The sequence below is a fragment of the Candidatus Kuenenia sp. genome, from assembly GCF_027493735.1.
GTDB classification, from domain to species: Bacteria; Planctomycetota; Brocadiia; order Brocadiales; family Brocadiaceae; genus Kuenenia; species Kuenenia stuttgartiensis_A.
On record NZ_JAOSKF010000002.1, the window covers coordinates 57,672 to 115,342 of the forward strand.

A 57,671-nucleotide genomic window follows, 5' to 3' on the forward strand; every position below is an offset into this window, starting at 1 on the left:
GTTGCGCGGCGGCAGAATCAACGTTCGGGCAAAAATAGAGATATTGGAGAAGAAAACCCTGGTTATCCGCAGTATTCCTTACACGACTACCACGGCTAACGTTATGGATTCCATCGTAAAAGCAAATGAAAACGGCAAGATAAAAATCAAAAGAGTGGTGGACAATACCGCAAAGGATGTGGAGATAGTTGTTGAACTCCCGCCAAATGTCTCTCCCGATGTCACTATTGACGCACTGTACGCCTTTACTGATTGTGAAATATCCATATCGCCCAACGCATGCGTCATTATAGATGAAAAACCAAGGTTTCTCGGTGTGAATGAAATCCTGAAAATATCTGCAAAACACACCGTAGGTCTTTTGAAACGCGAGCTGGAGATTAAACTTGGCGAACTGCGGGAAGCATGGCATTTTTCTTCACTGGAGAAAATATTTATTGAGAAGCGCATTTACAGGGATATCGAAGAATGTGAAACATGGGAAGGGGTGATTGCCGCCATTGATAAAGGTTTGATGCCTTATAAAAAACATTTTCAACGTGAAATAAATGAGGAAGATATCGTCAGTCTCACCGAAATAAAAATTAAACGCATTTCCCGCTTCGATTCCTTTAAGGCCAACGAGGCTATTAAGGCACTGGAAGTCGAAATCAAACAGGTTGAATATGATTTAAAGCATCTTACCGAGTACGCTATTGCCTGGTTTGAAAATCTGATTAAAAAATACGGAAAGGGTCGGGAAAGAAAAACACAAATCCGCAACTTTGAAACTATTCATGTTGCACAGGTTGCCCAGGCCAATCAAAAACTGTATATTAACAGGATGGATGGTTTTATAGGCTATGGCCTCAGGAAAGAAGAGTACATTGGCGATTGTTCTGATATTGACGACATCATTGTTTTCCTGTCGGACTGTACCTTTATGGTTACACGGGTATCGGAAAAAGCATTTGTCGGAAAAGATATTATACATGCCCAGGTATGGAAAAAAAACGACGCACGCATGATATACCACATGATATATCAGGATGGAAAAGACGGTCCCGTTTATGTGAAACGTTTTGCAGTCACTTCCATTACGTACGATAAATCCTACAACCTGTCGCAGGGGAAAAAAGGCTCAAAGGTACTTTATTTCAGCGCAAACCCAAACAGCGAATCAGAGGAAGTAACGGTGGCACTCAGCACGAAAAGCGCTGCCCGCAAACTGACATTTGACTATGACTTTGCCGGTCTTGCCGTGAAGGGACGTGCTTCTATCGGGAACAGGCTTACAAAATATCCGGTTCGCAAGATACTTCATAAAAAAGCCGGAACTTCTACCCTCGGCGGGATTGATATCTGGTATGACGAGACGGTTGGAAGGCTTAATAGTGAAAACCGTGGGAAATATTTGGGCAAATTTGAAGGGGAAGACAGGATACTGGTGATATACAAGGATGGCGCATTGGAGTTGACGACCTTTGAACTGACAAATCATTATGATAATGAAAAAATTGACATACTTGAAAAATATAACCCTGAAACCATTATTACCGCGGTGTATTTTGACGGAGAATCAAAAAATTACTACATAAAACGCTTTAAAACAGAATCAGATGTTGTTGGCCGTGTCTTCTCATTCATTGGAGAAAGTGAAGGTAGTTTTCCGGCAGTTGTCACAACGGATGCAGACCCTAAAGCAGAGATACACAGCGTTTTCGGACGTAAAAAAGAAAAACGAAGTGAAGTTGCGTCTTTGAATAACCTTGTGGATGTCAAAGGATGGAAGGCAAGAGGCAATCGGTTGAGCAGTTATGAGGTAATCGACGTTAAGATGGTTGAGAACGGAAAACCAGAACCGGACCATGACGCAAAAGAAGACTACCATCAATTGAAGCTGTTTAATGATAGAGGGCCGCGGTAATTGTGAAATCCGAAACACAAAATCCGAAGCAAATTCTAATTACAAAGCATAAAATTCAAAACAAATCCAAAACTTCCTGTCTGCGTGCGACCACATACAGGCAGGCAACAATACGAAGTACAAAATTTGTAGTGCGACTAACCTCGTCTCACTACATTGTTGGAATTTTCCAAAATACTAAATTGTTACGCGCGTTTAGAATTTCAAATAATTTTGTCATTAGAAGTTGTTTCGGATTTCGCAGTTATTATTTCGTGCTTGTTTTGTTCCGGTTCAAAGTCTGTCGGCAACATAGCTGCCGGAATTTCTTTATTTGATTTTAATCCCAGATTTTTGAGTTTTAATGCTTGTCCAATTAAATTGCCGCTTCCACTATTGAGTTGTCCAATGGCTGCATTGTATGATTGTTGGGATTTATTAATATGTTTTCCAACATCTTCCAGAGTTGAAACGAATGTTACAAATTTTTCATAGAGTAAATCCCCTCTTCTTACTATTTCCATTGCGTTTTTACTTTGCATCTCTCTTTTCCATAAATCAGCCATTAACTTTAAGCAGGCAATTAAATTTGTTGGACTAATGAGTAGTATCCTTTTTTCATAAGCGTATGTCCAAAGGTCTTGATCCTTTTGAATGGATATTAAATATGCAGGCTCAATAGGAACAAACATCATTGTAAAGTCTAATGAACCCTCAAGGGCATCATATTTTTTTCCGTGCAGATCGTCTATGTGCCCATAGATTGATTTCAAATGCTCAGCCAAATGAATTGTTTGTTCGTCGGTTGTCTCTGCTGATGAAAACCTGTCGTAAGAGACTAATGATACTTTTGAATCGATAATTATTACTCTGTTGTCGGGAAGTTTCACCATGACATCGGGTCTTAAACTGTTTCCCCCTTCGTCTTTTATTGTCTGTTGTAAAAAGTATTCTCTGTCTTTTACCAATCCTGATTTTTGCAAGATACTTTCAAGAATCATTTCACCCCAGTTACCCTGCTTTTTCGCCTGACCTTTAAGTGCCGTCGCAAGATTATTAGCCTCACTGCTTACTTTATTTGTTTGTTCCACTAATTCCTTGACTTTCTCTTCAAGTGAAAATCGTTGCTTAGACTCCTTGTCATACGTTTCTTCAACTTTCTTTTTGAAGTTGTCGATATTTTCACCAAGCGGCTTTAAAAGAGCTTCAATGTTTGTTTTATTTGTTTCGGTAAATTTACCGGATTTTTCTTCCAGAATTTGATTTGCCATCTTTTCAAATTGCAAATGAGAGGTTTCCTGCATTTTAGTGATCTCTTCTTTTTGAGTCGATAGTTTTTCCGTTAGTGCAGAATTTTTGGCAGTCAGTGTGCTGTTCTCGGCGGTTATTTTCGTTATTTTGTCTGATAGTTGGACTAATGCGTCTGCTTGTTTTTGATTGAGTTCTTTCTGAGATTTCAAATTTTCTTTCAACGAATTATTAGTTGCATTTCCTTCGGCGATTTTCTGCTTTAATGAATTGATTTCATTTTGCAGAGATGTGTTTAAGGTCGTTTGCTCTGCCATCACCTTTGAAAGTTCAGCAATTCTCAATTCATTGTTTTTAACTGTTGTTTCCAATGAAGAGGATTTGGATTGAAGTCCTGTAAGCTCTATTGCTGCTGATTCATACTTTGTATTCAATTTTGAATATTCCAGTTGTTGCACTAAAAGCCTGTCCTCTGAAACCTTCCATTGTGTATTTGTTTCATGGAATTTCGCATTTAATGTTTCATAGGCTGTTTTAGAAACACTTTTTGCCTTGTTTAGCAAATAGAAAATGATGTAGGAAACTGAAAGCCCTGCTATTAGGCCGGTTAAAATTGATATTATATCCATTTTGTCTGTTTATTTCTGGTATTTCTTTAATACAATGACTGTCAACGTTTCGCGGGTATCGCTTCAGCCCTCACTACGGTTTAAGAAGATATGTCCCGAGCGAAAAATATGTGGTCAGCGAAATGATATCGGAAATTGCCAATACAAGTGGGCACGAGGCATGGGTTGGATTAATACCCATCTTCTTAAAGAGTATCGGTAAAATACATCCAAGGAAAGAAGCGGTAACGATGGTAAATAGGATTGTAAGAGACAGGACTATAGAGAATACCTGTTCATGTAGCCAGAAAAAAGACACCAGGTACATGATTCCGCCGCACAGAGCGCCTATTTTGAAACCGATGCGTATCTCGTAAAGAACAATCCCTTTCATTTTTATAGTTCTTCCAAATGAAGAAAGAGTAACCGCAACTGCCTGCGTGCCCATACTTTCTGCAAGACCTAAAATTACCGTTATAAAGAATGCGATAAAAATAAACTTGTTTAAGGTGACGCTGAACAGGTTTGCAATCAGCGCACAAGTAATTCCGCTCAGAATGTTAAAAAGTAAATAGGGGAATCGTAAAAAGGTGCTTTTGAAAACAGAAGGTTTTCGAAATTCTTCAAGTTTTATACCGATTATATTGAGCAGGTCATCCCGTGCCCGCGTCACATCCTCTTCAATTGCTATTGTGTCTTCTATTAAATTATTAACCCGTGTAACGCCAATAAGTTTTCCTTGTTCGTCAACAACAGGGAAGGCCAGGAATTTATACATTAAAAAATATTCAAGCGCTGTATCTAAAGAAGTTTCCATGAATAGTTTGATGGGGTTGCGTATCATAATATCAGAAATCTTTGCTTTTTTGGGAGAAGTGATAAGTTTTCTTAAAGGTATTATGCCCGTCAATTTTCCTTCACTATCAGTGGCATAGCAATAAAAAATATTACCAGCGAGCTTACTGTCACGGATAAATTCAAAAGCAGTTTCAATTGTACTATCTTCCGAAACAGCAAGCATTTCAGTAGAATATTTAATTTTGGCACTATAGTCAGGGTCTGAATTTCTTAATTTTTTATTGCGAAACAACATGATTGCACTATTCTTTTCTATATTAAGAATGACTCCCGTGAGTAGGAGGTAAATTTGCTAAAAGATAGTTAGGGTTGAGATTTATGATAGCGGTATAATAAAAAAACTAAATGGATAATGTCAACATCTACTTGGTTAAGTAGAGACGCATGGCCGTGCGTCTCTACAATAATGGTTGAAACTATTTAACGAATCATACTTTATAAATTTAACACAGAGGTATTTTCGGATGAAAAAGATACTTGTCACCGGAGCGGCAGGGTTTATTGGTTACTATGTTTCAAAAAAATTATTAGCATCAGGATTCAATGTTACGGGTATCGATAACATAAATGATTATTATGATACAACATTGAAACATGATAGGGTTAAACAACTTATAAATAACAAACAATTTTCTTTTCATACGTTGGACATAATTGATAAAGACGCCCTCTTATTAATTTTTAAAAAAGAAAAGTTTGATGGTGTTATCAATCTTGCCGCACAACCCGGGGTAAGATATTCTCTCATTAATCCACACGCATATATTGATAGCAATATAGTCGGATTCATCAATATACTGGAGGGTTGCAGGCAGAATAACGTACAACATCTTGTTTACGCATCTTCCAGCTCTGTTTACGGAAAGAACACAAAAATTCCCTTTTCCGAACATCACAACGTGGACCACCCCGCTTCTTTATATGCGGCAACCAAAAAAGCCAATGAACTTATGGCGCATACCTATTCCGGCATATACAACATCCCCTGCACGGGACTGCGTTTTTTCACAGTGTACGGTCCTTGGGGAAGGCCGGATATGGCTTACTTTCTCTTCACGAAGGCAATTATCGAAGGAAAACCGATCAATATATTTAATCATGGAAAAATGAAACGTGATTTTACCTATATTGATGATATTGTTGAAGGAGTAGTAAAGGTTATGATGAGGATACCTTGTAAAAATCCTGATTGGGACGGAGAGAATCCCGACCCCGCCACCAGTAATGCTCCTTACAGGGTGTACAATATAGGTAATAATAAACCGGTGGAACTCCTTAGGTTTGTTGCGATATTAGAGGAGTACTTGGGGAAAAAAGCAGTGAAAAAAATGCTCCCCATGCAGCCGGGAGATGTTCCCGTTACGTACGCAAATGTTGATGAACTGATAAAAGACGTTGGTTTTAAACCCGCGACACCAATTGAAACAGGTTTGAAAAAATTTACCGACTGGTATAAATGGTATTTCAATGTGAGATAAAGTTATTCCTAAACTGGCATAGCCAGAACCAAAGAAGCAGGAAATAAAAAATACGAAATTCGAAGTACGAAATCCGAAACAAATTCCAAAATCCTCCCCCTTATCCCCTCCAAAGGGTGAGAGTGTCCCCCGCTGGCGGGGGTGCAGGGGGTGGATTCCTTCTCGTTACCAAGCCGGAACCTGGGAACTAGAGTTTTTAAGCAAGCACGAAATGCGAGATACTAAAGATGCGCTTGTTACCAAAAATTTAATGCGCAGAAAATAAGCGCTTTAGCAATTCAATTTTTTTGTGATAAATTCATAATTTATTAAGTACCATTTTAGCAATAACTTAAACCCTGTGAACGGTGACTATTGTTTATACGATAATGGTTTTCCATCTGCCTCTTTTATAGAGAATGAAGATAGCAATGGCGCGGCATATCCAGTCGATTGCCGCTCCCAGCCATACGCCTCCCAATCCCCATCCAAGTTTGATTCCAAACAGGTAGGCAAAGGGAAGGTGCAGGCACAGTGTACCGGCAATGGTTATGAGCATCGGGCTTAATGTGTCTCCCGCCCCGCGTAGCCCACCGGAAAAAACCATATAGATTGCCAGCGCTGGCTGCTCAATGGCGGCAATCATGATGCACACGACTGCCAAAGAGAGTACATCTGGAGTGGGGTTAAACATTTTTGCCATTTGTGACGGGAAAACAATGAAAATAATGGCAAAGAAACACATAAAACAAACGGAAAAGAGGCAACTGCGTTTCATGCTTTTCAGAGCGAGAGGCACGTTATTCGTACCGAGGCTCTGTCCAACCAATGTGGCGGTGGATACCGCGATGGCGAATCCAGGCATAAACGACATTGATTCGATGCGTATGGCTATCTGATGCGCGGCCAGCGGAACGGTGCCGAGTATGGCGACAATTTTCGTGAAGAACAAAAACCCTATTTGTGTGAGAAGGGCGTCAATGGTGGCGGGAAATGAAATATGAATAATCCTCCTGATAGAGGCAACGTGTAGTTTTTTTATAGTGTTGTATTGAAGGTGCACGATGCATTTTCCACTGAAAAGCCTTGACAACAGCAAACCCGCTCCGGTCGCAAATGAAATTGCGGTTGCCCATCCCACACCTGCCACACCAAGCATGGGAAATGGCCCTATTCCGAAAATAAGCAACCAGTTGAATAAGATATTAAAACAGTTAACGATGAAAGTCACTTTCATTGGCGTTTTGGTGTCCCCCGCGCCCCGAAGGATGTCGCTGCTTACAAAAATAATGAGGCGAAAAACTAAAAAACCGGAGACAATTTGAAAATACCTCTCTCCAATATCCGCTACTTTTGGCTCCGCACTCATCAGGATAAAAATAGTCCTTGCGAAATATATCAGGAACGGCGAGATGAGTACTCCCATAAAGAGTGCAATGAGGAGCGCCTGTGACGCCACAAGTTGCGCATGGTCTTTTTCCTTTGCGCCAATGTGTCTTGCCACGATGCTTGAAGCGCCATAGCTCAAAGAGGTGGTGACCAGGGAGATGAAAAAGAATAAGGAGCCAGCCAGACCTGCAGCGGCAATGGCGTCTGTTCCGAGCCTGCCTACCATTATAGTGTCAGAAATAAAAACGCTCATATGGAGCAAGTTTTCAATAGCGACTGGTATGCAGAGTCTTAAGATATTCTTATTCAGGTTTTTTTCTGTTAGTTCAAGCAGTGGCATAGTGATTGATAAGTGTGCGTATAAGAATTTTCATAATATTTATACGGGCTGCAGGGTTGCAGTGGTCATAATGCTTGCATTTGCAAATAGATAACTAAGTTAATCCCCGTGTGTCATTGTGAGGCAGAACTGCTAAGCAGCCTAAATCCATTCATTTCTGGTTCAATTGTGTACAAGTGAAACGAAACGTTTTGTGTTGTTTACGGCTTTTGACCGTGAGCAGGATAGGCGAGACAACTGCATAAACATCTGTTTCAATTCTCCGTATCAATAGTGTTATAAATAACAAATTGCAAATTACAAATAACAATTTCCAAATAACAAATAATATCGGGATTCCAGTTGCTGAAATTCCAAGTTTTGTTATCCTTGTTTCACAAGTACTGTTTTCCATTAAAATGTGGAGTGAATATCGCAAAATAGGGTAAAATCTCCATTTTGGCAAGGTTTGTGGAGCTTGGGAACGAGATTGAATGCGTGACAATGCGCTGTAACCTGGCCGCAATTGCCCTGCGGTTTATTACCCGCCGGTAGTGCGCTGCGTTATGCGATACCGTTTTTTATCAGCCGAAAAATAAGAGGTAAGCGATAATGGCCTGGATATATCTGATTATTGCGGGTTTATTTGAGATAGGTTGGCCGCTGGGCTTAAAGCTTTCACAGACAACAGAGCACAAAGTTATGTGTGTTATATTTGCTGTTACGTCTATGGGTTTCAGCGGCGCATTCTTGTGGTTGGCGCAAAAGACAATACCGATGGGTACGGCATATGCTATTTGGACCGGAATTGGCGCTGTTGGCGCATTTATTATTGGCATAATTATGTTCAAAGACCCGGCAAATATTTTGAGGATAGTATCGGTACTGCTGATAGTGGCAGGAATAATTGCATTAAAACTGTCTTATTCGTAGTGATTTCCAGGTTGTTCCTTCCCACGTATCCCTCTTTTCGGAAATTGACTGCATAAACCTGGGGGCAGGCTACAAGGCCTAAAACCCGCGTGAGAACCATCATTTGTATGTAATGATGGGTAAATCGGAGTGCACCCACCAGATTAGAACGCATCCCTTCGCTGCTTTTGTTTAGGCGGTCTGTGGGACATTATTTCACTGATGGGTTTTGTTTGCGGGTGTGATTTTGTTTTCCCGAAGGGGAAAAGCCTTTTGAGCAAATCCGGTTTTTTCAACGCAAAAAGTTTCTTCCTTAACCAATCCTGATTTTCTTTCTTATACCAGAAAAAGAAACGATGCTGTTCCTTTTTTTCACGGATTGATCTGGGTACGTAATATTCTTTAAGCGTATAGGGATGGTAGCCGGAGTAGTACATGACGGTTGCAACGGTCATGGGTGTGGGAGTAAAATCCTGCACCTGTTCCAGATGGAATCCGAGTTCCCTGGTTTCTGCGGCAAGGGTTGCCATGTCGTCTTCCGTGCATCCCGGGTGGCTGGAGATGAGGTAGGGGACAAGCTGTTGATTGAGTCCGTGTTGTTTATCAATACGGTCAAATAGCTTTTTAAATTCCTTAAAATGTTCAAATGACGGTTTTCTCATCAATTTAAGGATTGTCGGGGAAGTATGTTCAGGGGCAACTTTTAACCTCCCGGAAACATGCCGGGTTAAAAGCTGTTCCAAATAGTCGTAAATGGATGTGTCGGCTTTTTTATTATAGCTTTTTGTCAATAAATCGTGCCGGATGCCGCTGCCTACAAATGCCTTTTTCACCTTTGGATGCGCATCGGCTTTGCGATAAATTTCGGTTATCGGAGAATGGTTTGTATTGAGATTGTCACAAACAGCGGGATAAATGCATGAAGGGCGGATGCATTTATCACATATTTCCTGTATTCTGCCTTTCATTTTATACATGTTGGCGGATGGGCCGCCAAGGTCTGAAATATAGCCTTTGAAATCCGGCATGTTGGTTACCTGTTCCACTTCTCTCATAATAGAAGACTGTGAACGGCTGGCAATGAACTTTCCCTGATGCGCAGAGATGGTGCAAAAACTGCATCCGCCGAAACATCCGCGATGCGTGTTGATCGAAAATTTAATCATTTCATACGCGGGAATAGCGCCAAGCGTTTTATATATCGGATGGGGGAGTCTTGTGTAAGGCAGTTCGAAAGAAGCGTCAATTTCTTCTTCGGTCATTGTTTGAAATGGCGGATTGATAATCAGCGTTTTTTCTCCAATAGTTTGGATAATGCGGTCGGCAAAAACCTTATTTGATTCCTGTTCTATTTGTTTAAAATTTGCGGCGAATGCCTTTTTATCTTCCAAACATTTCTGGTGGGAATGTATATAAATGTCGTTCCAATGCTTGTTTTTTGGCATGCCGTTGCCTTGATTCCGGAGATAAGCCGTTTGTTTCACCATAGTCAGTTGGTGGAGGGGTACCCCTTTTTTTAAAAGTTTAAGGATTTCTCTCACGGGCATTTCTCCCATTCCATACACCAGTAAATCGGCTCCGCTTGTTTCAAGAAGAGAAGGCATCAGTTTGTCCGACCAGTAATCATAGTGCGTCACCCTTCGTAAGGAAGCTTCAATACCGCCAATGATGACGGGGACATCGGGGTAGAGAGATTTCAATATTTTTGTATACGTGACGGCGGCATAGTTAGGGCGCAACCCTGTTTTTCCGCCAGGGCTGTAAGCATCCGTGGAACGGAGCCTTTTGTTGGCAGTGTAATGGTTCACCATAGAGTCCATACAACCAGAGGTTACCCCGAAAAAATATACCGGTGCGCCAAGTATTTTGAAATCATGCAGATCGTCACGCCAATTTGGTTGAGGAATAATTGCAACCCTGTATCCTTCTTTTTCGATAATCCTGCCTATCACCGCAGCTCCAAATGCCGGATGGTCAACGTATGCGTCGCCTGATATAAGAATGACGTCCAGTTGGCCCCATCCCCGCATTTCCACTTCTTTTTTGGTAACAGGAAGCCATTTTGTTATTTCGTTTTGTTTATTCATAACGGCAGGCATGAGAGAAGTTAAACAATCACGCTCATCGAGGAGCAATTCTTTCCGGTTGATATAACAATGCATATGGAAGTAAAAGTATAATACCTTTTTATAGAAAAATACAGAGCGTTCCCAAACCATGAGCCTAATCTACACAAGTTATATCTGGAGATACCACTTGACAATATTTGTTGATTTCTATAGCATTTGAAAGCATATCAGACTCTTATCAGTATCAGTAATTTCTTTGCACACTTCCATTCGTCAGTGCGTGCTTTTTGGCAAAATGTTTAATTACGCCTTCCGCAGTCAGCAATCTACAGTCGGCAGTCGGCAAATTGCAGATTGCAGATTAAGGACTGTTTTTGTGTTTGTTTGGTTCTGGCTATGTCGGCTTAAATATTGAAAAAATAGGGATGTGAATCCCTTTGGTTTCAAAAATGTACTATTTAGAAGGAGTTATAATGAGGAACGTTTTTTTTGTTGTATTTGCAACTTTTATGTTTTCACTTTTATGGTTGCAAAGTCCGGTAGTTAATAAAGTGGATGCTAAGACTTACGAAGAATTGGAGAAGGATGAATATAAGAAGTTATCTCCGGATGAGAAGCGCGCGAGGAAAAAAGCAAAAATTGAAAAGAAAAAGGCAGAAAATAAAGTAAAGGCTAAAGAAAAAAAGATTGAACAGGAAGTAAAAAAAGCAGAGGTAAGAAAGAGACGTGATGAACCTATAGAGGTTGTAGAAGAAAAAAGGGCAAAAATAAAAGAAGATGTTGAAATGAAGAGATCTGAAGTGAAGGAAGAAATAGAAACGAAAAAGAAGGATATTAAAGAGAAGATAGAAACAAAAAGAGCTGAGGTGAAGGAAAAAATAGAAGGGAAAATGGCGGAAGAGGACGAAGACGACGAAGAGGACGAAGAGGACGAAGATGTTGACGAGGATGAAGATGAGGATGAAGATGAATAGTAAATCGGATTATGAAATAGCAGAAAAATAAATTGTTTCTGAGTTTCTTTCAGGTGGATTATAAAGAGGGGTGACATTATCATTGATTAATGTTACCCCTTTTTTTTGGAAGATACTATAATTAATAAAAAAGAAACTACAATTGTAATACGATCACCCCTTGGCCTATCCCAAAAGGGGGAGGGAAGAATTCGTACATCGTAAAATGTTTTTTAGGCAAAATAAGGCGCAAATTATGAAATTAAGGATGCAATGGATTTTGTCGGGTAGTGTTTTGTTAATAGCACTCATAGGTGCTGCGTTATTTGTAGGCGTGTCGTATAAATCTGTTTTACGCGAATTAAAGCATCAAATAGTGCAGGATAATAAAACCATAGCAAATACGATTATAAAATCTTTTGCCAGGTATATGTTATCTGAATTGCCCAGGCCAAGGCAGATCCACTTGATACAGAATATTTGCAATGAAGTTATAATCCCGAATAAAGGGTTTGTTTGTGCTGTGGATGGCGAAGGAAGAGTCATCGCAATGCCAGGTCTTGAACTGAAAAGCAATCTCAATGTAAATGACGGTTATTTTACAAGATTAAACAGTCCTGAAAAATACCGGTACCAGGATTTTGCCGATAATAATATCTTTGAAGGGGTCTTCTATAAAGGAGACGCCGTTACTATTGTTGCAATGTCTATGGTTGATAATACGGATATTCGTCTTTTTGTTCATCAGCACTTCCCGGAGTTAAAAACAAAATTGAAAAGCTTTGTCTATACTCATGTAATTATTGGCGTTATGGTATCGGTTATATTGGGATTGGCAACGTATATATTTGCAGGTTTTATTATTAGAAGATATGAACGTGATTTGGAAATGGCAAATATCGATTTAGATCAGATTGATAAACATCTATCGAAGGCAAATAATGAACGCAGGCTTTATTTTGAAGTGCTATGCAAGTCAATGCAAGGCATAATAATAACTGATACGGCGGGGAAGATGGTATTTGTTAATCCGGCTATTGAAAAGGTATACGGGTTTTCGCAGGATGAAATGATAGGGGAAAATGTCAATATTATTAATCCTGACCGTTCAGTCTATGGTGATTTGGGTATTTCAGAAAAAGGGTATGAAGTGTTTTTTAAAGAACTATGGGATTCCCTTGCGAATCCCGAAATTGCGTTTTGGGAAGGAGAACTGCCAAACAGATCAAAAGAGGGTTCTCTTGTCTGGGTACATTTGATAATTAATGGCATTTTTGATATAAAAGGCAACATTATCAACTATATTTGGTTTCCACTCGATGTAACGGACAGAACAAAAGATGAGGTGAATATCCGCATGGATGTTTACCGTGCTATAGCTGACATTGCTGAAATGAGGGACGACGAGTCGGAAAAGCATGTAATACGTGTTGGTATGTATTCACGGAGAATCGCAGAACATCTTGATATGCCGAAAAAATATTGTGAAGATATCGAACTGTTTTCTCCACTGCACGATATTGGAAAAATGGGGATTCCTGATACAATATTGCTTGATAAAAAAAGATTAACTAAAAAAAAGTATGAAATAATGAAAAATCACACACTTTTGGGGTATGAATTGTTAAGGGGAAAACCAATGCTGGAAATGGCGGCGGGCATAGTTTATATGCATCATGAAAAATTTGATGGCACTGGATATCCGCAAGGATTAGCCGGAGAGGAGATTCCATTGCACGCAAAGATTATCGCCCTTGCGGATGCATACGACGCCTTGCGATGCAGGCGTCCCTACAAACAGGCATGGACGCATGAAGAAGCGGTAAAAGAGATTGAAGCGTGTTCCGGCGCTCACTTTGATCCGGTTATCGTGAATGCATTTTTAGAGATTAAGCATATATTTGCTGAAATTGCAGAAGAGTATAAGGATGAGTATAGTTTGTAGTAATTACCCGGTATCTTGCGGTAACAACCCCCCTCAATCCCCCTTTATTAAGGGGGAATTTTGGAAGGAATTCTTTATTTTCCACAGGATATTGGGTAATTATATTTTGTAGTTATATGCGCGGTAAAAAATAACAACATGCGTTATTCCAGGTTGTTCAATAAGCGAAGAAAACAAACGGTGTGTTTTGGGAGATAAGGAGAGATTATGTGTCATATTTTAAGCATATTGAGTGGATTTGAAACTGCCATTGGAAAACTCCTGCTGGCGGTTATTTTAGGAGGAATTATCGGATGGGAAAGAGAAACAAGGGGTAGGCCGGCAGGATTACGAACACACATCCTGGTATGTGTTGGTGTGACGTTAATGATGGTGGTTTCGGAAAACATGTTTGAAAAATATAAAATATATTCTGATGATTCGGTCATTAGGATTGATCCTGCCAGGATAGCGGCTCAGGTAGTGACTGGTATTGGGTTCTTAGGGGCAGGAACAATTATGAGATTTAAGGCATCGGTGAGGGGATTGACTACTGCGGCATCCTTATGGGTGGTCGCCGGCATTGGATTGGCGATAGGGAGTAATTGTTTTATCCCTGCGCTGATTACAACGGTGATAGTGTTCTTCACATTATTCTTTGTGCCTTTTTTCGAAAAGAACGTAAGGCGGGATAAATATCAGACATTAAAATTGTGTATCGCGGGCACGCAATCGTGCCTGGAAGTGATTTTGGAAATATTGAGAAAAAATTCAATGGAAATGCAACATTATGGATTCGAAAGAGACCTGGTAAAAGATGAAATTTTGTATGATATTAGTGTGAGATTTAAGGAGAGTATTTCGGTTTCAAAAGTGTCTGAGGAGTTTGTTCGATCTATTAAAGAAATAAGAAAACTTGGTTGGGAATAACAGCCTCTAAATTGTCTAAATAGCTATAAAATAAACATTTGACAATATATAGGCTATTTGATATATTCCCTTAAACCTAACGGCAAAGAGCATGGTTTCTTTGTAAGAAAACAAATCATTAAGATGATAAATAATCCAATGCATAAGTGTTTGACTCTTTTTCTCAATGGGCAACGGGTTTTAGCGTAGGTATATAAGTGTAATCAATTCTCAAAGTAATTGTATTTGCTTAATAGTTTACTGACAGCACTTTTATGGGAGAATCTGTAATGATAAAGAATCTAGTATGGCCATTTTACAGACCGATAATAATGGCAGTATTAGTTTCTCTTGGCATATGCGGGTGTTCAAAGGTGGATATGCCTGATGAAGTAATTAGTTCTTACCAAAAAGCGATTCGCATTAATCCCGGGCTGGCAGAGGCGCATTTTAATCTTGCAATTGCATATAATAGCCGGACAATGCTGGACGAAGCGATTTCAGCACTTGTAAAAGCGGTTGAAATAAATCCTAAATATAAAGAAGCATATCTTCAGTTAGGGTTGCTTTATATGGAAAAAGAAATGTGGGATAATGCGAAAGCCACCCTTAGTTCTTCACTGCAATTAGATACCGATAGTTTCCTGGCGCATGAGAAACTTGGGGATGTGTACCGTGTGCAGGGGGAATATTCCGAGGCTGTTTCTGAATACAAAAACGCCCTGAAAATAAATCCAAAAGCCGTTGAAACAATGTACAATCTTGGTGTTGTTTATGTAAATAACGATCAAACTGAAGAAGCAATTCAAACTCTGTTAGATGCTGTTGGGATAAATCCTAATTATACCGATGCCCATTTTTTTCTGGGGCAAATATATCTGAATAACGGACTTCCTGATAACGCGTTGAATGCGTTTAGCAAAGTTACAGAGATAAATCCCAGGCACGCACTGGCACATTATCATCTTGGTTTGACATTTTATGAAAAGGGAAACGTTGATGGGGCTGTGGCTTCTTACAAAAAGTCGATAGAAATCGATGCTAAGAATCCACAGGTGCACTATAGCCTGGGAATTGTATATTCTGATGAAAAATTATTTGATAATGCGATTGAAGAATTTCGAACTGTTGTAAAACTTGACCCCGATAATGCCGACGCTCATTACAGGCTGGGTTTGGCATACGCAAATAAACGAACACTTGTTAAAGCCGTTTCTTCAGTTCAAAAAGCGGCTTCAGCACATTATAATATAAAAAACCCTTATTCAGATAAGAGGGCATTAGATGAAGCGATTACTTCATTACAGATGGCGATCGAAATAAATCCATACAATCCTGAAATATACTTTGACCTGGGGAATGCATATTCACAAGACAGGAGATTGGACGAGGCTGCCAGAGCGCTTGAAGAGACGATTCGCATTGACCCCAATTTTGCAAAAGCACATTATGGTTTAGCCCTTATATACGAACGAAAAGGGATGAAAGAAGAAGCGCAAATGGAATATTCGGAATATAAGAGATTGATACATAATTGCTTGGATTAATGTTAATAAGGGTATTTTGCACAAGAGAAACAAAATATAACTTATTAGAGAAAGAGGGTTTTAAACCCTCTTTTTTATATTTTCATAAGACAGATTCGGATACAATTACAATCAATAGCGTTTCCTTTGGAAATTTTGACAGTTTAATAGTGAGCCGGAATGTTTTGTATTTGATAATGCCTCATATTCTTGTTAGATTTGCCGCATGAATAAAATGTCTGTTTTAAAGACTCAAACGGATTATTCGTATAAATATCGATTTTTCTCTTTTGGCGAATATCTAAAACAACAGTTTCCTTTCAAAGTGCATAAAATAGCGCTTCATGCGGGTTTTACCTGCCCAAATCGGGATGGGCGGTCCGGAGTGGGCGGATGTACGTATTGCGCGAATGAAAGTTTTAGTCCAAATGTAAGGAAACCTTCTTTATCGATAACGGAACAGATTAGAAAAGGGAAATCGTTTCAAAAACAAAGGTATGGCGCTGAAAAATTTATCGCCTACTTTCAATCGTTTACCAACACGTATGCTGATTTTCATACACTAAAAGCATGCTATGAAGAGGCATTGTCAGACAGTGATGTAGTTGGCCTTTCCATTGGTACCAGGCCTGATTGCGTTAATGAGGACATTTTAAATCTTATCAATAGCTACACGGAAAAATATCATGTATGGATTGAATACGGGCTTCAATCCATACATGAAGAAACTTTGAAGCGCATTAACAGAGGGCACGATTATAAATCTTTTGTTGAAGCAATAAACCTTACAAAAAAAACTTGCATCAATATATGCGTTCATGTTATCTTGGGACTCCCCTTCGAGACTGACGATGATATGATGAAGACCGCGGATGCGGTTGCGGAGATGGGTATACAGGGGATCAAATTGCATCATCTGTATGTGGCAAAGAATACCGCATTGGCTGAAGAATATTTTAAAGGGAATGTGACAACCCTGGATATTCATGAATATGTGCGGCTGGCTGCAGATTTTCTGGAACGTATACCTCCGGATGTTACGATACAAAGATTAGTAGGTGATACTCATGGCAACTTTCTTATATCTCCCGTGTGGAAAGCCGGTAAGTCGAGCATCACAACAATGATTACACAGGAGTTGGAAAAAAGAGGTGCGTATCAGGGGAGTCTTTGTGACGCTTCAACGATAATAAACAGTAGTCAAAAACCAAATTTAAACGAATCAAGATTACATATCATAGGGTTTTAAGGCGGGCGTAATTCAGTGGTAGAATACTAGCTTCCCAAGCTAGATATGTGGGTTCGATTCCCATCGCCCGCTCCATTTCACAAAATACCATCGTAGTTTAACCTGAACAATTGTATAATTCCCGATTAAATGATATTCACTTGCTGTTTTAAATGTGTGATAGCAGGGGACGGGTTTTGCACATGTCGTGATCCTGAATAACAAAAACAAACGTAACACTTTAGTATTGAATTTTTGTTTTTAAGAAATGGTGAAATATGGATAATACGTATTCAAAGGCGCCTTTGTCTGAAGTAATTATGGGGATTACTCTCAAACAACCCGTTTTAGGGAAAAACGGGTTAATATATGAAATAATCAATGCTTTTAAAAATGATTATCCGCTAATTCGATATGGGAATCCATTGGAAGATCTTGAAATGGTTGATTACAGTTTAGAGCCTAAAATTGATTATAATTATACCGGGCCGGTATTGTACCGGCTTAGCACCATTGATACAAATTGGCTGGTACAATTGCAATTTAACAAAATATTCTTCAATTGGATTAAAAAAGATGAAGAAAGAGAGAAGGATTATCCCGGCTTTACCAGTATTTACAAGAGATATGCACAATTGGCAGCGTTTATCCAAAATAACCTGCATTCAGAATTTCCTGTTAAGTTTTGCGAATTAACATACCAGGATAGAATATTTTGGCAGGAACATATTGATGACCTTTCTGAGATAAACAAGATTATGAAAATCATATTGCCAGCAATAAACGACAATGGCAGGATATATTCTCCTAATAATATTTTTAGTAAATACACACTGCCTGTAGAAAAAATAGGCGGATATGCCATAGTCTCGATAAATACCGCTACAACAAAAGAAAATAAACAGGTAATAAGTTTCCAATGTACACTGAGAGGCACAGTAAAAGATATGTTAATAGATGATTGGTATGAGGTTGCACGTGAAATGCAGAACAAACTATTTAACGATTCTTTTAATAAAAAGTTTTTGGAATTGTTGAAATGATAAATGATATAATTAACAATCATGCCGGAATACAATCATTTGGGCGAGGTAAACAGCATAAAATATGAGGTTTAAGTTTCAAGCCCGCACCCGCAGATAATCTCATACAATAGTTACGGTAAGATGATACGATGGAATGGAAAAGAATCTTTTTTGCCATTTTTATTCTTTTGGTAGCAGATGCTATTTTCTTCTCCGGTGTATGCTGTTTTGCGAATGACGAATGGCAACTGAACGGTGATAATACTGGATTGAGCGAAGAAGAAGAGATAGAGCTTGGCAGGAAAGTTGATGAATATTTAAGCCGTGGATGTCATTTTGATACAGATGCAGAACTGAATAAAAAAATAAATGATATTACACAATCAATCGTTGCAGTTTCAGAGAGAAAAACCCTTCCGTACATTTGCAGTATAATTCAATCCTATTCTATCAATGCTTTCTCTTCTTCCTGCGGGCATATCTATATTACAAAAGGCTTGTTACAATTAACGAAAAATGAAAATGAGTTGGCTTGTATTATAGGTCATGAAATTGCACATTTATCACTGAGGCATGCATCAAAATTTTACCGGGAACTTAAGAATGTTTTCTCACAGCAAAATAATGCTAATTGGGATGAGGTTGCAGCGTTATCGTTGGAAAACCATCTCAGGGAGTTTGAGGCAGAGGCGGATACAAAAGGGGTGTTCTATGCCTGTAATGCAGGGTATGACCCTAATGGTCTGCCTGATTTTCTGGAAAGAAACCTTGATATTATTGTTGCTCATAATGGTTTGTCAGGCATTTTTGGCATGGGGTATTATGCAGAAGTTGAGATGCGGGTATGCAAGTTAAGAGAATTCATCGCAACCTTAAAAGGCGACTGGTAAAATGACAGAGGTAACATTATCAATAAATTTGTGTAGTATGCGATTGTCGAATCCAACGGTGCTGGCTTCGGGAATACTGGGAACCACAAAGACATTATTAAAACGAGTGGCAGAAAGTGGAGCCGGTGCGGTAACGATTAAATCCGTAAGTAAGGATTCAAGGGAAGGCCATCATAATCCGACGGTTATTACCTACGAGGCGGGAATGTTAAATGCCGTAGGATATTCGAACCCTGGTGTTGAGGCCGCACGTATCGAATATTCGAACCTTAATGAAATAGGCGTTCCTGTAATTGCCAGTATTATTGGAACCTGTACGGATGATTTCATTGAGGTTGCAGAGGGGCTGTCAGCATCCGGGTTTTCCGCTATCGAAATACCGCTTTCTTGTCCTCATACTCCTGGTTTTGGCCTTCTGTCCGGACAGGGAACTCCAAAGGCTACCTACGAAATAACCTATGCGGTGAGACGAAAAACAAATGTGCCTATATTTGTGAAAATATCACCAAACGTGCCTGAAATCACCTCAATTGCAAAAGCAGCAGAGGATGCAGGGGCAAACGGCATTACCGCCGTGAATTCAATGGGTCCTGGAATGGTAATTAATATTGAATCAAAGAAACCTGTGTTAGGGTTTAAGGTCGGGGGCGTCACCGGGGACGCCTTGCGGCCGATTGCCGTACGTTGTGTGTATGACGTTTACCAGGCGGTGAAAATTCCAATTATCGGAGTAGGGGGCATATCCACAGGAAGGCACGCGATAGAGATGATGATGGCAGGGGCTTCGGCTGTTGGCATTGGAACCGGCGTTTACACAAGAGGAATTAATGTTTTCAGCAAGGTGTGCGCTGAAATGAAGCAGTGGATGATTGAAAACGGGTATAACACTATTAATGAGCTTGTAGGTGTTGCCCATGATTGAACAGCCAAAAATGGTAAAAATATACGATATCATAGATGAGACTCCAAACGTAAAAACGTTTTTCTTTGAGTATGCCGGACAGTATGAGCCGGGGCAGTTTATTATGGTTTGGGTTCCGCTAAATGACGAGAAACCATTTACTATTTCCTATATTGATGGAAATGTTGCCGGGATAACTGTATTAAAAAGAGGTGAATTTACAAAAACCTTGCATACAAAGAAAAAGGGAGATCAAATAGGTATCAGGGGGCCGTATGGCATGGGATATGGCTTGCCTGAAAACAATGCGGCTACGTGTATTGTAGGCGGTGGTATTGGAATGGCTTCTATTGCGTGTTTAGCGGATATGCAGAAAAATACGACAATCATTCAGGGGGCAAGGACTATGCCGGAATTGCTTTTTCAACATCGCTTCAGAGAGATGAAATTATGTACAGATGATGGTTCTTTTGGTTACAGAGGAACAACGGTTGATTTGTTGAGAGAATTAACAGGGCAACATAATTATAAAAAGATATATGCATGCGGTCCTGAAAAAATGTTGTACAAAATATTCGAATTATGCAATGAACGCCATATTGATTGTGAAGTATCAATTGAAAGATATATTAAATGTGGGTTTGGCATTTGCGGCCAATGCGACTGTAGTGGGCAGCGAATATGTATTGACGGACCGGTTTTTAACGCAGAGGCATTAGGAAAGATGCCCGATTTTGGAAAAACTGCAATCACAAAATCGGGGAGAAGGGTTTCTTTTTGAATCAGAGAAAGGAATTTCAGGCAACAGGATGAATTTTGTTGACATAAGAAAATAAATGTTGTAAGTTTGTAAGCTATTCGTTTTCCGACATATTATTTTGACAATGATATTTTGACCTGAAGCGCCCCCATCGTCTAGAGGCCCAGGATGCCAGGTTCTCAGCCTGGAGACAGGGGTTCAAATCCCCTTGGGGGTATATTATGAAGTTAACCAATAAAGAGGTCTTTGATGATAAAGTTCAAAAGGCCTCTTTACAGTTGCCTCCCCCGAATGTTTCAAATCTTCGTCATACGGCAAGCCTCTACCCTCACGCCTAAAAATAGTAATCTTCAAAAGATATTATTCGTTTGGTTGATTTTATCATGTTATGAATATCAATAAAAAAAGGTTAATTGTACTATTTTCAATAAATGTATTCATAATAGTCCATATTCTGCTGTGGTATAAATATGGATTTCAGAAGGTAGGAACCTTTAGCATGAATGGTATTGTCACCCTTTTAGGTTTTGGCCTGCTGAATTCCGCCGCCGCTTTTTTTATTATTATTGTATTAATAACAGTGTTTTTTGGAAGGGTATTCTGTGGATGGGGATGCCACTTTGCTTTTTTCCAGGAATTTGCTTTACGGGTGCTTAATAAGTGTGGAATAAATCCCTCAATTATTCATTCCAGAGCAAATATCATACAGTATGTATTTCTCCTGAAAACGATAACTGCCATTTTTGAATTCTGGTATATTTATGGCATTCCTCAGTTTCATATTAATATCAGTGATACGCAGGTTATGACGTCAGACCTCCCCCGAAGCCCTGCTATTATTGCATCCTTTCTCTTATTTGACGCCTTTCTCTTCATTTATCTTATGGGATCAAGGGCATTCTGCAGATACGTGTGCCCATGGGCTCCTCTGCTTGCACTATTTGAGAATATTAGTTTTTGGCGGATAAGGAAAATCAGGGAATGTACCGGATGTATGAATTGCACGAGAAATTGTATTATGGGAATAACGGTACACGAAGAGATTGCCAAGCATAGCGCGGTTGTCAATGCAAATTGTATACGCTGCCTTTCGTGTAAGGATGCATGTAAAAACGGGACATTAGGTTACAAATCCGGCATGAGCGCCTTGTCTTTGACCCGTAAGTTCAGATGGTTGATTCCTGAATCGGGCAATTATAGTATATACGTTGAGTTGTTTCTTGTCTTTTGCGGAATAATCACGGCATTTTATACACAAAAGTATCTTGGTAGTTTCCAAACGTTGCTTGGCGCTGTATGGGGATTATGTTTTGCCGTGATGATAGTAAAAATAGTTGAGAAGAAGCGTATAACAATAACAGAATTTACTCCGCAAAATAGAAGTTTTCTGGTATTGAGTTTGATGCTATTGTTAACGTTTGTATGGTGTTGGGGGACGATAACACCGCATGAAACACGCCTGTTAATGCGGGGCAATAGGTTTATGGGTGTAACGGAATATGACAAGGCAATTTTGACATATAGAGATGCAATGAATGAATATCCATCAAATAAACAAATACATACTGCGCTTGCTTTGGCATATAAAAACAACGGCAACTACAAAGAAGCAATAAATGAGTATAAGGCGTTGATTGCGGAAGACCTTGAAAATGCCGTTTTGCGAAATAATATAGGGACTGTTTACTACCGGAAAGGAGAGTATGATGAAGCGATAAAAGAATATAAAAAAGCTATTCTGTTTGATGAGAATCTCACTGCTGCTTATGGAAATATTGGTTTAATATTTTTAGAGAAGGGAAATATTGAAGAGGCTGTTTCTTATTTGAAAAAAGTATTTGCGACAGAGGATGAAGTTTATCAATATCTTTTAACTTATTATAGATCGAAAAAAGGTCAGATATAGGAGGAGAATTATGGCTGTTTATACGTGTGAAACGTGTGGTATGACGACAACGAACAAAGGGCATTTATGTAAACCTATCGAGATGCAAAGGGCGATAGCATGTTATTATTGCGGTGCGTTAACCAGCGACCCGCGCCATGTGTGTGCGCCTAAGCTTGTGACACTTAAATATGTATGTAATTCCTGCGGTCGCATTGCTTCCAAACGGGACCAACTCTGTAATCCTGCGCCATTAGCAAAAGAAAAGAAAAAAACAGGAACAACCGTTACAAAAAAAGCTGTAAAAACAAAACCACAAGCAAAATCACAACAACAACCAAAAGCAAAACCGAAAACACAATCAAAGGCAACTGCAAAACCAAGTGCAAAAAAGAAGAAATAAATAGTTACTATTCGGCGTAAACATTACACGACTCCCGGTGGGTTCAGGTTTGCAACCGTTTGCCTGAATTCCAGACGAAGCCTGAACCCACGAATGTAGTTTCCAGTGCAATTACGTTCCCAAACAGGAGTTTGGGTGCGAGCACGAAAGCAACGTTAACCAAATGCGTTTTAATGAATAAGTAATTGCCGGTTTTAATCCTGACAGGGCTTGAAAATCCTGTCAGGGTTACGGCATAGCTGAAAGTCATGACTAACGCCGGGGTATTTTACGGTATCTTCGCACTGAAGTGCGGAGTTAATGGAGGCAAAACTTGTCCCTCAATGAATTTCCCCTTCTACCTTCTACCAACTGCAACTACTACAACTTTTTGAGAAGTTACAAAACTCGTGTCCTTTTGAAGCGTCAAATGAATACAGACGTTCCGTTTCGCAGGAAAATGAGTTTAAATAGAGGATTGTTAATTTTAAGACAACGTTTTACCGCTTCCGTATAAATGGTTTTTTGGTGATGGTATTTGGGCGTGTATGTTGGAGAGGAAATATTCATGTTTATTTTTTCCGCATTACTGAATGCATCTTCTTCATGGCAGGTGTTTGTTAGAGCAGGGTTATCCTCAATCGATGAAGCGTAGTCTGTCTTATAATCGGCGATAATTATTTGATTTTCAAATTCATAAATAATATCAATTGTACCTCTCATTATTTGCCCTTCCCAATGCAGAAGTATTGGTATTTCACGTCCAAGTATCCTTGCATTCTTTAGTTCATTGTATGCCTTCGAATGAAAAAAAGCAGTAAGTATAGTAACAGCTTCTGTTTTTATAAGATGAATTATCGTGTGGTGAAGGCTTGCATTGGTGAAATGTATTGTGACTGAAGATGTTATCAAATCATAAAGTGCCTGCAACGTTCCCTGAAAGTCCCATTTCTCTAAAATCTGATGGCATAAAGAACCAATTGCAGCGGCATATTCCTGCTGTATTTCCGCAGAATCAATGTGTTTGTTGTGTGTGGGAGTTTCATAGTGCACTGGTGATATTTCTTCACTTAAAGCAGAAGGAGAAGTAAATAATGGTTTTTCTGTTTCTGCAAACATTGATTGTTTCCGGTCATTCCATATTCGGACAAATGAATTCCAGTCAATATCCCACGTTTTTTCTGCGGTTTTTGAAACAAAGCGTCTCGCGCCGGTATAGTTGAAATTTTCAAGAAATATTTCGCTATTTCCAAAAACTATTTTCCTGACATGGCCGGAAGGCGTTTCGGGTTCGTTGTTAAGCGATATGTCATACGCATCAGATAAAGATTTCATAATTAATCCAATATAAGATTTGTCGTTATCCTTTAATGCACCGGTGAGAATCAGCCGTTCCTTAGCCCTTGTCATGGCGACATACAAGACCCGTTTTTCTTCTTCCCACGTACGTTCATTTATTTTGTTTTCAAGAATGATGCTCTGCAGATTCCTCAGTTGTTGCTCCCCTTTGCCAAGTACTATTCCCGTGGTGGAGGTGTTCCAGTCAAATGCGACGGAATCCAGGGTCTCATTCTCCTTTTTTGCTTCACCGTGCAGATTGCCCAGAATTACAACAGGGAATTCCAACCCTTTTGATTTATGGATAGTAAGGATTTTTACCACATCTAGTGTCTCATCGGAAAGCGGGCTTTCTCCTTCTTCTCTTGCCTCATCGATGTATTTTTTCATATTGTTTATAAAATGTTTAAGTGAAATACCCTGAATTTGCTCCAACTTGCATGCTGTCCGGTAAAATTTCTTAAGGTTCGCAAGTTTTTGTTCTCCCTGCCATGCGCTTGCTGTTATGCCGGCAAAGCGGGGATCATTGATGATTTCTGAAATGAGGTGAGAGACGGGTATAATCCGCGAACGTACATTATATTTCCTGAGAAATGAGTAAAAGTCGCCTATAGTCGCGTCTATGTCAATGTTATCTGAAATTGTTTTGCGATAATCGAGAAGGTCATTTATCTTGAGGAGATATATTTCATTATCCGTCAAACCGGCGAAGGGCGAACGTAAGGTACCCACCAGGGCGATGGTATCATAAGGGTTTTCAATCGTCCGCAAAAGATTCATAAAATCAATAACTTCCTGGGTGGTATAAAAATATTTCTCCCCTTCTGCAATAAACGGTATGTCATGTTCTTTAAATGATTCAACATAGGGCCGTATCTGTGTAAATGAACGCAAAAGCAAGGCGATGTCTTTATATTTCAATTTGTAAGAGGTAGCAGCATCGGCAGACGTATCTCCTCCATTGTCGTAAAAGACATTATTTTTTATCCATTTTGCTATCCAATCCGCTTCAGCCTCTCTTGCCGCTTCTGCAGTCAGTTCTTCTCCATTTGTATCAGAAACACTGATAATTTCAATTCTTTGAAAGGGGTCTGACTGAATGCGTTTTGCATGAATAGGAATGTATTTGGGTTGTAACCCTTGTTGTTCGGTAATTATTTTTTCACCGAAAAGATCGTTTACTGCGTTTACAATACCGGAATGGCTTCTAAAATTTTCCAGCAGACTGAGAGGCGCTTCATTATTACAAATTTGTTTGACAACGTGTTCGTATGCTTCGATATCCGCCCTGCGAAAGGAGTAAATAGATTGTTTCGGGTCTCCAACGATAAAGAGTTTCCCGGGTTCAAGTGGAATACCGTGTATGGTGTCGCTGTGGTGGTTTACCATTTCGGAAAGAAAGAGGATGATATCGTATTGGATGGGATCTGTATCCTGAAATTCATCCACGAGGATTGCCGAAAAATTCTTTTTGAGCGATGTCCTTATAGAGCGATAAGCGTTGTTTTGCAGCAAATTTCTGGCAAGGGTAAGAAGCCCGTCAAATGAGATGTATCCCTGGGACAGATATGTTTGTCGAAAGGTTTTGCAAAATGGCAAAACAAGGTTTAGCGCCGTAGTAATGAAAGATTCGTCAACACGTTGCAATTTTCTTAAAAGAATACGGCATTTTTTAACAATGTCCTGCGCAACAAGTACATCTGCTTCCTCCCAACCGCTTTTCGCCTTAGAGATTGTTTTCCCGAAGTTATAATGTAAACTGCTTAAGTAATGAAAGCCTTGGGTTTTTAGTTCATTAAAAATAGTAAGAAATTCCTGTAGTTGTAATAAGAGTTTATTGTCCGGTTTCCCGCATTTTAGGAGAAGGGCGTTGATACTGTCGCAATAGGAATTTAATAAAACATCAAGAACTGCGGGATCGCCGGTTTTCTGTGTCAGCGTATCCAAGGGAATCGTAAAATCTGATAAACGTTTTGCAAACGACTTAATTGTTTCCAGCTCGGTTCTCGTTAGCACATTTTTCCATGTTACGGTATTTTTTGAGGTAAGCGACAATTCCAGTTCCAGCCAGTCAGACCATTCTTTCTCAAAAAGATCTTCGAATACAGACCCTTCATCAACGGTGAAACCTGGCGCTACTCCCGATTCTATCGGAAACATGCGTAAAATATATGCGGCAAAACTGTGAATTGTACAAATCATAGCCTTGTCCATATCTGCCAGAGATTGTACTGCCCGGCGTTCAATCTCACTGTATGTCGTGTGATAAGTGGTTTGCAAGTCGGAGATAAAATTATTGACTTGTGAGCTTTCTTCTGGTCTGCATATACCTTTCATTGCGGCCACGATTTTTTCCAGTTCCTCCATAAGACGGATTTTCATTTCACTTGCCGCCTTTTCTGTAAAGGTTAACGCAATAATTTTTAGAATAGGGCTTTCTTCGGATTGGAGGCTTTTATGTGCCAGAAGCAGGTGGAGTATCCTTTGTACGAGGATAGTTGTTTTCCCCGTTCCTGCACCGGCGGTAAGCACAATATTTTTGTGTTGTTCCGATACCGCTAACTCCCGTATTTTACGATCAATAGGTTCATACATTATCTGATTTTCCAGTGATAATTTAGTTTTTTGAAAAAGTGGGTTTGGGTTTGTTCTTTGCCTAGCGAAAAGATTGGGCTGCTTAAGCATTTAATTAAGTAGATTGAATATATCCAAATGATACAATATCGCTTTATAAGATGCAATGCAGCGCTCTATTTACTGTTTTATGCGGTGTTTTTAAAAGATTTTTTTAAAAAAAGTAACACTTTGTGATAATTTAGTTTTTTGAAAAAGTAGGGGCGAAGCATTTGCCCGTTTGGGTATGAATGCATTTATGACAATTTATAGCAAATGCTTCGCCACTACAATATGCGGCAAATACCGCGATTTTTTTAAAAAGATTATTTTACTAAGGAGAAAGAGAGAGGATGTGAGTATTTTAAACGAGTGTTTTTTCCTGATTTTAAAGCTCCTGGGTATTGTTTTGTTAAAGGCAATTTATCAGATAGAATCGGTAAATAAGGATTACATACCTCGTACCGGCCCGCTTATCGTTGCGGCAAATCATTTCAGCTATATGGACCCAATTGTGCTTCAGGCAATGTTTCCGAGGCGTATTTCGTTTTTAATGACCGAGTTGTATTATGAAGGGAAGTTGAAATGGTTTTTCAAGTTGTTACATTGTATTTGTGTGCGGCAGAGCGGACCAAATACTTCTTCAATAAGAGAGGGGTTAGGTGTGCTTAAAAAAAAAGGTGTTTTAGGGATTTTTCCGGAAGGCGGCGTTAGTAAGGAAGGAATATTGCAACCGGGAAACCCGGGCATAGGTTTCTTTGTGCTTAAAAGTGGCGCCCCGGTTGTGCCTGCATTCATAGCAGGTACATATGAAGCATTACCAAAAGGGGCAAAGATACCCAAAAGAACAAAAATTAAAATATACTTTGGACTACCCGTTACTTTTGAGAATGTGGGAATAGGGAAGGATGACAGGGAAAGAGTGGTTGAAATCACGAATGAAATCATGATGCAGATTAAAAATCTGTCTGTTTAGAGATTATTTGGAGAAAAGGCATAAACAAAAAGGGGTATTTCATTTTAAATGAAATACCCCTTTTTTAAATTACTTGCAAGGTAAAACGGTTATTCCTTAACTTTTACCTTTATTTTCACCTTACTGCTGCCGGCTTTGGCAGTGATCTTGGCTTTGCCTTTCGCATTTGCGGTAGCGGTAAAGGATGCATTGCCATTTTCGTCTGATGTTAGCTTGCTCGGAGAGATAGAAACACGTCGTTTTCCGGATGAATTCAGTTTTACCGTAATACTTTCTCCTTCAACCAGACAACCATCTTCTCCCGTTAATGTTAATGTTACTTCTGTGCTTTTTCCGACTTTGAGCTTTAACTTTTTTGGGTCTGCTTCAATGTCGTCTGTTTCGCATTCCCCGGGACCTTCAACTGCAGTCACGCCGAGATTCAAATCAATCGTTTTTGGCGTCCTGCTGCTCCTGTTCGTCCCATCGCCCAATTGACCATCTCCATTTAATCCCCACACATATATGTTGCCTTTTGAGGTGATTGCCAGGCTATGAGATTCTCCTGCTGCAACATATACGATGTCCGACAAACCGGTAACGTCAAGAGGTGCAGAACTGCTTCTCGTTGAACCGTCGCCAAGCTGTCCTTCATCGTTTAATCCCCAGGATTTTACTTTGCCATTTCGTATTGCAAGGCTGTGGTCACTTCCACAGGCAACTGCGGAAATTTTTGCAAGGTTTGTAACTTCTACGGGTGTGGTGCTGTTGGTATTCGTGCCATCACCTAATTGTCCTTCATCATTAAGTCCCCATGCCCATACCCTTCCGTCAATGCCGAGCGCCAAACTGAATGTGGCTCCTGCGCAAACTGCATCAATATCAGTCAATCCTTGAACTTGTACAGGATTTAAAACAGGATTGTCCGCGCTCTTTTCGCCATTGCCAATTTGCCCTTCATCATTTAATCCCCAGGCATAAACAAAGCCGTCTTCTGTTACGGCAAGACTATGAGCTTCTCCGGCAGAAATTCCTTTCATCAATGGTAGGCTGCTTATTTTAGTAGGAACGCTATTCTGGTCAGTATTGCCATTGCCGAGCTGCCCGTCACTGTTTGCACCCCATGTTAAAACAGAACCGTCAGATGATAAAGCAATACTGTATTCGCCTCCGGCAGAAATGGCAATTATATCGGTAAGGTTAGGTACGGGAACGGGAACGGGAACATTACTGTTATTCTCCGTTGTTCCACCGCCAAGCTCTCCGTCACCGTTATAACCCCATGCCCAAACTCTGCCGAGTGAGTCAAGCGCCATACTATGATCTCCACCACAATCTACGGCAGTAATGGTAGTAAGAGCATTTATTTGAACAGCTACAGGGGTTGTTTGGCTGTCGTTTGTGCCATCGCCCAACTGCCCGTCTTCATTAAGTCCCCACGCCCATAACTTTCCTTCGGAGTCTAGTGCTAACGAATGAGACCATCCACCCGATATTTGAGGAGTTACAACACCAGGTGTAGGTGCTGGTTGAGGCTGGGTGCCTGTAGGCCGAGGCCGTGGAGAGAATCCCGGTTGAGGCTGAGTGCCAGTAGGCCTAGGCCTTGGAGAAAATCCTGGTTGCGGCTGAGTGCCAGTAGGCTGAGGCCGTGGAGAGAATCCCGGTTGAGGCTGAGTGCCAGTAGGCTGAGGTCGTGGAGAAAATCCCGGTTGAGGCTGTGTGCCAGTAGGCCTAGGCCTTGGAGAAAATCCTGGTTGCGGCTGAGTGCCAGTAGGCTGAGGCCTTGGAGAAAATCCTGGTTGAGGCTGAGTTCTTGTTGGCTGTGGCAATTGACCATAAGCGATATGATCGTTTATACATAAGAATGTCATTGTAAAAAGTAAAACAGATACTAAAGGTAGCCCTAAAAAGCGTTTTTTTATCATCAAATTCCCCTTTCCTTATGATAAATAAGCGGTAAAACAAAATAAAATAGCTAGTAATCAGTGGTAAATCTCTACTTTCTACTTTCTCCTTTCTTCTTGATAAAAGTGTTAGATGGATTGCCCATTTAAAAAAATTCTACGATATGTGACAAACATCCCTATTATCGGAATTTTTCGAAAAAAACTAAATTGCTACAAAAATTCACTATTCATACATGTAATTTAAAACAATAGTATAAATCGCGGGAAAATGTGTGCTAAGTTATCAAATAAAAGGACTTATTTCAAGTAATTTGAACCAGTAACGTTTTTGCCCTTATTGGTCATAAAAACGTTTTTGCAATTCTTTTTTATTATGAGCCCTCCATGAACTGTTGCTTGTGAAGGAGGATGAAATCCGTTACTTTATTTTATTCGGTCATTACGATTGTTTATTTTTTGCCAATAATTAACGAAGAGTTTGATTGCAGATCGGTGCGTGTGATTTTGTTACAACCAACTGTTTTCAGCCAGGAACGATACTCTGTCTCGCTATAAGACGCCCCTTCCTGTGTACCGATGAGCATATTAAGACTAAAAAGTGCGGCAAACTGAGGATGTGTTTTTGTTTCATCAAGAACAAATTCATGAATAATTAACGTGCCCTCATTTTGCAATGCCTTCCAGCATTTTTTGAGTATTGTTATATTATTCTCAGGGTTGTATATGTGTAATAAATTGGAAACGAGAATTGTGTCGTAACAATTAGTGCCAAAATCATCTTCAAGGCAGTTTCCCGCCTGTACTTTTATCCTTTCCTGTAACCCTGCGGCCTGAATAAAATCATGTGTTAATTTTGTTACGTGTTTCAGGTCAAAGATTACCGCGTGCAATTCAGGATATTTCTTTACAAATTCGATGGAATACGTGCCCGGGCCTCCGGCAATATCAAGCATATTTCTAGGGTTCTTTAAAGGTATTGTGGCGCATATATCGTGTGATTTTACCGATGCAATATTTTGCATTGCGGTAATAAAGTCTTTTAAATCATGCGGGTCTGCCTCTTCCGGCAAATCTTTTAACACGACCGCCTCTCCAGTTTTCACCGTTTGGGACAGCATAGTCCAGTTTTCAGCGATATTGTTAAAATGGTGGATGGCGTTACCCTGGTAAAAGGGTTTCCCTTTGATGAGATAGGAATTCGCTATTGGTGAATTTTGATAAAGCTTTTCCTGTTTCACAAGGAGATCGAGTGAAACAAGGGCGTCGAGTATCTTTTCCGTTGCCTTTGCATTTGCATTAATGCTATGCGCGAGTTCTTCTGCGGCTAAATGTTTATTGCCAATGGCGGTGAAGATATCTAATTCTATTGCGGTAAATAGTACTTGTGACTTCCAGTAGGCGGAGCTGAGTTGAAGTAAGTACTCAAATTGTAAATGATTTATTTCATTCATGAATCGTTCCTGTTTAAAATGGGGTAAAGGATAGTGATGAATTTATATTCATTTGGTCTCATGTAAGGCATTTGCATGCAACAGTAATGATTGAATATCGTTTATTATTTCCCTGTGTGTGGAATGAAAATATTCACCGTTGGGAACAATGGAGGCACTTTCGAATTTATGCAGGATATCTTCAAATGCGGTGATCAATGCGTCGTTTAATTTTTTTAATAAAGGATAATCAAAGCGGGTATCCGATAACATGTCGTTGCATTCAACAAAGGTATGAGGCAAGAGGGCTAAAATATCTTTGCATATGTTTGTAATAATTACGGAAAATGCATCCGCCTTTAAATCCTTTATTTTATAAAAGATTTCATAGGGTGAAAATGAGTCATCAAGTTTTGTCTGCGATTGCATCATTGATTGATATGCAGGCGTTCCCTGGAAAACTGTTTGCCTGTGGTGGAGCAAATGAGCGGTGACTGCTGGTGAAGTCATAATGCCTGTTTCTTTCAGAAATTCAAAATTATTGCGTATGCTTTGCATGGTAGCATGTGGTTCAAACATAATAAAACCAAAGGTTGGCTCTATTCCGTAATTTCTTAACAGACGAATAGCCTTTTTATTTTCCTCAGAAGTTGTGTGTTTTTTAAATCGTTTCAGAGAATTGTCATCGCCGCTTTCCAGACCAAGAAATACATTGGCAAGTCCTGCCATGACCAGTTTTTCTATTGTTTTTTCTTCAATATCGTTGACGCGGCATTCAAAGCCGAATCGGATATTTAAACCGTTTGCAAGAATAAGATCCGCAAGGGCAGACGCACGTTCACTTCCATATTTCCCGGGGCCAAAAAAGTTAGCATCTGAAAAATAGAAGTTTTCAATAGAGTATTTGGTGTGTAATTTGAAGATTTCATCAAATATATTATTTGCGCTTCTGCCGCGCCATAGGCTTGTTTGCTCATAAAAGGGATTCAGGTAGCAAAAGGCACAATGCCCGTAACATCCCCGGCTTCCTTGTATATACGTAACAATACCCTTTTTCTGACAGAGAGTAACATCCTGCCGGCAAGGATAGGGTAGCTGGTCTAAATTATGGATAGGAGGCCTGGGCGTAAAAACGACCCTCCCGTCTTTATCCTTGGAAGCAAGCCCGGCAATATTCATTCCATCAGGGAATACACTTCTTCTTACCTCATTCCCCGGATTCGCAAGGGGGGGGCAAGAGAGGGGGTTTCTCTTCTTTTTTAATAATGTATTGCTTCCCTGGATTTCCGTTGAAGTACGATTTCCCGATACAATACCTCTTGCAAGGTCAAGGGTTGTAAATTCAGGTTCGCCAACCGTCACAGAATCAACAAATGGATAATCAGTAAGAATATTTTTATAAGCAAACGTGGGAAAATAACCGTAGAGATTGATGTGTAAGGCTTCATTCGCCGTTTTCAGTGTTGAGAGCATATCAAATATATCCATGGTCCTTTCCCACAGATATACGGTATGGACACACAGAAGCTGTAATTGTTTGTTTGCGATGATATGTGTAATGGTTTCTTCTATTGACCAGTCATAAAGATGTGCATTGGCAACTTCGACCGTAAGCTTGTTTTCCCGTAAAACAGAGGCAATATATCCTGTAAACAGGCATGCTGATAACGGGGCATTCACTACTTCCTCACATCGGACTGAATTATTTAAACGTGGGTGTTCGAGCAAGACAATCGACAAGGCAATAGATCCTTTTGAAATTTGCAATAATTAACGAAACAACCCTGACAGGATTAATATACCAGGCATAATTATTGAGCAGGGCGTAAGAATAATATGTCGCTGTAGTGATAATTATGACTGATAGCAAAAAATCGTTATGCTTTTGACCTTCAGGTTCAAAATGCTGCAGTGGCAGCGCTTTTCTTGCGGCTTTTATTCAGGTCTTCTTCGTAGTATTTCATCACACCTTTGAGTGAACACAGACTGCCACACATTGTGCATGTATCCTCATCCATGGGAGGACGGCTATTGCGAATTTCCTGTGCACGTTCCTTGGTGATGGCTGTTTCGTATTGAGTCTTCCAGTCGAGGTCTCTGCGTGCAATACCCATTTTGAGGTCTAAGTTTTTCGCCTTGTCTTTTAGTTTTACCATATCACCTACGTGGGCGGCGATACGAGCGGCCATAACGCCTTCACGCACGTCGTCAGGTCCTGGAAGGGCAAGGTGTTCAGGCGGTGTAACGTAGCAAATGAAGTCTGCGCCGTAACGTGAAGATAAGGCAGCGCCAATGGCAGATGAAATGTGGTCATATCCGGGGGCTATATCGGTAGTAATAGGGCCAAGCATGTAGAAAGGGGCGTTGTTGCTGAGTCGTTTTTGTATCAAAACGTTTGCCTCGATCTCATCGATGGGGATGTGTCCAGGTCCTTCAACGATAATTTGAACCCCTTTGCTTTGGGCATATTCCGCAATTTCGGAATTGATAATAAGTTCCTGTATCTGTGCGCGGTCAGTACTGTCATGAACTGCTCCTGCCCGTAAGCCATTTCCAAGGCTGAGAATAACGTCGTGTTTTTTCATAATATCAATAAGACGGTCGATCTGTTCATAGAGGGGATTCTCTTTTTTATTATGATTCATCCATGCGGTCAGAAACGAACCGCCGCGGCTCACCAGGCCGCCATAACGATAACCTTGCCTTCTTAATCGCTCTAAGGTGATTAAATTAATGCCGCAGTGGATAGCCATAAAACCAATACCCTCTTCCGCCTGCTGTTCTATAACATCAAAGAGGAAATCAGCCTCCATGTGTACTACAGAACCCTTTTTCTTATTGGTTTCTATTGCCGCCTGGTAAAGGGGCACGGTACCTACTGTAAGAGAAATGGAGTCCAACACCCGTTTTCTGATTTTGACCAAGTCACCGCCTGTTGAAAGCTCCATCAGTGTATCCGCACCGTATTTTTCAGCGGTTTGCGCCTTTTTCACTTCCATCTCGGCGTCAATAATATCGGGGGAAGTGCCGATGCTGGCATTTACCTTTGTTTTGAGTCCCTTGCCGATGCCAATCACACGCGCCTTTCTGTTCGGATTTCCATAAATAACGATCTGTCCTTTTGCAATGCCTTCTCGGATAAATTCCGGGGTGACGTCGTCATATACAGCAGCCTCTTTCATGGCTTCCGTTATAACACCATCGCGTGCAAGTTCTAACTGAGTTTTCATCTATTTTTACTCCAAATTAATTAAGCCTTTAAAAACTTTCTCAAACTAAAAACCACCGTTTTCTAGTATAGCGTTTCATTAAAATATCTACATTGATACCGTCATTGCTAGCGACAGCGAAGCAATCTTAAGTTTTTTGGGAACAAGAGATTGCTTCGTCACTCCACTACTCGCAATGACATTTTTTTACGTACACATTTTAACGAAACGATGTACTAGTATTTATTTGGGTGCATTCCCGATTGTTTGTAAGCGTTCATGGAGTCGGGGCAAAAACAACCCTGACAGGGTTTGAAACCCTGTCAGGGTTAACACTACTGCAACGTTTCATTAAAACATGGCGGAAATCACAAAAAATCGGGAATACACCCTATTTATTTCACCATTGCTCACCTGGATTCCAACATAAAAAACAAGGAGTTGGCGGATAGTCATACAGAGTGCTATTCCCCGAATAAACTCATGGGTTGCAAAACAGAACACGTTGGAAATATCTCGTTGATTTTACAGCGATTATTATGTGTTTGCCCTGGCCTGATGTACTTCCCCGAAATTCATCAAATCCATCATGTCATCTCTGATTGCCATTGCAAAAATGTTTTTCTTTGTGAGGTATGCAATTACTTCATCTGGTAAATAAAGGGATGCAAAAACAGGAATGATCTTTTTGTTTATATATTCTGGAAAGTACTCGTACACTTCCTTTAAAGTTTCCGCAAAATCATCTATGTACTGTATTCTGGGAGTGGATTTTACTTCTACAAGAATAATTTTGGTATCATACACTGCAATTACGTCAAACTCTCTTCTCTTGCTCTTCGTTTTTGGCTTTCTTTTAAATCTTCTGACCATGAAATCTTCTTCGCTGCCTTCCTCACAGCAGAAATACCGCATGGCGATTTCCCCAACGTTTGGGGCTACAAAATCCTCTGCCAACGTGCCCATTTTGTTGGTGATTTCTCCCCATTGTTTAAATGCCCTTGCCCTGTCTTTCCGCATCTCCTCCTTGAATTCAGTCATTTCGTTTTTGGAGTTTTCTCTGTCCTGTTGCATCTCTTCCCTGAATTCTTTTATTTCAATTTTAGAGTTTTCTCTATCATGTTGCATTTCGTCTCTGAAATTCCGCATCTCATTTTTGAAGTTTTCCCTGTCTTGTTGCATCTCCTCCCTGAATACCTTCATTTCGATTTTGGAGTTTTCCCTGTCCCGTTGCATTTCGTCCTTAAACTCACGGATTTCCCTCTCCGTCTGCATTTGTGCATTGCCAACGTTCCTGATGAACTCTGCGAGTATTTGTTCCAGGTTATCAACCCTTTCACCTACGGGCGGCATGATAATTCCTCCACAAAAAGCTACAAAAATGCGGCAAACAATGGCGTTTCATATTATAATGTTTTTGTCTACATTATCACTAAAAATTTTTAATACGGTTTCTTTATGGTAATTTTCAACATCAAGCCGTTTATCAAAGGGTATGGTGCCAAGTACAGGTACATTTGTAAATCTTTTGATCTCTTTCACCGTATAGTTTTTCAGGCAGTCATTGGTATCCGCATGGTCGTTAAAGATTATTCCTTTTATGTTTACGCCATGTTCACGGGCATATGACAGGGTGAGAAGGGTATGGTTTATTGTTCCGAGAGAGAGCCGGCTGACAACTATCAGGGGGAGTTTAAATTCGCGGGCTAAATCAATGATAAAATAGTGTTCATTTACAGGGACAAGCAAACCGCCTACACCTTCGACAATCATAAAATCGTGCCGTTTACAGAGGATATCAAAGGCATGTCTGATTTTTTCCAGGTCTATTGTGGTATTATTTAATTGAGCCGCAATTGTGGGCGCAATGGGTTGTTCAAAACATATGGGGTTGATGAGTTCATAGTCGTCATCAATTTCCGCTGCTGACATAAGAAATAGCGCGTCGTCCGATACCAACCTATTGTTATGGTATTTGCCTCCTGTAGCAACAGGCTTCATAACTCCCACATTGCAACCGCTGTTTTTCAAAAGAGCGGCCAGCCCTCCCGCAACAATGCTCTTGCCGACACCTGTATCTGTTCCTGTCACAAAGCATCCTGCAGTCACAACCATTTCTCCTTAATTAATAACAATTCTTTTTTACACTTTTTCCGTAACCGTCCGTATAGACTCGTAAATAACGCCAAGTAATCTGTCCAATTCAGCAGTGGTAATAATCAACGGCGGCATGATGACAATGATATGGCCTAATGGACGTATTAATACCCCCTGTTTCTTTGCCTCAAGACAGATTTGTATTCCTATGCGTTCAACCCATGAATAAGGTTCTTTTGTTTTCGTATCTTTTACTAATTCAATTGCGGCGATTAAACCACACTGCCGTATTTCACCGACATGTTTTAATACCTTGAAAGATGATAACTTCTCTTTCAGGTGCTTTATTTTCGGCTGTAAATTTTCCAGAATGTTTTCTTTTTCGAAGAGGTGTATACTTGCCAGGGACGCTGCACATCCGAGGGGATGCCCTGTATAGGTATGTCCATGAAAGAAGGTTTTCAAATGGGTATATTCTCCTAAAAAGGCGTCATATATTTCCTGCGTTGCAAGCGTAGCCGCCAGAGGCATATATCCGCCATTAATCCCTTTTGACAGAGGCATAAGGTCGGGGACGACACATTCGTGTTCGCAGGCAAACATTTTTCCCGTTCGTCCAAATCCCGTCATTACCTCATCCAGAATAAGTAGTACATCGTATTGCTTACATAGTTTGCTGACTCCTGCCAGATAGCCCTTTGGATGCATTAACATACCGCCTACACCCTGTACAAGGGGTTCCATAATCATTGCAGCGACATTATCCGCATGTTCCTGTAAAATCTTTTCCAGTGTACCGAGACATTCCATGCTGCAATCTTCCGGAATTTTATTTAATGGACAGCGATAACAATAAGGAGAAGGTGCAAAATGTGTTTTAAAATAAAGGGGGCTAAATACTTTATGGTATATATCAATCCCGCCCACCGCCATCGTGCCTATAGTGTCTCCATGATACCCATACTGTAATGCAATGAATTGTGTTTTATCTCTTCTGCCTTTATGCTGCCAATATTGAAAGGCCATTTTCAGGGCAACTTCATTTGCGGTGGAGCCATTGTCAGAGTAAAACACTTTGCTTAAACCGTTTGGTACGATTTCGATAAGTTTTTTACCAAGTTCTGAAGCGGGGATATTGGTAGGGCCTAAAAAGGTGCTGTGCGCGATTTTGTCAAGCTGTGCCTTTATGGCGTCATCGATTTCTTTTTTGCGATGGCCGTGAAGATTACACCACATAGAGGAAACCCCGTCAATGTATTCGTTGCCATCAATATCTTTCAGGTAAATCCCCTTTCCTTCCGCAATAACAAGAGGGGTTTCCTTCACGTACTCCTGCATTTGGGTAAAAGGATGCCAGAGGTAGGTCTTGTCCCATGTCTGCAATTGTTCCTTACGAATCTCTTCAAACATTATTCCACGTATCTCCTTCTTGCCATATTTCAAAATTGCCTATTTACTAAAAAGTAGTAATACATTAGTTTTTTGAAAAATTCCAATAATCGTAACACTTTAGTCCTATGAAAAAAAATCGCTCGTTCCCAAGCTCCGCAGACTGGGTCAAATGAACTTTGTTGTCTCAAAAGTGGGGGCAACTCCTCGCATTATGCCTGTTTTAGACCCTATTTAGTGCTGTTTTACCATTAAAGTGGAGAATGCCTGTCGTAAAATAGGATAAAATTTTTCATTTGACCCAGTCTGTCCGGCTTGGGAACGGGATTGTTTGCGAAGCTCCAGCTTCGAATGGAAAAGGGAATGAACCCATGATGTCAGCCTGGAGGTTTTTCTGGGGTGTATTCCCGATTTTTTGTGATTTCCGCCATGTTTTAATGAAACGTTGCAGTAGTGTTAACCCTGACAGGGTTTCAAACCCTGTCAGGGTTGTTTTGCCCCGACTCCATGAACGCTTACAAACAATCGGGAATGCACCCGTTTTTCTGTATGTTACCCAAGATATTTGGAAAACCTCTTTTGAATCGAATAATACACGAAGTTTCGCTTGCCGGCTAAATGGAAGCCAGAGCTTCTAACGCAATTACGTTCCCAAGCCGGAGCTTGGGAACGAGCATTTTTGTTTTTCCAAAAATCTAAACTGTTTCCAATAATCGCAGTGTAGGGGCGAAGCATTTGCTGTAAATTGTCATAAATGCGTTCATATCCAAACGGGCAAATGCTTCGCCCCTACTTTTTCAAAAAACTAAAGTGTTACAAAAAGTTGGATTTGTGCACTAAACTTCAAGTATAGTAAAGTATAATAAGGCAATAGAAAATAAAACCTAAATCCTGCAAACAAGGCAAAGCCTTGTTGCAGGAATAGGATTGAAATGGTAGGATTTCCAAGGTATTCGGCGGTATATTGATAACAAAAACACCTGAAAGGAGATTCACCATTTCGATGAAGAATATAGCAAAAAATACAGCAAAAGACAACCGAAAATCAAGGCAGAGATGAGCGGGAAAGGCTTAACGGTACATGCAGGGCTTTTACCGGTATTGAATTTTATGGGTAAGCTGATGTTCCGGGAGAGAGTCCATGAAGCGGTCCATAAGGATCGTGGAGCAAATGCCCGGTATCAGTTTGTCGATGCGGTACAAATGGTAGTGATAGGGTTGATAGCAGGGGCGACATCGATGGTAGAGGTGATGAAGGTGTGTACAGATGAGGTATTGAAGAAGATGTCCGGGTGGAAAGAGGTACCTGTAGATACTACGATAGGACGTATTATGAAGCTGGCGAGTCAGGGAGATATAGTGGAACTGACGGGGGTGATCCACCGGTTTAGGGGAAAGATATGGAAGCGTGCGGTGAGATCAGGCCATAAACTCAGGAGTGCTCTTTGCGAAGTATGGATAGATGTTGATTCTACCGTAGATGGTGTATATGGGAAACAGGAGGGTGCAGAGGTAGGATATAATCCGCACAAGAAGGGGCAGAAGGCGTATCATCCCTTAATGGCATTTATTGCAGAAACAAAGGAGGTATTACATAGTTGGTTCCGCTGTGGAAGCGCCTACACGAGTAACGGAGTAGTAGAGTTCATGAAGGAATGTATGGCGTACATGAATAAGGGGGTAAGGGTGGTATTTCGAGGAGACAGCGGTTTTTTTACCGGAGAATTACTTGAATACCTTGAGTCAATATTGGCGGGATATCTGATTAAGGTAAAGCTGAAGAATCTGGAAGGATTGCTTGAAGGGCAGAAATGGAATGAGGTGAAAGGGGAGCCAGGATGGGAACAGGCTGAATTTTGGTATCGATGTGCAGGGTGGGATCGTGCGAGACGTTTTGTGGCAGTGCGGCAATTGGTCAAAAGAGAAAAGAAATTAGTAGAAGTGTCCGTGTATGAGTATTTTTGTTACGTTACAACGGAGCGGTTAAGTCCGATGGAAGCGCATCGTTGTTATGGAAAGAGGGCTACCTGCGAGACTTTGATAGAAGAGAGTAAAGGACAGATGAATGCGGGGCACATACGTACGGGTGAATTTTTGGCCAATGCTGCGCTATTTCAGTGTGCGGTGTTAGCGTATAATCTTTTGAAGTGGATGGGATTGCTCAGTGGTGGAGTGATACAACAGTGGGAAGTAAAGACGATGAGACTGTGGTTAATCCGTGTGGCAGGGAAACTGGTGGAGAGAAGCCGGCAGATGACATTAAAATTGCCGGAGAAATTTCTCCATCAGGAGGAATGGGAAAAGTGGGAACGCATGTCACTGGATGTAGTTTTTCAGTAGAAAACCGACGTTGTATTTCGTTTTTTAGTCTTTTGAGAGTGGTAAGTATACCGCAGATGGAGACAGTACATCCCTATCTTGATTTTCATTGCATCAGAGAGCACGTTTCCGACAATTTCCCATGTCTTTTTGTTTAAAGTAGTACAATAGCGCTACCACAATTGCTAAAAAACGGATATCTGTTATCGCTTTTTGCCAATCTTGGTAGTGGAAAATACTGGTTTTCGCATTGCGAAAATCGTTTGCAGGATTTAGGTAAAAATTGAAAAATATATTTTACGGTAAATAGTAACAATTTATGTTTTTAAGAAATTCCAATGCTATTGATGTTTGTGCAGTGTATCCATGCGCTAACTATAAGTATTAAGTGGCCAAAAAGGTCCGTTTTGCAAACGCCCTATACATTAATAGTGGAGTATTGATATGAAAAAAGAAGATATTTTAAAGGATATACTAAAATCGCCAGACCTGCCAACATTACCTTCCGTAGCATCAGAAATTATTTCCCTTACATCAAAAGAGGAAACGTCTGTAAAAGAAATAGCAGGTATGTTATCAAAAGACGTTTCGCTTTCTGCGAAAGTATTAAAGATTGCTAATTCTGCCTATTATGGTTTTGCATATAAAATAAGCACCATACAGCAAGCAATATCATGTATCGGAATCAATGCTATAAGGAGCCTGGTTCTTTCCTTTTCATTTCTCTCAATTAAAGGAGGCAATAAGGCGGAATTATTCATGTATGAAGATTTTTTGGTGAAATCTCTTGCTACCGCAGTTGTTGCCAGGTTGATTAAGAATAAAATTGATAATAATGATCTTGAGGAGATATTTATTGCGGGACTTTTAAAAGATATTGGCAAATTAATTATAGCGAGCACACACCCAGAATTATACGATCAGGTCGCTAAAGAGGCGCAAAATAGTAAAAAAAACATTATTGAGATTGAGCAGCAAATTATCGGTATAGACCACGCACAAATAGGCTATGAGATTACAAAGAACTGGTGCTTCCCGGATATATTATCAGTTCCCATTCAACATCACCATTTTCCGGAAAAGAACAAAGGAGATGATAAAAAGGCACAACTTTACACAAATGTTATTTATTTTTCAGGGTTGGTATCCAACATTTTATATTCTAATGAGCCGAATAAATATTATGATACATTTATTAAGGAAATGAAGGTTAATTTGGGTTTTAGCAAGGCAGTAATTGACGATATATTGGATAAAGTTGACCTGGAGGTGGTGCATAATGCAAACTATTTTGGGTTTTATATTAAGAAGCCAAAATCTATTGAGGAGATATTGATTGAAGCAAATACCATTCTCAGTGGAATAAATCTGACGTATGATCAAATGAATAAAGAACTTGTCAATGCAAAAATACAAATGCAGAAAGCGGCCAGGGAGCTTGAGATAAAAAATAAGTGGCTTGAAAGTCTTGCCAATATAGACGGGTTAACGGAAGTATATAATCATCGGTATTTACAAATATTTCTTGAAAGGGAACTTAATAGAACAAAAAGGAAAAAGGGCGTTTTTTGTTTAATCATGCTCGATGTGGATAATTTTAAAAAATTTAACGATAACTATGGCCACCAGGCAGGTGATTTTATTTTAAAGGAATTGTGCGATTTATTGAAAAAGGGAATCAGAACTTATGACATACTCGCCCGCTACGGGGGAGAAGAATTTGCAATAGTCTTGCCTGAATCAGATCTGGAAGGCGCCTTGATTGTTGCAGAGAGACTGCGCCAAAGGGTTGCAGAGCATGTCTTTGCCGATAATAAAGAACAATATAAAGTAACAATAAGCATTGGTGTGGCGGAAACGAAACCATCAATAGATAACTTAAACAGGAGCGGTCTTATTGGACGTGCAGATAAGGCATTATTAGAATCGAAGAAAAATGGCAAAAACAGGATCACCGCCTGTTTGGATAAGAAAAAATGATTCAGTACCTAAGTTGGTATAACCAGAACCAAACATGCGTTAGATAAAAAATTTGAAGTACGAAATACAAAGTCCGAAATAAATTCAAAAATACAAAATCCCAATGAAAAAAACCCGGTTTTGAACAGTTGAAGTTTGGAATTTGCTTCGTATTTCGCATTTCGGATTTCACCATTATGCAGTCGGCAAATTGCAAATTGCAGATTGCCGATTGAGGACTCAGGCTAATGGTGTTCCCCTTCGCTTGCATTGACTTCGAGGGATATTGTTTTTACAAGGGCATTAAGTTCCTGGGCTTGCGCCGTCAATTCTTCTCCTGCCGAAGCAGCCTCTTCTGCAGTTGCGGCATTTTTTGCACTACCTGATCCATCTGCTGAATGCCATTGCTTTGTTCTTCTGAAGCGGAAGCAATCTCATTTATCAGAGCAGCTACCCTTTTAACCTGCGTAACAGAATTTGAGAATACCTCGCGATTATTGGAAGTTTTCAAAAAACTAAAGTATTATAGATAGGTGGGTTTCTTTTTGTTCAAGCATCGAGGTAAACCTTGTGGCCTTGTTTTGCCCTGAAATGTTTTTTGGCATTTCCCTGATTTACTGATATTTCTAAAAACCCCGCACTTCCTATAAACATAAGTGGCATGCCGGTTTTTACATCGGCATAGGTATTACTTAAGCCCTTTATTTTCTCATTGTCTACCGTTAAAATTAGATTGTTTGTGGTTGTTTCTAAATTATCTATGTCTTTTTCTGTGATGTTGGTAATGAGGTTGCCAAAATGGTCAATAGAGAGAATGGTTCCGTTAATCCTTCTGTTTTCTTTTGCAAATACGGGATTTGGCATGTCAATCTGACGGAACTGATTGATTTTCCTGCCTAACTGATCGGGTAAGATGCCAAGTGACAGATGTGCCGCTACCGGTGCGAAGATGTCCCGTCCATGAAAGGTATTGCTTTGCCCCGGCAGGAAAAATTTGGTATTTGTCACACGTGTGATGGTTTTAGTCTTTTCTTTTTGAAGGATAAAACTCAATAAACCATTATCCGGGGCAAGGAACAGGTGTCCTTTGCATTCTGCACAGAGTATGTTTCTTTCACTGCCAACGCCGGGGTCAATAACGGCAATGTGTATAGTTCCTTTTGGAAAATACTGGTAAGAGGTGTACAGTATATATGCCCCGCGAAAAACGTCTTGTGGCGGAATCATATGGCACAGATCGATGATGTTGGCATGCGGATTAATCCCGGCAATCACTCCCTTCATAATGCCGGTATAAGCATCATGAATTCCGAAGTCCGTAAGAAGTGTTATTATCCGTGACCGTTGATTTGCCATGTGGCGTTTGCCGGGTAATTTTGAAAATGGTTTCTCCGCATACCAGGGGGAAAACGCTCCTCTCATTACATGCTTTTGTTAAAGCAGCGATTATCGTTTTCGTCCGTAAATGTTTTCTGCGGTTTTTCCCGGGTAATCAGTTATTGTTTCTGTTTTTCAGCATTGACGGGGATTTCTTCTTTAAAAAAGAAGGGACAATACTTCCAGCAATTTATGTCAACAATGCGATATTGTCCACAACACTTCGGGCAAAGCCAGTCTCCCAGTCCAATACAGAGACGTTCGCCAATATGCTGGCTGCATTTATTACAAGGTATCATTGTTTAAACGCTTTAAAAATAGTGAAGGATAATACAAGGCTAATATCTAAAATGTTACAAAATGTTACAAAAAACATGCTAAAATCAAACTATCTGAAATACAAGGATTTTTTAAATTAACATTTTCATCGCTATCATATCATGTTGTAGGGAAATAGTACGTAATATTTTAGTAACACTTTAGCTTTTTGAAAAAGCAGGGGCGAAGCATTTGATGTAAACTGTCATAAATGCGTTCATACCCAAACGGGCAAATGCTTTGACCCTACACGGCGAGTATTGGAATTTTTAAAAAAACTAAAGTGTTACAATGTTTTTGTAGAGTAACAGAATATGACCATAGAATCTGTCATTCAGGGGCAATTAGAAAGAATTACCTATCGCAACGAAGATACGGGATACACTATTGCCAAAATGAAGGTAAATAATCATAAGGAGGTCATTACCTTTATCGGCAACCTGGCATCGGTTACTGAAGGCGAAACAGTAAATCTTCGGGGGCATTGGTATTGTCATCCGAAATATGGAGAACAATTTAAAGTGAGTTCTTACGAACCGGTGACCCCCGCAACTGCAAAGGGTATTGAAAAATACCTTGGTTCAGGGCTTATTAAAGGCATTGGGACGGTAATGGCAAAAAGAATCGTGTCCCGCTTTGGAGTGGCCTCACTTGATATTATTGAACATTCAATAGAACAGCTAAAACAGGTGGAAGGCATTGGAGAAAAGCGCATTGCGATGATCAAAACCGCATGGACGGAACAAAAAGAAGTAAAGGAGGTAATGCTTTTTCTTCAAAGCAACGGAGTAAGCTCTGCATATGCGGCAAAGATATTTAAACAGTACGGCAGGGAGTCTGTCCGTATTGTAAAAGAGAACCCGTACCGGCTGGCAATGGAAGTATTTGGTATCGGGTTTATTACCGCGGATAAAATTGCTGAAAATATGGGCATTGCGAAGGACTCAATATTGCGTGCTGAAGCGGGCATTTTGTATGTTCTGAAAAAATTATTAAACGAAGGCCATGTGTACTATCCTTACGAATTATTGACGGAGGAATGCAGGAAGGTGCTTGAGGTAGAACGCGACCTTATTATCCGTGCATTTGGAACCATTGCGTTTGAGAAGAGGATAGTAATTGAAGACTGTAATGAAAATGATGAAATAACGGCCAATAACAAGGCGATATATCTTGCAAAATGTTATGTATCAGAAAAAGGAATAGCGGAAATGCTCAATGACCTTATGCAAAAAGGAAAGCGGACATATCTGATGGGCATGGATACCTCCGTTGATTGGGTTCAGAAAGAGTTTGGTATTCGCCTTGCAGAAAAACAACTCCTGGCGGTAAAAGGGGCGGTAGATAAAAAGGTATTTGTCATTACAGGAGGGCCTGGCACGGGTAAGACCACGATTATAAAAACAATTATCAGAATTTATGATAAATCAGGGTTTCGTGTAATATTAGCTGCGCCAACGGGCAGGGCGGCGAAGAGAATGTTTGAGATGACGGGACATGAGGCGAAAACGCTTCATAGATTATTGGAGATAAACCCACAGGAAGGGGGTTTCAGGAAAAATGAGAGAAATCCACTGGACGCAAATGTAATTATCGTGGATGAAGTATCAATGGTGGATACGATACTTATGTACCATTTTTTGAAGGCTGTCCGGAAGGATGCAACCCTGATCCTCGTCGGTGATGTAAATCAGCTTCCCTCGATAGGGGCGGGAAATGTTTTAAATGATATCATAACGTCTGGTGTTGTGCCTTACGTTCATCTCAATGAGATCTTTCGTCAGGCGAAAGAAAGCGTTGTGGTGATGAATGCTCATCGGATAAACAGCGGATATATGCCGGTACTTACTTTTGAAAAGGACAGACTTCAGGATTTTTATTTTATTCAGCTTGAAGACCCTGAAAAAATAATAAACGAAATCGTTTCGTTATGTAAAGAACGGATTCCCGGCAGATTTCAGTTTGATGCCATTAAGGATATCCAGGTGTTAACGGCAATGAATAAGGGGGTATTGGGGGTACATCATTTAAATAACACCCTTCAAAATGCCCTCAATAAATCTCCTGTTGAATTAATAAAAGGCACAAGACAATTTAAAAAACATGATAAGGTTATGCAAATAGTAAATAACTATGAAAAAGATGTATATAACGGTGATATAGGGTTTATTGTTGAGATAGATGATGAATATCAGGAAATTACCGTAAATTATGACGGAGGGGAGGTTGTATATGATTACAAAGAACTCGATGAAATAGTGCTGGCGTATGCGGTATCGATTCATAAATCCCAGGGGAGTGAGTACCCTGTTGTTATACTGCCTGTTCATATGCAACATTATATGCTCTTGCAAAGAAATCTTTTGTATACAGGAATAACCAGGGGAAGGAAATTGGTGGTGTTAATAGGTACAAAAAAGGCATTGGCAATCGCAGTAAAAAATGACAAACCATGTAAAAGATATACGTATTTAAAAAGAAGGCTGGTAGAGGTATTTAATGCTGAACAGGGGACAGTCTAAAATATTGCCTTTGTCCTTTTGATCGTTTAGTTGTAACTTTTCAATAAGTTGATGTTTTTATAATAATGTAAAACTTTGTAACACTTTAGTTTTTTGAAAAAGCAAAAACGCTCGTTCCCAAGCTCCGGCTTGGGAACGCAATTGCATTGGAAGCTCTCGCTTCCCTTTGGTAAGCATATTCGGTTCAAAGTTAAAGGGATTAGCATCCCCCCTTACCCCCACTACCGGGAGATTTAACGATTTAACGAAGCATGAAATAGATTTTCAAATATATGGATAGCATGGTTTTATTCTTTTTTCCATGCGAAGCCGGAGCTTCTCAAACAATCACATTCCCAAGCTGGAGCTTGGGAACGAGAGCGAATGCTGAACAGGGGACAGTGTAAAATATTGCTTTTGTCCTTTTGATAACTTCTCAATAAGTTGATGTTTTTATAATAATTTCTACAGTCCACAGTCTGCAATTTGCCGACTGCCGATTGCACAGTCTCAACTTATTGAGAAATTACGTTTAGTTTGCCTGTTCAAGTTGTTGTATAAGTTTGTTTATGCCGGTAGCCTGGTCTTGTTGCGGATCGAGTTTTATGCTTTCTTTAAGATGAAATAATGCCGCATGTTTGTCTTTTTTGTGTTTCAGCAGCAGAGCGCCCAGATTCATATGGGCGTTTGCGTAATCGGGTTTGATTTTTACGGCAGTTTGAAATGCATGAATGGCATTGTCAAATTGCTGCCTGTCGTTATAGAGGATGCCAAGTCCGTTATGGGCCTTTGCGTGATTTGGTTCCATAGAAATCGCAGTCAGGAATTCACGTTCCGCCAGATCCATAGCGCCCTTTCGGTAATATGCGATGCCAAGGTTACTGTGTGCGTCAGGGTAATAATGATTTATTGAGATTGCTTTGGTAAATTCCCGGATTGCTTCATCTAATATTCTTTCTTTGGTATATATTACCCCTAAATTATTATGTGCTTGTGTGTGTTGTGGATATATTTCAATACTTTTTTTGTAACAGGCAATTGCATCTTCATAAAGACGCATTTTGTCATAATAAATGCCAAGGTTATTAAAAAGGTCGGCGTCGTTCGGGTCTATTTTTAACGCCTTTTTGTATTCTTCAAAAGCGGCGCTGTTAATGTCCATTTTTTCATAGGCATTTCCCAGGTTAATGTGACTTCTCGCACTGTTCGGTGAAACAGTAAGTGTTTTTGACCATAAGCGTAACCCATCCTTCCAATCCGTGTTTCTCCGAAGCGTTAAATATGCGCTTCCTGACAAAAGAAAAAAGAGCGCCGGAAGCAGCGTCAGCGAAATAGGGAAAGTTGTAGTGAATGTAAAAGGTTTTCTGACGGTGTTCCGTTCATGATAAGAAGATAAAAAGGAGGCGCTCTTAGTCAACAAAATCCCAAATGCCATGCAAATACCGGCACAAGGAACATATAAATACCTTTCTGCCATAACATTGCCCAATGGGATAATATTCATTACGGGGGATAAGGTAATGAAAAACCACACAATGCAAAAGAAAATATAGTTATTTCTTTGTTTTGTACGAAATGCAAGTATTCCCGTTGCCGTTAAAAGCAGTGCGGATATCCAGAAGGATATTTTCGCAATGGATGTTGAAACAGGAATCACATAATCCACATTTAAAGGAAAGGGAAGGAAGAGTAATTTTATATAATATGCCAATACGTGGGTCATGGTAAGAAAGCTGGAGAAAGGATTCTTTAATGGCGATTGTATTTCTGATTCCAAAGGATTGTGGAGAAAGTAAAAGCGGATTGAGAGATAGAAAAGAGAAATCAGCAGGTAGCCGCTATAATAGCGATAAAAACCTGATTTTAGATAAGAGAGGCGTAATGATATGGATGGGTTTATTGGTTGCACACTCCCGTTGTTTTGACGTCCTGCCAACAGTGTATTTTTTAGTAAAAACGGTGGGAAAACAAGGTCGTGTAAAATAATTAATACCGGTAAAGTAATCGCCATTTCTTTGGAGAAAAGTCCAAAAAAATAACAGAGTAAAGATAATGAGTAATGAATGAAATATTTGTCTTTGCGGGATTTTAAAAAAAAGAGAAAGCCCGATATCATAAATAGAAACGCAAACAGATCCTCCCGAAACCCGATTGCGTTTACGGATTCTGATAAGAGGGGATATGAAGAAAACAGTAATGCCGACACAAAAGCAGTTAGCCGTTTTTTCAGCAGTTGAAAACAAAAGAGAAAGAAGAATACACAGTTTGCCGAATGGATTAAAACATTGGTAAGGTGGTAGCCGGCAGGGTTGGATTTCCAGAAGGTAAAATCAACAAAATAAGAGAGGGTGACTACCGGACGATACGTTAATTCAGCGGAAAGAGAAAAATATTTGCCTGTAAAAATATCCGGAAAGTTATGCCAGTGCCGTATGAAATAATTATCGACTATCGTTGATTGATCATCATACACAAAGGAATTGTGCAGACAATTCAAATAAACGACAAATGAGTAAAACAAGAGCGCCAGTGAGCAATATATGCAAAAATATTTTTTCAAAATGAGAGAGTGCCTGTTCCAATGGTTATTGCGAATAATCTTTTCTGCTTATCATTGTGTGGTAAAACGACGGGGAGGGGATGGTGTTCCCCCCTTTTCTTTGTGGCGATATTAAAGCAAAAACAGTGAAAATGCAAAATGAAAAATGCAAATTGCACAGAGAGAAGGCAGCATGACAGGACGATTCTTAAGCGGGTTTCAGCATATACTTGTTAGGTGGTAAAATAATAACAAGTGTTGCGTCAAGATGATAAATGTGATAATTTTCGATTTATGAATACAATCGATTTAAGGAAAAAGAAACATTCAATTGATGAATTATTGACTATGGCAAGATCTGAACCATTAATGATTTGCGACAAAGATGGGAAAAATTATGTCCTGGAGGAAATTGATGAGTTTGAGAAAGAGGTAAAAGAACTCGGTAGTAGTAAGAAGTTCATGGAATTTCTAGATGAAAGATCGAAGGAAAGAGAAACTATCCCTATCTCATCTATAACGAAAAAGCTAGGAATATAAACCGTCTAAACGGTTTGTGAGATTGCTTCGGAAAAAGCCCTCGCAATGACAAGCTCTTAACCACGGAATACCTAGCGCGGCCTTTGGCCGCAACCAAAAAGGTGATTTTTAGTTTATTATAAAGTATAGTAGTATCCTCGTAAATAGTAATCAGACAATTTGGAGGACACTACTTATGAATAAGTTGATGGAATTATATCGAGACAGGATCGTGGGTGCAATAAGCGGTCTGGACAGGATTCGTTTTCGCGGGACATTGCGGTGGTTGGCCAGTGAGCGTGGGATGGGAACATTCATGAACCAAGCGAGAATTCTGCTTAAGGATTTTTCCGGTTGGGTCAATGGGCTTACGGCACAGGTGCGAGACAGTTGTGAATCGCGGGCGAAAGATTTGGGTATCGAGGTGTGGTATTTGATGAGCAGCGGTGTTGATAAGGAGAAGTTGGCTCGCCAGATCGCGGCGGATAAGAGGATTACGGAAGGTTCCATCTGCCTGTTGAGTGTGGTAGAGCCTTGTATTGCGCCGATGGTCAAGGGCAACAAGGCCAGCAAGAAGCTCGAGTTGGTAATGGCGCCCCGCAAGTGTGTCTTTGTGTATCATTATTTTAACGATCCAGTGTTTGGTTTTGGTCATGTTCGTATCCAGAGTTGGGCGCCGTTTAATATTTTCATTTGTCTCAATGGTCGTCATTGGCTGGAGCGGCAACTTCAGAAGCAAGGTATTGATTATGTTAAGGACGGCAACTGTTTTGTGCGTATAGAGGATATTGCGGCTGCGCAGGTTCTGCTCCATGAGCAGCTTAAGACTGACTGGGCGAAGCTGCTGAACGGGCTTGCGTTGGGCAGTTGCCCGGCATTGTCGCAGATTCTTCGTCCGTTGGAACCGGAGTATTACTGGTCTGCGGATGAGACGGAGTGGGCGACGGACATCATGTTTAAATCGGTTGAGGCATTGGAGGAGTTGTTTCCATCGTTTGTTCATCATGCGATGCGGGTTTGCGACAGTTCTTCGGTGATGAAGTATTTGGGTAGGCGTAACCTTGCAGGCGCTGCCCCTGATGAGGTTATCAGCGACTATCGAAGACGCTATGAAGGTATACGGGTCAAGCACAGTGTGAATTATAATTCAGTGAAGATGTATAACAAGAGCGGTAGTCTCTTGCGTATTGAGACAACGATCAATAATACGCGGGACTTTAAGGTCTTTCGGAGTCCCAATGATGATGAAGGCAAACCGGCGTCATGGCAGAAGATGCGTAAGGGCGTAAGCGATCTTCATCGACGGTGTGAGGTGAGCCAACAATGCAATGATCGTTATGGGGATGCTTTGGCGGCGGCTCAGGTAGAGGAGAAACTGAAAGAAGTGGTGAGCAGCGCTTGTAACAAGGTTGTCAAAGAGGGCAAGAGGTATCGAGGTTTGAATCCCTGGCAGCAGGATGATTACCAGATGCTGATGTTCCTGTCCAAAGGCGAAAACGCGATAAATGGATTCCGCAACCATGATTTGCGTAAGTGGCTTTACCGGGAATCCGAACAATCCGGCAAGGATCAGCAAAAGAAATATTCCGGACGAACGACCCGACGGATAAAGATGCTGCGGGCACACGGTCTAATCCGCAAAGTTCCGAGGGCCAACCGCTATGTTTTGACGGAGAAAGGCCAGAAGTTCTCTTGTTCACTGATGACCGCTTCAGCCCTTGATATTAAAGCACTTACGGAAATGGCGGCATGAAAAACACGCATAAAAAACAAGAAATTGATGGATAGTAGTACGGAAGCTTGTAATGACAAAATCAACCCTGGCAACGACAAAATAAGTCATCAGTCATCATGTTGCGTTAACAACACCTGGAAACGATGAAAATGGTTTTATAGCCATTTCATGTTGTGGTATATGTACTTAAGTTGTTTTTTGTAGTTTTATTTTCGAACCGATCGTACAATTTTATTGATTAACAGCGTAAAGCGGCTGGAAATAAATTTACATGCCTGAATGTGCGGTATGAAATGAGATATGAATAATTATGTTAATAATGGTATTGAATGGCTGGTGAACGGTGGATTAACCGATGCGTTAAGCGAAATATTTAATACTATTCATCGGGATGATCAATATGAAATGGTACGTAATGGACATTTCAGGAGGGTTTTGAAATATACTAATAGTCATGAATCGTATTATATAAAACACTATAAGGCAAAGGGCAGTATCGACAGGTTTAAATCGTTGTTTGCTCAGTCAAAGGCTAAAAGGGAGTGGAATCAGGGTTTTTTATTGCTGAAAAACGGTTTTCATACCGCAGAACCAGTAGCTATGGGAGAAACACGTAGTTGCGGAATACTCCGGGATTGTTACATAATTTCAAAAACAATTCCAAACAGCATTGCAGTAAAAGCCCTTTTGCTTGAGTTAATAAAGACTCCGGCGGGCGTAATACAAAAAAAGGAGGTGTTGCGAAACCTTATACTCTTTGTAAAAAATATGCATGACGCCGGGATTTTACACGGAGAACTTCACGCTGAGAATATATTGGTTGACGTCAATGATTTTGCGCTGTTTTATTTAATAGATATTGGCCGTGCCAGGTGCGGGAAAAAAACGACATTGCCTGCCAGAAAGAAGGAATTGTCCCGATTATTGTATTCCATTAAAGATGTATGCACAAATGACGAGATAATTGAATTGGCGCGTTGTTACGGAACTTTTGATCCTAAAGAAATATTAGAGAGCGTAGGTGCTACGAAATACCGTATATGGCGCAGCAGGGCGGGAAAATGTTTAAAGAAAAATAATATATTTACCATAATAAAAAAGGGCGGTTACAGAATAAACATGAGAGCGGAGTGGGACGCAGATACACTGCTTGCCCTCATTGAAAAGCATAATGATTCATTGCGCGATAGGCGGGAGAATGTTATTAAAAATTCTCATAAAACAGGGATTACCCTTGTTTTCTGTCCTGATGAAAAAATCAAAGGTGTGTGCGTAAAAGAATACCGTTATCCAGCTTTGTTAAAAAGAGGCGTTTATTCCCTCATTCATTCCCCTGCGCGAAAGGCATGGTTTGCCGCTCATGGGCTTTTAGCGCTAAAACTTCTGACCCCTCAACCGATTGCGCTTTGCGAAAGCAGGAAGTATGGCATTCTGGAGAAAAGCTTTCTTGTGACGGAGAATGCATCCGGGAATTTGCCGTGTAATCAATATGTAACGGAAAAATTAAATAGGGCGCATGGCAAACCGGTTTTTAGAAAAAAAAGAAGGTTTGTTTCAAGTCTGGCGGAGTCTTTTAGGAAATTGCACGATTTGGGGGTATATCACGCAGATCTGAAGGCAAATAATATCCTGGTGAATGAATTGCCTGATGCCTGGAATTTTTATTACCTTGACCTCGACAGGGTTTACTTTAACGGAAGAATTACGCGTGATGAACGCATTAGAAATTTGTCTCAAATAAATGCATCGATGCCAGATTGTTTGACATACACGGACAGATTACGGTTTTACAGGGCGTATATGAAGGGAAAGAAGATTAATAATGCTGATAAAGAAATTATACGGGGAATTATTAAGGCCAGCATAGCAAGAAAACACTTATGGCCGCCGCAGGCAAAGGTCTTAAAGTAGCTATCATAGTTATGGAAACAAAAAGAGTCTATTTTTTAATACAGGAATGGGAACACCCTGCAAGCAGATACAGGGTGTTGCAGTATCTTCCCTACTTAAATGAAGCACATATAGCATATACAGTATCACTTTTCCCCGGTTCGTTCTGGCAATGGATGAAATTGTTTTCTCAAATGAATGGTTATGATGTATTGTATGTCCAGAAAAAGAGGCTGTGGTATTGGCAACTTTGGTATCTGAAGAGAAAGTGCATCAAAATAATATATGATTTTGACGATGCGGTGATGTACAAAAGCCCGGTAGATGGACGCCGAAGATCGTTTAAAAGACAGCGGACATTTGCCAGAATGGTGCGGTTTGCCGATTCTGTAATTGCAGGCAATTCGTATCTGAAATCAAAGGCATTGCCTTACAATAATAACGTAACTATTATCCCTACTGCAATAGATACGGGCAAGTATTCGGTCAGGAATTATGATACCAGGAAGGAAAAGATAACCATAGGATGGATCGGAAGCAAGTCATCGCTTCCGTTCATACAGGAATTGACGCCTGCTTTTGATAAGTTGGCAGAACAGAATAAATCGCTGGAACTGAAGATTATTTGCAACGAATTTATTGATTGCAAAACAATGCCTGTACACAAAAAGATATGGGCAATTGAAGACGAAAATGCTGATTTACAAGGCATTGATATAGGCTTGGCGCCTTTGCCGAATCATGAATGGACAAGGGGCAAGTGCGCTACAAAGCTGCTTCAATATTTCGCAGTGGGCGTTCCCGTAGTATGTTCACCGGTGGGAGTTCACAGTGAGATTGTTGAGGAAGGCGTGAGCGGCATGTTTGCTTCAAGTGTTGATGAGTGGGCAGAGAAGATAAAATGCCTGGCCGATGATGCGGCGCTGAGAAGGCGTATGGGGCTGGCAGGGAGAAAGACATTAGATGCCGGATATTCATTACAGGCGAATGCGCCGAAATTTATAAATGTTATCAGGGGTGTTTAACGTAATAGAGGGTGGAAAAGTTTCCACTGCGAAATAACGGTATTTAAAATACACAAAAGCATTGATTATGAAAATTCTCTACCTGTATTCTGATCACAAGTGGACGGGGCCTTCGCAGCCTATTGTTGAGTTGTGTAATTATATGAGCAAAAAGGCCGACGTTATGTTGTTGACGAGTGTGCCTAAAATTCCGGATACAGGCTTGATTTTTCATGTGGAATCCGGCAGGGTAAAAACGGTACAAACCCTTGCTAAGCGCGGTGGGATTGGCGCAATGATGAGAAACAGACGTGTGGCAAAGCAGGTTGTTCAACAATTTGATCCTGACATCATTCATTTCTTTCGTGATAGAGACCTTGCTGTGCACCTGGGGAGTTCGCATAAGGCGGTAAAAATATTTACCGATTTCAATGTTACTCCGCCCGGTTTTTTGAAAAAAACAATTTGCAAAAAGGCGGATGTTTTCACGGTATTTAGCCTTAAATTAAGAGATATGCTGCAGAACGATTTCAGGAAGGTAGTTTGTTTAAAACCGTGGCTGGATATTCATCAAATACCAAAAAAACCAAAAAATATCAGGCCGGAATTTGGTTTAAATGATGATGATTTTGTGGTTGGCCTTGTCATGAGAGTGCAGCATCACAGAAAATTTGAACTGGTTGTTGAAGTCGTTAAAATAATAAAGGAATCCGGTAAAAATATTAAGTTTTTACTGCTGGGAAGGGGCCCTAATCTGAATAAACTGGCGGTAATGCCGGTTAAGAAAAATAAATTAGAGGATAGTGTGATTTTCGGCGGGTACAAGAGACTGGATTACTGGGACGCCGTACATTGCTTTGACGTAATGTTTTATACGGTTGCCGGTTCTGATGGAACAGCGAGGGCTTTAAGGCAATGTCAGGTGTTGGGGAAACCTGCTATCTGTCTAAAGAGAGATTTTGTTGAGGAAATCGTCCATGACGGTATTGATGGGTTTGTGGCGGGAGATGATCCAAAGGAAATTGCAGAAAGATTACTTGCCTTATTTTCTCAAAAAGATATGCTTTTTGAATTTTCAAAACGCTCTGCCGCTCAGGGGCGTAAATATGATCTGGAGAATGTTGGCGGCGAAATATACGCATTATATGAAGAATGTATAAAGAGCACCAGGCCATAAATAGTAAGAAGGATAGTTTTCTATGCATTACAAAAAAAGTGTAATCTGTGCTTATGGCAAATAAAAAACCTCTGGTTTCTGTTATTATGCCTACCTATAACTGTGCGGTTTATTTACAGGAATCAATTGAATCAGTTCTTGCACAGACATACGATGCGTATGAAGTTGTTGTGATTGATGATGGTTCTACTGACAACACGAAGCTGGTATTGAAGCCTTATATGGAAAAGATAAAGTATATTGATTTAGGGCGCAATGAAGGGCTTCCAACGGCAAGAAATCTGGGCATTCAGTCGGCGAAGGGAGAGTATGTCGCATTCCTTGATGCCGATGATATTTGGATGCCGGAGAAACTGGAGATGTCAATTGACCAATTCATGAAAAATCCTGATGCTGGAATGGTATATTCAAAACATATAAATATAGACTCAAAAAGCCAGTTTCTGGAAGGAAAGATCAGGAGAAGATTGCCATCTGGCAATATCTTCACTCAATTATTCTTTGAACAAAATTTTATAATATGTTCTTCCGTTGTGGTTCGTAAAGAGGTGTTTAATAAAACGGCTTTATTTGATTCTGGACTGGTAAATTGCCAGGATTGGGACATGTGGCTGAGAATCGCATTCTATTACAAAGCGATTGGCATAGACGTTCCGCTGGTGAAATACAGGCATAGTGCCAAATCTCTAAGTAAAAACCGCAATAATGTCCTGAAATATCAGAAAGTGATCATTGATAAGATATATACTATGTTTAAAGACAGTGAGAACGGCATTAACGAAAAAATGTATAAAAAACGTTTAGCCGCACATTATGCTAAAATCGGCAGACATTATACGCGAATGGGCGATAAAGTTGTGGCAAGGGAAAATTTTCGCCTTTCGTTGAAAATGGATCCGATTAATATCAGAACCTTGAGATACTACTTGTTTCATTCATGAATGACCTGTGTATTATTATTGTCAACTGGAACACAAAAGACCTGTTGTTGAAATGCATTGCATCCGTTTATGAATCTGATACAGATTGTAGTATTAAAATTTGTGTCGTGGATAACGGATCGAAAGATGACAGTGTTGTGGCGGTGCGTAACAGGTATTCCGGAGTGCATATTATAGAGAACAGGGAAAACAAGGGGTTTGCCGCTGCGGTGAATCAGGCAATAACGGCTATTTCCCCAAAATATTATGTATTGCTTAATACAGATGCGATTTTAGAAAAAAATACGTTGCGGATATTGCATGCTTTTATGGAATCCCATAATGATGCGGGAATTGCCGGTGTTCAACTATTAAAACTAAACGGTATGAAACAAAACAGTTTTGATAATTATCCAACCCTGGCATCTGAGTTATTGAATAAAAGTTTCTTGCGATGGTTGTTTCCTGATAAATACCTGAGTAAGAAACGCGTCATCACGCAGCCCGTCGAAATAGAATCAGTTATAGGGGCATGTATTATGGTAAGGAATGAGGCAATAAAAAAAGTCGGTACATTGGATGAGAGATATTTTTTCTTTCTTGAAGAGACTGACTGGTGCTATCGCATGAAAAATGCAGGGTGGAGAGTGTGGCATGTCCCCGACGCCAGGGTGATTCATCTGGGGGGAGAGAGCAAGAGAAAAGCGCCGTGGCAATCGCAAATTGAGTATTGCCGGTCATTGTATCTTTTTTTTAAAAAGAATTATTCCCGTGATGTTTACGTTACCTTCAGAATATTGTATGTTATGAAGATTTTATTCAATTTAATCATCAATAGCGCGGGGAACGGCATTGTTATGTTTCTTAGCAGGAAGTTGAGATACCGGTTGACAATATATTGCAGGCTTTTTCAATGGCATGTATTGTTATGTCCTGATTGGATGGGATTACGGTCGGCAAAACCAGGTAAATAAGAATTATTTTAACACTTTGGTTTTTTGAAAAAGCAGGGGGCGAAGCATTTGCCCGTTTGGGTATTAACGTATTTATGACCATTTACAGCAAATGCTTCGCCCCTACTTTTTGATTGTTGGAATTTTTCAAAAAACTAAAGTGTAACGAATTATTAAGGAATAGGCGGGCAAAACTACTATTGATGAATACGAAAAATAGTAAAATAAGTCAGGTATCAGAGTATGCATTTATTACGTATTTTTTTATTTTAACATTTTTTCCTTTCGGCGCTGATGTCATTAAGATGATGTGTTTGGTGACCATGGTTGGATGCCTGGCGTATCAGATGGTGCTTGAGAAACGGATTATCTTTGAGAAAACAGCGCTTAACAT

Annotated in this window: 41 protein-coding genes and 2 tRNA genes (2 of these 43 cut by a window edge); 28 read left to right on the plus strand and 15 right to left on the minus strand. The window is 40.2% G+C overall.

Annotated elements, in window-relative coordinates:
* On the plus strand, positions 1-1,906 hold the 3' portion of the coding sequence (locus M5U24_RS02025; RefSeq protein WP_099323839.1) for a DNA gyrase/topoisomerase IV subunit A. It extends 671 nt beyond the left edge of the window; the window shows 1,906 of its 2,577 coding nt (coding positions 672-2,577); its start codon lies off the left edge, out of view; the stop codon is at positions 1,904-1,906.
* A 203-nt stretch (positions 1,907-2,109) separates the two neighbouring features.
* On the opposite strand, the gene rmuC is transcribed toward M5U24_RS02025, so the two are convergent.
* A complete protein-coding gene (gene rmuC / locus M5U24_RS02030) occupies positions 2,110-3,762 on the minus strand; it encodes a DNA recombination protein RmuC (RefSeq protein ID WP_099323838.1) in 1,653 nt (550 codons plus the stop codon).
* A 73-nt stretch (positions 3,763-3,835) separates the two neighbouring features.
* Positions 3,836-4,834, minus strand: coding sequence for a magnesium transporter (locus M5U24_RS02035; protein ID WP_099323837.1), 999 nt, complete (start codon positions 4,832-4,834; stop codon positions 3,836-3,838).
* A gap of 229 nt (positions 4,835-5,063) precedes the next feature.
* On the opposite strand from M5U24_RS02035, the gene M5U24_RS02040 reads away from it, so the two are divergent.
* Positions 5,064-6,077, plus strand: coding sequence for an NAD-dependent epimerase (locus tag M5U24_RS02040; protein WP_099323836.1), 1,014 nt, complete (start codon positions 5,064-5,066; stop codon positions 6,075-6,077).
* A gap of 358 nt (positions 6,078-6,435) precedes the next feature.
* On the opposite strand, the gene M5U24_RS02045 is transcribed toward M5U24_RS02040, so the two are convergent.
* Positions 6,436-7,785, minus strand: a complete 1,350-nt coding sequence (locus M5U24_RS02045; protein WP_099323835.1) for an MATE family efflux transporter — start codon at positions 7,783-7,785, stop codon at positions 6,436-6,438.
* A gap of 591 nt (positions 7,786-8,376) precedes the next feature.
* Here M5U24_RS02045 and M5U24_RS02050 point away from each other — a divergent pair.
* A complete protein-coding gene (locus tag M5U24_RS02050) occupies positions 8,377-8,697 on the plus strand; it encodes a multidrug efflux SMR transporter (RefSeq protein WP_099323834.1) in 321 nt (106 codons plus the stop codon).
* A 143-nt stretch (positions 8,698-8,840) separates the two neighbouring features.
* On the opposite strand, the gene M5U24_RS02055 is transcribed toward M5U24_RS02050, so the two are convergent.
* Entirely contained in the window at positions 8,841-10,763 is a 1,923-nt protein-coding gene (locus M5U24_RS02055; protein WP_099326944.1) for a YgiQ family radical SAM protein, read from the minus strand.
* Between the two features lie 455 nt (positions 10,764-11,218).
* Here M5U24_RS02055 and M5U24_RS02060 point away from each other — a divergent pair, with 455 nt between their 5' ends.
* From M5U24_RS02060 to M5U24_RS02120, 13 genes are all read left to right on the plus strand, one after another.
* Entirely contained in the window at positions 11,219-11,719 is a 501-nt protein-coding gene (locus M5U24_RS02060) for a hypothetical protein (RefSeq protein ID WP_205713309.1), read from the plus strand.
* Positions 11,720-11,954: 235 nt separating this feature from the next.
* Positions 11,955-13,643, plus strand: a complete 1,689-nt coding sequence (locus M5U24_RS02065; protein ID WP_164995154.1) for an HD domain-containing phosphohydrolase — start codon at positions 11,955-11,957, stop codon at positions 13,641-13,643.
* Between the two features lie 207 nt (positions 13,644-13,850).
* Entirely contained in the window at positions 13,851-14,552 is a 702-nt protein-coding gene (locus M5U24_RS02070; protein WP_099323832.1) for an MgtC/SapB family protein, read from the plus strand.
* Between the two features lie 269 nt (positions 14,553-14,821).
* Positions 14,822-16,078 carry a tetratricopeptide repeat protein gene (locus M5U24_RS02075; protein ID WP_164995153.1) on the plus strand — a complete coding sequence of 419 codons (1,257 nt, stop codon included), beginning with the start codon at positions 14,822-14,824 and terminating at the stop codon, positions 16,076-16,078.
* Positions 16,079-16,292: 214 nt separating this feature from the next.
* Positions 16,293-17,306: a TIGR01212 family radical SAM protein gene (locus tag M5U24_RS02080; RefSeq protein WP_157820316.1), complete on the plus strand. Its 1,014-nt coding sequence runs from the start codon at positions 16,293-16,295 to the stop codon at positions 17,304-17,306.
* Position 17,307: 1 nt separating this feature from the next.
* Positions 17,308-17,381: transfer RNA gene (locus tag M5U24_RS02085), tRNA-Gly, on the plus strand.
* A gap of 182 nt (positions 17,382-17,563) precedes the next feature.
* A complete protein-coding gene (locus tag M5U24_RS02090) occupies positions 17,564-18,328 on the plus strand; it encodes a TIGR04255 family protein (protein ID WP_099323829.1) in 765 nt (254 codons plus the stop codon).
* Positions 18,329-18,459: 131 nt separating this feature from the next.
* Complete coding sequence (locus M5U24_RS02095) at positions 18,460-19,200, plus strand: M48 family metalloprotease (protein WP_099323828.1); 741 nt, start codon at positions 18,460-18,462, stop codon at positions 19,198-19,200.
* A 1-nt stretch (position 19,201) separates the two neighbouring features.
* Positions 19,202-20,122, plus strand: coding sequence for a dihydroorotate dehydrogenase (locus M5U24_RS02100; RefSeq protein ID WP_099323827.1), 921 nt, complete (start codon positions 19,202-19,204; stop codon positions 20,120-20,122).
* Entirely contained in the window at positions 20,115-20,882 is a 768-nt protein-coding gene (locus M5U24_RS02105; RefSeq protein ID WP_099323826.1) for a dihydroorotate dehydrogenase electron transfer subunit, read from the plus strand. Before M5U24_RS02100 ends, M5U24_RS02105 begins: the two co-directional genes overlap by 8 nt.
* Before the next feature lie 123 nt (positions 20,883-21,005).
* Positions 21,006-21,078, plus strand: a tRNA-Glu gene (locus tag M5U24_RS02110).
* A 282-nt stretch (positions 21,079-21,360) separates the two neighbouring features.
* Positions 21,361-22,767 (plus strand): tetratricopeptide repeat protein, encoded by a 1,407-nt coding sequence (locus M5U24_RS02115; RefSeq protein WP_295100908.1) that lies wholly within the window; start codon positions 21,361-21,363, stop codon positions 22,765-22,767.
* 10 nt (positions 22,768-22,777) lie between these two features.
* Positions 22,778-23,149 (plus strand): hypothetical protein, encoded by a 372-nt coding sequence (locus tag M5U24_RS02120; RefSeq protein WP_099323824.1) that lies wholly within the window; start codon positions 22,778-22,780, stop codon positions 23,147-23,149.
* Between the two features lie 405 nt (positions 23,150-23,554).
* Here the strand turns inward: M5U24_RS02120 and M5U24_RS02125 are convergent, their stop codons facing one another.
* Positions 23,555-27,061 carry a UvrD-helicase domain-containing protein gene (locus M5U24_RS02125; RefSeq protein WP_169702854.1) on the minus strand — a complete coding sequence of 1,169 codons (3,507 nt, stop codon included), beginning with the start codon at positions 27,059-27,061 and terminating at the stop codon, positions 23,555-23,557.
* 373 nt (positions 27,062-27,434) lie between these two features.
* Here M5U24_RS02125 and M5U24_RS02130 point away from each other — a divergent pair, with 373 nt between their 5' ends.
* On the plus strand, positions 27,435-28,055 hold the full coding sequence (locus M5U24_RS02130) for a lysophospholipid acyltransferase family protein (protein ID WP_164995150.1): 621 nt from the start codon (positions 27,435-27,437) through the stop codon (positions 28,053-28,055).
* Between the two features lie 89 nt (positions 28,056-28,144).
* Here the strand turns inward: M5U24_RS02130 and M5U24_RS02135 are convergent, their stop codons facing one another.
* The 7 genes from M5U24_RS02135 to bioA all read right to left on the minus strand — a co-directional run bounded on the left by M5U24_RS02135 (position 28,145) and on the right by bioA (position 38,087).
* Entirely contained in the window at positions 28,145-29,959 is a 1,815-nt protein-coding gene (locus M5U24_RS02135) for a cell wall anchor protein (RefSeq protein WP_099323820.1), read from the minus strand.
* A 431-nt stretch (positions 29,960-30,390) separates the two neighbouring features.
* The gene (locus M5U24_RS02140) at positions 30,391-31,392 is read right to left on the minus strand and encodes a methyltransferase (RefSeq protein WP_099323819.1); all 1,002 of its coding nucleotides are present in this window, start codon (positions 31,390-31,392) and stop codon (positions 30,391-30,393) included.
* A 48-nt stretch (positions 31,393-31,440) separates the two neighbouring features.
* The gene (locus M5U24_RS02145) at positions 31,441-33,051 is read right to left on the minus strand and encodes a B12-binding domain-containing radical SAM protein (protein WP_099323818.1); all 1,611 of its coding nucleotides are present in this window, start codon (positions 33,049-33,051) and stop codon (positions 31,441-31,443) included.
* A gap of 218 nt (positions 33,052-33,269) precedes the next feature.
* Entirely contained in the window at positions 33,270-34,601 is a 1,332-nt protein-coding gene (gene thiC / locus M5U24_RS02150; RefSeq protein ID WP_099323817.1) for a phosphomethylpyrimidine synthase ThiC, read from the minus strand.
* 516 nt (positions 34,602-35,117) lie between these two features.
* A complete protein-coding gene (locus M5U24_RS02155; RefSeq protein WP_164995146.1) occupies positions 35,118-35,933 on the minus strand; it encodes a hypothetical protein in 816 nt (271 codons plus the stop codon).
* Between the two features lie 48 nt (positions 35,934-35,981).
* Positions 35,982-36,695, minus strand: coding sequence for a dethiobiotin synthase (gene bioD, locus M5U24_RS02160; RefSeq protein WP_230405672.1), 714 nt, complete (start codon positions 36,693-36,695; stop codon positions 35,982-35,984).
* A 27-nt stretch (positions 36,696-36,722) separates the two neighbouring features.
* A complete protein-coding gene (bioA, locus tag M5U24_RS02165; RefSeq protein WP_099323815.1) occupies positions 36,723-38,087 on the minus strand; it encodes an adenosylmethionine--8-amino-7-oxononanoate transaminase in 1,365 nt (454 codons plus the stop codon).
* A 969-nt stretch (positions 38,088-39,056) separates the two neighbouring features.
* On the opposite strand from bioA, the gene M5U24_RS02170 reads away from it, so the two are divergent.
* Together M5U24_RS02170 and M5U24_RS02175 are read left to right on the plus strand one after the other, a co-directional pair.
* The gene (locus tag M5U24_RS02170) at positions 39,057-40,406 is read left to right on the plus strand and encodes an IS1380-like element ISCku8 family transposase (RefSeq protein ID WP_298201460.1); all 1,350 of its coding nucleotides are present in this window, start codon (positions 39,057-39,059) and stop codon (positions 40,404-40,406) included.
* Between the two features lie 423 nt (positions 40,407-40,829).
* Positions 40,830-42,365, plus strand: coding sequence for a GGDEF domain-containing protein (locus tag M5U24_RS02175; protein WP_099323814.1), 1,536 nt, complete (start codon positions 40,830-40,832; stop codon positions 42,363-42,365).
* 304 nt (positions 42,366-42,669) lie between these two features.
* Here M5U24_RS02175 and M5U24_RS02180 read toward each other — a convergent pair whose 3' ends face one another.
* Both M5U24_RS02180 and M5U24_RS02185 read right to left on the minus strand, forming a co-directional pair.
* Entirely contained in the window at positions 42,670-42,855 is a 186-nt protein-coding gene (locus M5U24_RS02180; RefSeq protein WP_099323813.1) for a hypothetical protein, read from the minus strand.
* A gap of 38 nt (positions 42,856-42,893) precedes the next feature.
* Positions 42,894-43,766 carry an SAM-dependent chlorinase/fluorinase gene (locus M5U24_RS02185; RefSeq protein ID WP_099323812.1) on the minus strand — a complete coding sequence of 291 codons (873 nt, stop codon included), beginning with the start codon at positions 43,764-43,766 and terminating at the stop codon, positions 42,894-42,896.
* 587 nt (positions 43,767-44,353) lie between these two features.
* On the opposite strand from M5U24_RS02185, the gene M5U24_RS02190 reads away from it, so the two are divergent.
* Entirely contained in the window at positions 44,354-46,561 is a 2,208-nt protein-coding gene (locus tag M5U24_RS02190) for an ATP-dependent RecD-like DNA helicase (protein ID WP_298201432.1), read from the plus strand.
* Positions 46,562-47,072: 511 nt separating this feature from the next.
* Here M5U24_RS02190 and M5U24_RS02195 read toward each other — a convergent pair.
* The gene (locus M5U24_RS02195; RefSeq protein WP_164995141.1) at positions 47,073-49,100 is read right to left on the minus strand and encodes a tetratricopeptide repeat protein; all 2,028 of its coding nucleotides are present in this window, start codon (positions 49,098-49,100) and stop codon (positions 47,073-47,075) included.
* A 273-nt stretch (positions 49,101-49,373) separates the two neighbouring features.
* Here M5U24_RS02195 and M5U24_RS02200 point away from each other — a divergent pair, with 273 nt between their 5' ends.
* The 8 genes from M5U24_RS02200 to M5U24_RS02235 all read left to right on the plus strand — a co-directional run.
* A complete protein-coding gene (locus tag M5U24_RS02200) occupies positions 49,374-49,619 on the plus strand; it encodes a hypothetical protein (protein WP_099323808.1) in 246 nt (81 codons plus the stop codon).
* A 175-nt stretch (positions 49,620-49,794) separates the two neighbouring features.
* On the plus strand, positions 49,795-51,351 hold the full coding sequence (locus M5U24_RS02205) for a hypothetical protein (RefSeq protein WP_298201433.1): 1,557 nt from the start codon (positions 49,795-49,797) through the stop codon (positions 51,349-51,351).
* A 282-nt stretch (positions 51,352-51,633) separates the two neighbouring features.
* Positions 51,634-53,244 (plus strand): lipopolysaccharide kinase InaA family protein, encoded by a 1,611-nt coding sequence (locus M5U24_RS02210; protein WP_298201435.1) that lies wholly within the window; start codon positions 51,634-51,636, stop codon positions 53,242-53,244.
* On the plus strand, positions 53,214-54,248 hold the full coding sequence (locus M5U24_RS02215) for a glycosyltransferase family 4 protein (protein WP_099323805.1): 1,035 nt from the start codon (positions 53,214-53,216) through the stop codon (positions 54,246-54,248). Before M5U24_RS02210 ends, M5U24_RS02215 begins: the two co-directional genes overlap by 31 nt.
* Before the next feature lie 67 nt (positions 54,249-54,315).
* Positions 54,316-55,404: a glycosyltransferase gene (locus M5U24_RS02220; protein ID WP_099323804.1), complete on the plus strand. Its 1,089-nt coding sequence runs from the start codon at positions 54,316-54,318 to the stop codon at positions 55,402-55,404.
* Positions 55,405-55,457: 53 nt separating this feature from the next.
* Positions 55,458-56,345: a glycosyltransferase gene (locus M5U24_RS02225; protein WP_157820313.1), complete on the plus strand. Its 888-nt coding sequence runs from the start codon at positions 55,458-55,460 to the stop codon at positions 56,343-56,345.
* Entirely contained in the window at positions 56,342-57,298 is a 957-nt protein-coding gene (locus M5U24_RS02230; protein ID WP_099323802.1) for a glycosyltransferase family 2 protein, read from the plus strand. Before M5U24_RS02225 ends, M5U24_RS02230 begins: the two co-directional genes overlap by 4 nt.
* A gap of 182 nt (positions 57,299-57,480) precedes the next feature.
* Positions 57,481-57,671, plus strand: the start of a protein-coding gene (locus tag M5U24_RS02235; RefSeq protein ID WP_099323801.1) for an O-antigen ligase family protein. It continues 1,123 nt past the right edge of the window; 191 of the gene's 1,314 nt are visible here — the first part of the coding sequence; the start codon lies at positions 57,481-57,483; its stop codon lies beyond the right edge, outside the window.

Bases quoted from the DNA above. Each gene is read 5' to 3' on its own strand.
- M5U24_RS02175 (WP_099323814.1), top strand. From the start codon at position 40,830: ATGAAAAAAGAAGATATTTTAAAGGATATACTAAAATCGCCAGACCTG.
- M5U24_RS02045 (WP_099323835.1), bottom strand. From the start codon at position 7,785: ATGCCACTGCTTGAACTAACAGAAAAAAACCTGAATAAGAATATCTTA.
- M5U24_RS02065 (WP_164995154.1), top strand. From the start codon at position 11,955: ATGAAATTAAGGATGCAATGGATTTTGTCGGGTAGTGTTTTGTTAATA.
- thiC (WP_099323817.1), bottom strand. From the start codon at position 34,601: ATGAAAACTCAGTTAGAACTTGCACGCGATGGTGTTATAACGGAAGCC.
- M5U24_RS02105 (WP_099323826.1), top strand. From the start codon at position 20,115: ATGATTGAACAGCCAAAAATGGTAAAAATATACGATATCATAGATGAG.
- M5U24_RS02050 (WP_099323834.1), top strand. From the start codon at position 8,377: ATGGCCTGGATATATCTGATTATTGCGGGTTTATTTGAGATAGGTTGG.
- M5U24_RS02215 (WP_099323805.1), top strand. From the start codon at position 53,214: ATGGCCGCCGCAGGCAAAGGTCTTAAAGTAGCTATCATAGTTATGGAA.
- M5U24_RS02220 (WP_099323804.1), top strand. From the start codon at position 54,316: ATGAAAATTCTCTACCTGTATTCTGATCACAAGTGGACGGGGCCTTCG.
- M5U24_RS02095 (WP_099323828.1), top strand. From the start codon at position 18,460: ATGGAATGGAAAAGAATCTTTTTTGCCATTTTTATTCTTTTGGTAGCA.
- M5U24_RS02205 (WP_298201433.1), top strand. From the start codon at position 49,795: ATGAATAAGTTGATGGAATTATATCGAGACAGGATCGTGGGTGCAATA.
- M5U24_RS02200 (WP_099323808.1), top strand. From the start codon at position 49,374: ATGAATACAATCGATTTAAGGAAAAAGAAACATTCAATTGATGAATTA.
- M5U24_RS02140 (WP_099323819.1), bottom strand. From the start codon at position 31,392: ATGAATGAAATAAATCATTTACAATTTGAGTACTTACTTCAACTCAGC.
- M5U24_RS02055 (WP_099326944.1), bottom strand. From the start codon at position 10,763: ATGAATAAACAAAACGAAATAACAAAATGGCTTCCTGTTACCAAAAAA.
- M5U24_RS02225 (WP_157820313.1), top strand. From the start codon at position 55,458: ATGGCAAATAAAAAACCTCTGGTTTCTGTTATTATGCCTACCTATAAC.
- bioA (WP_099323815.1), bottom strand. From the start codon at position 38,087: ATGTTTGAAGAGATTCGTAAGGAACAATTGCAGACATGGGACAAGACC.
- M5U24_RS02230 (WP_099323802.1), top strand. From the start codon at position 56,342: ATGAATGACCTGTGTATTATTATTGTCAACTGGAACACAAAAGACCTG.
- M5U24_RS02060 (WP_205713309.1), top strand. From the start codon at position 11,219: ATGAGGAACGTTTTTTTTGTTGTATTTGCAACTTTTATGTTTTCACTT.
- M5U24_RS02090 (WP_099323829.1), top strand. From the start codon at position 17,564: ATGGATAATACGTATTCAAAGGCGCCTTTGTCTGAAGTAATTATGGGG.
- M5U24_RS02185 (WP_099323812.1), bottom strand. From the start codon at position 43,766: ATGAGAGGAGCGTTTTCCCCCTGGTATGCGGAGAAACCATTTTCAAAA.
- M5U24_RS02210 (WP_298201435.1), top strand. From the start codon at position 51,634: ATGAATAATTATGTTAATAATGGTATTGAATGGCTGGTGAACGGTGGA.
- M5U24_RS02100 (WP_099323827.1), top strand. From the start codon at position 19,202: ATGACAGAGGTAACATTATCAATAAATTTGTGTAGTATGCGATTGTCG.
- M5U24_RS02115 (WP_295100908.1), top strand. From the start codon at position 21,361: ATGAATGGTATTGTCACCCTTTTAGGTTTTGGCCTGCTGAATTCCGCC.
- bioD (WP_230405672.1), bottom strand. From the start codon at position 36,695: ATGGTTGTGACTGCAGGATGCTTTGTGACAGGAACAGATACAGGTGTC.
- M5U24_RS02120 (WP_099323824.1), top strand. From the start codon at position 22,778: ATGGCTGTTTATACGTGTGAAACGTGTGGTATGACGACAACGAACAAA.
- M5U24_RS02035 (WP_099323837.1), bottom strand. From the start codon at position 4,834: ATGTTGTTTCGCAATAAAAAATTAAGAAATTCAGACCCTGACTATAGT.
- M5U24_RS02080 (WP_157820316.1), top strand. From the start codon at position 16,293: ATGTCTGTTTTAAAGACTCAAACGGATTATTCGTATAAATATCGATTT.
- M5U24_RS02125 (WP_169702854.1), bottom strand. From the start codon at position 27,061: ATGTATGAACCTATTGATCGTAAAATACGGGAGTTAGCGGTATCGGAA.
- M5U24_RS02040 (WP_099323836.1), top strand. From the start codon at position 5,064: ATGAAAAAGATACTTGTCACCGGAGCGGCAGGGTTTATTGGTTACTAT.
- M5U24_RS02070 (WP_099323832.1), top strand. From the start codon at position 13,851: ATGTGTCATATTTTAAGCATATTGAGTGGATTTGAAACTGCCATTGGA.
- M5U24_RS02075 (WP_164995153.1), top strand. From the start codon at position 14,822: ATGATAAAGAATCTAGTATGGCCATTTTACAGACCGATAATAATGGCA.
- M5U24_RS02155 (WP_164995146.1), bottom strand. From the start codon at position 35,933: ATGCCGCCCGTAGGTGAAAGGGTTGATAACCTGGAACAAATACTCGCA.
- M5U24_RS02135 (WP_099323820.1), bottom strand. From the start codon at position 29,959: ATGATAAAAAAACGCTTTTTAGGGCTACCTTTAGTATCTGTTTTACTT.
- rmuC (WP_099323838.1), bottom strand. From the start codon at position 3,762: ATGGATATAATATCAATTTTAACCGGCCTAATAGCAGGGCTTTCAGTT.
- M5U24_RS02190 (WP_298201432.1), top strand. From the start codon at position 44,354: ATGACCATAGAATCTGTCATTCAGGGGCAATTAGAAAGAATTACCTAT.